The 42,174-nt window shown below is 44.2% G+C and carries 32 protein-coding genes, 1 tRNA gene and 1 riboswitch (1 of these 34 cut by a window edge); of the genes, 6 read left to right on the forward strand and 27 right to left on the reverse strand.

The annotated features are described in order from the left end of the window. The 24 genes from R7F67_RS17515 to R7F67_RS17630 form a co-directional block, all read right to left on the reverse strand. Window positions 1–1,608, reverse strand: the beginning of a protein-coding gene (locus R7F67_RS17515; protein ID WP_017636191.1) for a YhdP family protein. Its footprint begins 2,274 nt before the window's first position; the window shows 1,608 of its 3,882 coding nt (coding positions 1–1,608); the start codon lies at window positions 1,606–1,608; its stop codon lies off the left edge, out of view. Window positions 1,609–1,620: 12 nt separating this feature from the next. Next, the gene (gene rng, locus R7F67_RS17520; protein ID WP_005381138.1) at window positions 1,621–3,090 is read right to left on the reverse strand and encodes a ribonuclease G; all 1,470 of its coding nucleotides are present in this window, start codon (window positions 3,088–3,090) and stop codon (window positions 1,621–1,623) included. Between the two features lie 18 nt (window positions 3,091–3,108). Further along, the gene (locus tag R7F67_RS17525; RefSeq protein ID WP_005381139.1) at window positions 3,109–3,678 is read right to left on the reverse strand and encodes a Maf family protein; all 570 of its coding nucleotides are present in this window, start codon (window positions 3,676–3,678) and stop codon (window positions 3,109–3,111) included. 4 nt (window positions 3,679–3,682) lie between these two features. Further along, the gene (gene mreD / locus R7F67_RS17530; RefSeq protein ID WP_005381141.1) at window positions 3,683–4,171 is read right to left on the reverse strand and encodes a rod shape-determining protein MreD; all 489 of its coding nucleotides are present in this window, start codon (window positions 4,169–4,171) and stop codon (window positions 3,683–3,685) included. Beyond that, the gene (mreC, locus tag R7F67_RS17535; RefSeq protein WP_005381142.1) at window positions 4,161–5,057 is read right to left on the reverse strand and encodes a rod shape-determining protein MreC; all 897 of its coding nucleotides are present in this window, start codon (window positions 5,055–5,057) and stop codon (window positions 4,161–4,163) included. The genes mreD and mreC overlap by 11 nt, the downstream gene beginning before the upstream one ends. Window positions 5,058–5,207: 150 nt before the next feature. Then, on the reverse strand, window positions 5,208–6,251 hold the full coding sequence (locus R7F67_RS17540) for a rod shape-determining protein (RefSeq protein WP_005381144.1): 1,044 nt from the start codon (window positions 6,249–6,251) through the stop codon (window positions 5,208–5,210). Window positions 6,252–6,402: 151 nt separating this feature from the next. After that, on the reverse strand, window positions 6,403–10,470 hold the full coding sequence (locus tag R7F67_RS17545) for a DUF6701 domain-containing protein (protein WP_318057293.1): 4,068 nt from the start codon (window positions 10,468–10,470) through the stop codon (window positions 6,403–6,405). 6 nt (window positions 10,471–10,476) lie between these two features. After that, entirely contained in the window at window positions 10,477–10,914 is a 438-nt protein-coding gene (locus R7F67_RS17550) for an MSHA biogenesis protein MshP (protein ID WP_053350605.1), read from the reverse strand. Further along, window positions 10,904–11,632, reverse strand: a complete 729-nt coding sequence (locus tag R7F67_RS17555) for a PilW family protein (protein ID WP_318057294.1) — start codon at window positions 11,630–11,632, stop codon at window positions 10,904–10,906. The genes R7F67_RS17550 and R7F67_RS17555 overlap by 11 nt, the downstream gene beginning before the upstream one ends. After that, window positions 11,632–12,216, reverse strand: coding sequence for a prepilin-type N-terminal cleavage/methylation domain-containing protein (locus R7F67_RS17560; RefSeq protein ID WP_017636196.1), 585 nt, complete (start codon window positions 12,214–12,216; stop codon window positions 11,632–11,634). The genes R7F67_RS17555 and R7F67_RS17560 overlap by 1 nt, the downstream gene beginning before the upstream one ends. Then, on the reverse strand, window positions 12,213–12,692 hold the full coding sequence (locus tag R7F67_RS17565; protein ID WP_205461582.1) for a type II secretion system protein: 480 nt from the start codon (window positions 12,690–12,692) through the stop codon (window positions 12,213–12,215). Before R7F67_RS17565 ends, R7F67_RS17560 begins: the two co-directional genes overlap by 4 nt. Before the next feature lie 115 nt (window positions 12,693–12,807). Continuing rightward, window positions 12,808–13,041: a type II secretion system protein gene (locus tag R7F67_RS17570; RefSeq protein WP_205461583.1), complete on the reverse strand. Its 234-nt coding sequence runs from the start codon at window positions 13,039–13,041 to the stop codon at window positions 12,808–12,810. Window positions 13,042–13,111: 70 nt separating this feature from the next. Beyond that, window positions 13,112–13,564: a type II secretion system protein gene (locus R7F67_RS17575; protein WP_205461584.1), complete on the reverse strand. Its 453-nt coding sequence runs from the start codon at window positions 13,562–13,564 to the stop codon at window positions 13,112–13,114. A gap of 291 nt (window positions 13,565–13,855) precedes the next feature. After that, window positions 13,856–14,317: an MSHA biogenesis protein MshF gene (locus R7F67_RS17580; protein WP_318057295.1), complete on the reverse strand. Its 462-nt coding sequence runs from the start codon at window positions 14,315–14,317 to the stop codon at window positions 13,856–13,858. Between the two features lie 3 nt (window positions 14,318–14,320). Continuing rightward, complete coding sequence (locus R7F67_RS17585; protein ID WP_005381186.1) at window positions 14,321–15,544, reverse strand: type II secretion system F family protein; 1,224 nt, start codon at window positions 15,542–15,544, stop codon at window positions 14,321–14,323. An 8-nt stretch (window positions 15,545–15,552) separates the two neighbouring features. Beyond that, a complete protein-coding gene (locus R7F67_RS17590) occupies window positions 15,553–17,277 on the reverse strand; it encodes a GspE/PulE family protein (protein WP_047103658.1) in 1,725 nt (574 codons plus the stop codon). Further along, on the reverse strand, window positions 17,274–18,368 hold the full coding sequence (locus tag R7F67_RS17595; RefSeq protein WP_318057296.1) for a tetratricopeptide repeat protein: 1,095 nt from the start codon (window positions 18,366–18,368) through the stop codon (window positions 17,274–17,276). Before R7F67_RS17595 ends, R7F67_RS17590 begins: the two co-directional genes overlap by 4 nt. Then, entirely contained in the window at window positions 18,365–19,210 is an 846-nt protein-coding gene (locus R7F67_RS17600) for an ExeA family protein (protein WP_176311176.1), read from the reverse strand. Before R7F67_RS17600 ends, R7F67_RS17595 begins: the two co-directional genes overlap by 4 nt. Before the next feature lie 44 nt (window positions 19,211–19,254). After that, a complete protein-coding gene (mshL, locus tag R7F67_RS17605) occupies window positions 19,255–20,895 on the reverse strand; it encodes a pilus (MSHA type) biogenesis protein MshL (RefSeq protein WP_176311177.1) in 1,641 nt (546 codons plus the stop codon). A gap of 20 nt (window positions 20,896–20,915) precedes the next feature. Then, the gene (locus tag R7F67_RS17610) at window positions 20,916–21,248 is read right to left on the reverse strand and encodes a hypothetical protein (protein WP_005381196.1); all 333 of its coding nucleotides are present in this window, start codon (window positions 21,246–21,248) and stop codon (window positions 20,916–20,918) included. Beyond that, window positions 21,241–21,891 carry a type II secretion system protein GspM gene (gene gspM, locus R7F67_RS17615; RefSeq protein WP_005381197.1) on the reverse strand — a complete coding sequence of 217 codons (651 nt, stop codon included), beginning with the start codon at window positions 21,889–21,891 and terminating at the stop codon, window positions 21,241–21,243. Before gspM ends, R7F67_RS17610 begins: the two co-directional genes overlap by 8 nt. Continuing rightward, entirely contained in the window at window positions 21,888–23,333 is a 1,446-nt protein-coding gene (locus R7F67_RS17620; RefSeq protein ID WP_167415479.1) for an MSHA biogenesis protein MshI, read from the reverse strand. The genes gspM and R7F67_RS17620 overlap by 4 nt, the downstream gene beginning before the upstream one ends. Before the next feature lie 11 nt (window positions 23,334–23,344). Then, window positions 23,345–25,354, reverse strand: coding sequence for an RNase E specificity factor CsrD (gene csrD / locus R7F67_RS17625; RefSeq protein ID WP_171346111.1), 2,010 nt, complete (start codon window positions 25,352–25,354; stop codon window positions 23,345–23,347). A 242-nt stretch (window positions 25,355–25,596) separates the two neighbouring features. Continuing rightward, on the reverse strand, window positions 25,597–26,136 hold the full coding sequence (locus R7F67_RS17630) for a single-stranded DNA-binding protein (RefSeq protein ID WP_017636205.1): 540 nt from the start codon (window positions 26,134–26,136) through the stop codon (window positions 25,597–25,599). A gap of 277 nt (window positions 26,137–26,413) precedes the next feature. On the opposite strand from R7F67_RS17630, the gene R7F67_RS17635 reads away from it, so the two are divergent. From R7F67_RS17635 to R7F67_RS17650, 4 genes are all read left to right on the forward strand, one after another. Further along, the gene (locus R7F67_RS17635; protein WP_005381237.1) at window positions 26,414–27,058 is read left to right on the forward strand and encodes a LuxR C-terminal-related transcriptional regulator; all 645 of its coding nucleotides are present in this window, start codon (window positions 26,414–26,416) and stop codon (window positions 27,056–27,058) included. A 159-nt stretch (window positions 27,059–27,217) separates the two neighbouring features. Next, window positions 27,218–28,090 (forward strand): UTP--glucose-1-phosphate uridylyltransferase GalU, encoded by an 873-nt coding sequence (gene galU / locus R7F67_RS17640; protein WP_005381239.1) that lies wholly within the window; start codon window positions 27,218–27,220, stop codon window positions 28,088–28,090. Between the two features lie 149 nt (window positions 28,091–28,239). Next, window positions 28,240–31,062 (forward strand): excinuclease ABC subunit UvrA, encoded by a 2,823-nt coding sequence (uvrA, locus tag R7F67_RS17645; RefSeq protein ID WP_017636207.1) that lies wholly within the window; start codon window positions 28,240–28,242, stop codon window positions 31,060–31,062. Window positions 31,063–31,129: 67 nt separating this feature from the next. After that, window positions 31,130–32,911: a PglL family O-oligosaccharyltransferase gene (locus R7F67_RS17650; RefSeq protein WP_053303474.1), complete on the forward strand. Its 1,782-nt coding sequence runs from the start codon at window positions 31,130–31,132 to the stop codon at window positions 32,909–32,911. Window positions 32,912–32,970: 59 nt separating this feature from the next. Here the strand turns inward: R7F67_RS17650 and R7F67_RS17655 are convergent, their stop codons facing one another. After that, on the reverse strand, window positions 32,971–34,092 hold the full coding sequence (locus tag R7F67_RS17655) for a pyridoxal-phosphate-dependent aminotransferase family protein (RefSeq protein WP_017636209.1): 1,122 nt from the start codon (window positions 34,090–34,092) through the stop codon (window positions 32,971–32,973). 220 nt (window positions 34,093–34,312) lie between these two features. Next, window positions 34,313–34,491: riboswitch (Lysine riboswitch) on the forward strand. A gap of 101 nt (window positions 34,492–34,592) precedes the next feature. On the opposite strand from R7F67_RS17655, the gene lysC reads away from it, so the two are divergent. Next, the gene (gene lysC, locus R7F67_RS17660) at window positions 34,593–35,945 is read left to right on the forward strand and encodes a lysine-sensitive aspartokinase 3 (protein ID WP_017636211.1); all 1,353 of its coding nucleotides are present in this window, start codon (window positions 34,593–34,595) and stop codon (window positions 35,943–35,945) included. A gap of 86 nt (window positions 35,946–36,031) precedes the next feature. Here the strand turns inward: lysC and metH are convergent, their stop codons facing one another. Further along, entirely contained in the window at window positions 36,032–39,712 is a 3,681-nt protein-coding gene (gene metH / locus R7F67_RS17665; RefSeq protein WP_054577147.1) for a methionine synthase, read from the reverse strand. Window positions 39,713–39,903: 191 nt separating this feature from the next. On the opposite strand from metH, the gene R7F67_RS17670 reads away from it, so the two are divergent. Further along, the gene (locus R7F67_RS17670) at window positions 39,904–41,235 is read left to right on the forward strand and encodes a cation:proton antiporter (protein ID WP_017636212.1); all 1,332 of its coding nucleotides are present in this window, start codon (window positions 39,904–39,906) and stop codon (window positions 41,233–41,235) included. A 746-nt stretch (window positions 41,236–41,981) separates the two neighbouring features. Here R7F67_RS17670 and R7F67_RS17675 read toward each other — a convergent pair. Further along, a tRNA-Asp gene (locus tag R7F67_RS17675) sits at window positions 41,982–42,058 on the reverse strand. Window positions 42,059–42,174 lie beyond the last annotated feature (116 nt).

A 42,174-nucleotide genomic window follows, 5' to 3' on the forward strand; every position in this document is an offset into this window, starting at 1 on the left:
TTTACCGCCCTGAATCGCGGTCGAAAGATAGTCGGTCAAGTCTTGTCCAAGTGCCAGAGTCGGTAGATAGCGCCATGTCTCACCCGCGTTGTAGAGATCCGCTTCGGCATAGAACGATAAAAATGGGCTTTGTTCTTTTGGAAAATCAAGACGGAATGCCCCCAAGACTTGAAGATCAGGCGTTGCTGCCGTCACTTTATCCGCCCACAAACGCCAACCCGCATCATCTTGCTGCCAGATAATATCGACTTCACCTTGTTTGATATTCAGCGGAGCTTGGAATACATCGCCGTACGGAAAGACATCATCAATGACGGTGACTTTTGCTTTAGCTTGATTCACATCCCCCGATACGCTGCCCTGTACGTGATGAAACCCGGGTAGGAGCTCCCATTGTGTCATCGCGAGTTCATCCAGTTCAGCCGAGTAGCGTAAGGTGTCTAAACCACCGTTCATTGACAATCGGACATCTTCGACCCGACCTTTCGGTGCTAGTTTGTTAATAAGGTCACTGGTCGACTCTGACTCTGGAGCCAGCTTGATGAGCGGAATGAGTGCTTCTATGTCGAGTTGAGAGAGATTAAGCATCCAGCCGTTTGGTTGCCAATCAAACGCGACGTCTAGCTCTGGCCAAGGGGTATTATCGGTTCTGATCTGAAGTGAGTGACCATTTACTTTCCAGCCTTGTTTATCTGGTCGAAGATTGAAAATTCCAGACTCAATAAACAGCTCATGATGTCCATCTTCATTCCACACCAACTCGGAAGGCAGCAATTCAACATAAGCATCATGCGGTTGGCTATGTTTGAGCGTTAGCCAAGTATTTAAGCTGACTTTACCCGACTCTGCTCCTGACTCTTCTTGCATGTAAGTGGTCAGCCAAGGTGTGACCGAGACATCTTGAGCACTCACGTAAAACTCACCAGATACATCGCGCAACGAGCCATGATCTTTAAAGTTAGCGCTTACTAACAATGAGTTCAGGCGAACATCGGCAATGCTAACCGTGCCTTCGGCTACGTGACGTTTCCCTTGATTGCTCCAACGAAGCTGCTCAATATCTAAACGGCGAGTTTCACCAGACACCGACTTATACCAAATCCGTGAATCGCTAATAGTGAAGTCTTCGAACTGACGTAAAAGAAGTGAGTCGAGTTGGTCAATGAGTTTCACTTCGCTCTTATCCACTTCAGGCTTCGGATCTTGACGATGAGAAGTCGGCAGAATGTCTACCGTGTGAATGTCTAAAGCGAGGTTATGAATGGTAAGGTCTGCAACTACAGGTTTAAGTTGAAAAAGAGATTGAATAAGGTCGAACTCAATTTGGACTTCTTCAACAGCGAAGCGTGCATCTTGCACGTTTGGTAGATTTGCCTCTAAACCCAGTAACGCAATTGAGGGATGATTATTGCGCCACGTCCCTGCGACATTAGCAATAGAAACGTCAAAACCTGTGCCTTGTTTGACCCAGGTTTTGATCTCATCTTGGAAATGGTTAAGTTGCGGCAGTGTGACGCGAAGCGTGGTTACTAATATGGCTAATAACACCAATACAGTAACTAAACTCCACGCACAAAAACGCCCAAAACGGTTAACACCAGAATTCACAAATGTTCCAAATTACATCATTACGACGTCAAACTGTTCCTGAATGTACAGGGGTTCAGCCTGAACTCGCACTTGCTTGCCAATAAATACTTCGAGCTCTGCCAACGCATGAGACTCATCGCCCAATAGCGCTTCAGCAACAAACGGCGATGCGTACACGACAAAATTATCGGCGTCGTAAGCACGGTTCACACGAGTAATCTCGCGTAATATCTCAAAGCATACGGTTTCGACCGTTTTCACGCTGCCACGGCCTTCACAAGTAGGACAGCCAGAACACAAGATATGTTCAATACTTTCTCGTGTGCGCTTGCGCGTCATTTCAACTAAGCCAAGCTGGGTAAAGCCGTTGATGTTGGTTTTTACTCGGTCTTTCGCCAGCGCCGTTTCCAGTGAGGTAAGTACTCGCTGACGATGCTCTTCGGATGCCATATCGATAAAATCAATAATGATGATACCGCCGAGGTTACGTAAACGTAGCTGACGCGCAATAGCTTGCGTTGCCTCTATATTGGTATTGAAGATAGTCTCTTCGAGATTACGACGACCAACAAATGCACCCGTGTTGATGTCGATGGTGGTCATGGCTTCGGTTTGATCGATGATCAAATAGCCGCCCGATTTTAGCTCGACCTTGCGCTCTAAAGAACGCTGAATTTCGTTTTCGGTGTCGTACATGTCAAAGATTGGCTTGTCACCTTCGTAAAGCTCAAGCTTATCTGTTAACTCCGGTACATACTCAGAAGTGAATTCTTTCAGGTTCTCGTATTCAAGGCGGGAGTCGACCATGATCTTATCGAGCTCTGTGCCAACAAAGTCACGCAGAATGCGTTGAGCTAAGCCGAGTTCACCGTAAAGTGTTGAACGCGTTTTGTATTTTGAGCGACGCTCCATGACTTTTAGCCACAAACGCTTTAGAAATGCCGCATCTTGAGATAGCTCTTTTTCATCAGCGCCTTCTGCCGCGGTACGAATGATAAAACCACCGTGCTCATCGCAGTAATGGTTCACCACCTTTTTCAAACGCTCGCGCTCTTTTTCACTTTCAATACGCTGCGAAACACCGACATGGCTGGCCCCCGGCATAAAAACAAGATAACGCGAAGGTAAGGTGATATCCGTCGTTAAACGCGCACCTTTTGTGCCGAGCGGATCTTTGACCACTTGCACAACAATGTCTTGTCCCTGGCGTACCAGCTCAGAGATATCACGGACTTGAAACTGCTGTTTTTCGTTTTCTGCCACACATTCGGTATGAGGAACAATATCTGACGCATGTAAAAACGCCGCTTTATCTAAACCAATGTCGACGAAAGCCGCCTGCATACCTGGTAACACTCGGCTTACTTTGCCTTTGTATATATTGCCCACAATACCGCGACGCGATTCGCGCTCGATATGTATTTCTTGTAGTACTCCACCTTCAATCATGGCCACACGAGTTTCACTCGGGGTCACGTTAAGCAGCAATTCTGCACTCATGTGCACACCTCAAAACAATTATAAAAATTCTTGAATTAGCTGATCGGTTTCGAACAAAGGTAAGCCTACTACAGCGTGATAACTGCCTTCGATTCGGGTGACAAATCGCCCTCCGAGTCCCTGAATACCATAACTTCCAGCTTTATCGCATGGCTCTCCTGACTGCCAATATTGTTCGATTTCTTCGTGAGTCAGTGGTTTGAACCACACGTCAGTGGTAACGACCACTGAATGTTGTTGTTCCGATGATACAACGCTCACCGCAGTCATCACTTGATGACGACGACCCGATAAGTCAGTAAGCATACGCTTTGAATCTTCAAAACTTTTTGGTTTTTCTAGCACACGGTCATCGCATACTACGACCGTATCAGAGCCCAATACAACGGAATCAGGCTTAGCCAACGCTAAGCCTGCCTGAGCTTTTTCCAAAGAAAGACGCAACACGTAATCTCGTGCTTGCTCATGAGCCTGTTTGGCTTCCTCAATATCAGGCAATACGATCTCAAAATCATAACCCAGTTGAGCAAGCAGCTCTTTTCTTCTCGGAGAACCCGATGCGAGAACGAGAGATAAGCTTTTCTTCACCGCTTTACCTTACGTGCCATGCACGACGAACTCGTCGCATTAATAAAAACATCCATGGCCAAAGTATACAGTTTATTGCCGCCGTCCACAGAGATAATGGATTAAATACTACGTCCTGGTTCAAATATTCCCCACAGAATATCAAAACTTCCAATAACGCAGTAAAAAAGGCAATTAAAATCGACTGTTGCCACAATGCCATGTTGCGAATCAACAGGAAATTCAGCGCCACAAGGTAGATAACGATCGACATCATCATGCCACGAATTCCAAGCGTTGAGCCGATCAAGATATCCCACAATAAGCCCAACACTAGCGCAGTTCCGACGTTCACTCGGTGCGGTAGTGCCAACACCCAATAACACGTGACAAGGAACAACCATGACGGACGTAACACATCTAACACACCTGGCCATGGAATGGTTTGCAGTACCAGCGCAACGAAGAAACTGACGCCAATCACCATTCGGCTACTCAATACATTATTGGCCATCGGTTACCTCTTGTTCTTGCTCTAACCCTTCATCTACATTGGACCGCAGTACTTTGTGTTGACGGTCTTCATTCGGCCAAATCAGCAGTAGGTAGCGTAAGCGATCAAACTCCACAACCGGCTCAGCCTTGATTGAGGCGAACTCTTGACGCGTATCGTGATCCACATTGGTAACCGTCGCGACTGGATATCCTTCAGGGTAAATACCACCTAAACCGGATGTCACCAATAAATCACCAACCTGAATATCTGTGCTGGTTGGAATGTGCTCCAGTTGGATTTCATCCATTTCACCATTGCCCGATGCGATCACTCGGATATCATTGCGGATCACCTGGACAGGAATTGCATTTTTCGCGTCCGTTAGCAGCAGAACACGTGCGTTGTGCGCTGCGACAAACGTGACCTGACCAACGATGCCTTTCTCATTGATAACAGGCTGACCAACGTAAACACCATCAATACGGCCTTTATCGATCACCACTTGATGACGATAAGGTGAAGTATCAACCGCCATTACTTCTGTCACGACTTTCTTTTCATCACGGACAAATGAAGATCCTAACAACTTACGTAAGCGTTGGTTTTCTTCTTTATATTGGTCGAGCAAGATAAGCTCGCTTTTCAGGCGTAGCACTTCTCGCTTTAAGCTGCGATTGCCTTCAACCAATGCCTGATGAGAATTAAAACGTTCAAATACGCCATCGAACATACTACGAGGCAAATTCGCTGCGTACTGAATCGGTGCAACCATACTGTTTAGTAGGTATCGAACGTTGGAAAACGTATCTAGACGACTATCGGCCAGCATCAAGCTCGCCGACACGATGACAGCAAAAAACAGACGTAATTGCAGAGACGGACCTCTGCCGAAAATCGGTTTCATCTTGTTTTTGACCTGATTGCTTCCATGATTATTGAGCCTTACTTGGCAACCTAAAAATACTTAACTAAATACTTTTAGGTATGGAGCATGTTTGAATTACAGAGAGAGCAGAAATGAAGGTGAAGCCCGACATGAGCTTCACCTAAACCTTTATTCTTCAGAGAACAGATCGCCACCGTGCATGTCGATCATTTCTAGTGCTTTACCGCCACCACGCGCAACACACGTTAGTGGATCTTCCGCGATAACCACAGGAATACCAGTTTCTTCCATTAGTAAACGGTCTAGGTCTTTAAGTAGTGCACCACCACCGGTTAGTACCATACCGTTTTCAGAAATGTCTGAAGCAAGCTCTGGTGGACACTGTTCTAGTGCAACCATGACTGCTGATACGATGCCAGATAGCGGCTCTTGAAGCGCTTCTAGGATCTCGTTTGAGTTCAAGCTAAAGCTGCGTGGCACACCCTCTGCAAGGTTACGACCGCGAACTTCAATCTCTTGAACTTCATCACCTGGGTAAGCAGAACCGATTTCGTGTTTGATCTTTTCAGCCGTTGCTTCACCAATCAAGCTGCCGTAGTTACGACGTACGTAGTTGATCACAGCTTCATCAAAGCGGTCACCACCGATACGTACAGACGATGAGTAAACCACACCGTTTAGAGAGATAACGGCAACTTCAGTTGTACCACCACCGATATCGACCACCATTGAACCTGTCGGCTCAGATACGCGTAAACCAGCACCAATTGCCGCCGCCATTGGCTCGTCGATTAGGTAAACTTCACGCGCACCAGCACCAAGTGCTGATTCACGAATTGCGCGACGCTCAACTTGGGTAGAACCACAAGGAACACAAACAAGAACACGTGGGCTTGGCTTTAGGATGCTGTTATCGTGCACTTGCTTGATAAAGTGCTGAAGCATTTTTTCGGTTACGTAGAAGTCAGCAATTACGCCGTCTTTCATTGGGCGAATAGCGGAAATATTGCCAGGTGTACGACCAAGCATCTGTTTTGCTGCGTGACCGACTGCAGCAACGCTTTTTGCAGAACCTACACGATCTTGACGAATAGCAACTACAGAAGGTTCATCAAGGACAATTCCTTGCCCTTTTACGTAAATTAGAGTGTTGGCTGTACCTAAATCGATAGATAGATCGTTAGAAAACATGCCACGAAGTTTCTTAAACATACTCTTCGCTCATCCTGCAAAAATATAGAAGACAAAAATTGCTCTAAATGTACCAATGCCTCGCTGTCACAGCAAGGTATTGGTACACAAACATGAGCAGAAAGCCTCAATTTCTTGCAGTTTCCTAACTTAAGGGCAAAAACCTAAGTTGTTACTGTCCGGTTAACCCTGGCTCACCACGGTAAATCACACGGTCATTACCACGGTGAATACCGAAGGTGACGACGGATGATGGGTTTTCTTCGGAGCCATCATTGTCCCAATCATATTTGAGCCATGGTAAACCATTTTCAGAGTCATCAAGATCTAACCAAACGCGTGTTTGCTGACGGTATGGTTCTGCTTGAGTTGCAGTAATAGAGCGAGAAGAACCTGAAGAAACGGTACCACCAGCTCCTAGTGTAACCGCTTTAGGATCAGCATTTGCTCCCATAGGCCAAATATGACTTTGAGCAGCGGTAACACCGGCTACGTCGCTTTGGCTATCATTTGAGTTAACAACAAATCGGCTGCCATTCCAGTATTCAACACGTAGTGGAACATGTAAGGTGTCCCCTTGACGTCCACCTACATCATCAAGGTCAACACGACCGAAACGGATGTCAGGCTGTGAGATTAACCGAGAGTCACTAACAGTATCTACATTTAAGAATGAAACTGGATCGGAACTTTTAGCATCAACTAAGCCAATCTTGGTAACCTCCCCTCCCATGTTGTAGGGGCCATCAGCATAATCTTTAGAATCACTTAGCTTATCGAAATCTTTAATAAAGCATGCACTACCAAAGGCTCTGTTCGTAGAATCTGCTCCACAAAATGAATTACCATCTATCGTAAATGAACCAATACTCTTCGCCTTATCAAGCAAATCCCATCTTCCAGTTGAGTTAGGAGCATCAAATCGCTCACTTAGAGAACCTAACTCATCAATATTGAATTTAGCTTGAACACCAGATTCAAACAGCGCATAGTTTTTTAAAGATTTTTCATTGGAATTAAGTGCTTCAACACTATAAGTTACGCCATCGAAGGGCTGTCCCATATAAGAGAAACTCTGAGCATTAGGATAGGTCCAATCGCTTTCTGTAACTTGGAAGTACTTGGGATAAAAACGGCCAATAGTTTTGCTCCCCGTCACATTCCAATCGCTATCAACGGTACTAGAAAAAAATCCAGCTTCATCAACTTTTATTTTAATACTTCCAGCCTCGGAATACGCTAGACTTTCTAGCTCGTAACCAAAGTAAGCATTCGGAGAGATCAATTCCGGCAATCCAGTTAAAGCACCTAAAGTTCCGCCTTTATCTTTTAGAGGGCTATCTAGTTCAATATCAAAATCAACACTAGTATCAATATGGTGATAGTTCGATGGTACTCCGATGTTGCGGCTACAAACATTATTAACGTCAGCTCCAATCACCGCTGGTTTTACATAAAGTTTAAACTCGTCACCCGAAGCGACGAATCCATGACCAGAACTAGAGGTACCATCAGAGGCGGTATCTGTACAAAGATAAAACTTATCTGGTCTTGATTTAATGCTGAATGAACCGACCAACTCAGCTTTACCATCAATTGGACAATCCTCCCCAAAGTTCTCACAACTAAACTCAGGATCTTTTAAAGTAATATCAACGAGTCCTACATTGTTCCAGTCAACACTAATAGTTGCTTCACCATCAACAAACTTAAGCTGTGCATCGTTATTCTCAGTTGAAGCATCACTGATCTTTAACTCTTCAATATCGCCTTTTTGGTTTGGAACTTTCAAGGACTTAGATATCTCACTTTCAAAACTAAGTGACTGATTATAGCCTTTGACTGGTGATACCTCACCGTCATTACATGAAGATGCGACAACAGTTACTTTACTATCCTTCTCACCAGCGATCATTCGCAAATTTTCAGCAGAAAATCTATAAGGAACAAATTTAACTAAAGTGGCCTCAGATAACTCTTGATTGTACATACCAGATACATATATTTCCTGAATAATCTGGGAGCTTAAATATAGAGTTTTCTTTCCTTGTTCAAAGTTAAATAACCCGTTATCACAATTACTATCATCCGCAGAATTACACCATTTAACATCAGAAGAAGATGGAAGTGGAGTAAAACTATCTGAAGATTTTATCAGTTTACCTGAATATTTTTCTATCAATTTAAACTCAACAGGAATCATTTCACACGTCAGGCTTATTCGCGAAATAGGAGTTACCTTTAATATCCCCGTTTGAGGCGGTCGAGTGGGGCACTGACCAATTGGATGCCTAATTACGTTATTACCACCATTAAATTTCAAGCTTTGTGCCGTAATCGCCCCATTAATAACGGCTGAATTTATGCTAACTTCACCACCTAAGATAAAGCCATTAAAAAGGTTCTCACCGCTATGAAAGATAACTTTCCCTTCTGGTGCATAAATAATTGGATAAACATCATTTTGAGCAGCACTAAAATTGGTAAATTCAATTTTATCAATGATATTCAATCTAACACTCTTACCGAAGAAATAAGATGTTTTAGCCATTTGGTCATGATATGTACCAAAAGTAGCCTCGGTTTCATCTTCAAATACCAACTCGACTTTATTATTATTCTCTACTTTAAAGTCTTGGATATAAGGGGATCCAGAAAAAACAATTCGAATAACATCACTACTACCCTTAACGGTAAGGTCACGAATATCGCCTTTAATTGTTACTTCATGATTCTCACCAACTTTCTTATATTGGCAGTCACTTGGATGTCTATGACACTTATATTTTACATTATTTAAACTAGAATTTTCGATTAACAAATCAAATCTTACATTTTCTTTTTTTACAACTGGAGTCACATTTTCTTTTTTAACTTTTCGATACGTTTGAAGACCATCGTTATTTCCTAGATCAAAAGCATATTTTTCACCAGCCATCTCATTAACAACGTTTTCTTCTGCATATAATTGATATTCAGAAGGAGTATCGTCAAACCCAACGAGCAAATACTTTTCTGTTGATTCCCTACCACCGACATTTTTGTAGTACGGTTCGTATCCCTTGTTTTTATCTTTCAAATATCTTGATAGGTAATCTTGAGACCAACCATAGGTTTTTATCGGGTTACCTAAGGATAGAGAACTCAACTTCCCATCATCGCGCTCCCAACTTTGAATAGGTTCGGGAAACAAATCACAACTCTCTGTTGCAATGGCTAGCTTCGGAATTTCAAATGCAAAATACCCGATGTTTTCATTTGCAGCATGACGCCTATTTTTTAAACTATCTATATCTTCATCAAATACAACAGTAAATGATGGGGCGATGACTTGATCGCCATAATTGGTTTTACAGCGTCTCAACCATCCTCCATGTCCTCCTATACGAGTTTGTTTTTTAGCAATGACACCATATTTTTCAAATCCTTGATGCAAGTTTACGATATTATCTTCACATGCATTTACTATTGAATATTGATTGCCTGGGTCATTTTCTTGGTCATAAGTACGATCGGGGCTTTCAAACTCGACATTGTGTTTTTTATCGCGATCAGTTCCATAAAATTCTGAAATAACTAAGTAAGCGATAGTTTTCGTATACTCATTCTGTTTTAAAGGACCTTGCCTTCCGCGTTCCAAAGCTAACTTAAAATTATTACTGGTAACACCAGATACTGCTGTTGTTGACCAATTAGTATCTTTTCCTTGCACTTGGGAGAGTACAACTGGTTTTCGGTCGTAGTTTAAATTTAGCTTTACATTCTCCCAATCATTACTTTTATTACACCCCTTTGTACATTGAGACTTACGTGTTGTTACAACCCCAACCTCGCCGAATTTTTCATTCCCATTAGTATCAAAGAACTTTATTTTACCTGGCTCGGTAACAAAATAATAAATGGGAGACATTCGGTCGTATTTAAGTTTACCGTTTTCATCCTTGACGACACCTTCACTTTCAATGGTCGCTCCTCTTTTGGATGGCCAAATACTTGCTGCACTAGTCTTAGTTGGGTGTGAGTTCTCAATATTATTAGGATCAATTGTAGACATTAAGAATACAACTGGATTCTCATATTCATATTGGAATGGTATTGAACAGCCATTAGTACAGTCTAGACCCTCAATAGAGCCAAATTCATAGTTAACCTCTTTAAGGTTGGGCTGTATCGCCCCAACAGAAAACGATATCATCAGCGAGAAAAAAGTTAAAACTGAGCCAAACTTTATACTGTTCATGGTCATTTACTCCCTCACCCAAACTTCTTGCTGACGCTGTACTTGAGACAGTCCTGAACCACAAACAGCCACACTTTTAACGACATATAACTCCACTTCTTTACCAGGAAAGTCACCTGGTAGCTTACCTGCCTCCTGACATTCGATCGTTGTAACTTTGCATGCTTTATCAAACAAGTCACTGTCAGGCTTAACTCTTTTAGCTTCAATATCATCGCAACGAGTTTTAACAGCAGCGGAACTACTTAAAGGGAAAAACTGAGTTAACGCCCAGTCATTACTCGATTGAGCAGTAAACCATGCCTTTGTACCCAAAAACTCACGCGTTAAACCACTTTGATTAGACCAAGTCACTTTCATTAGTGACGCAGCCAAATACCCCATTACGATAATGACAAAGAGCGTCACAATTAACACATTGCCTTTTTGCTTATTATGGAACATTCAGCACCTGCACATCTTGTTGGTACACACTACTTTCACCGGACTGTTCAAACACGAACCTCAGATGCACGAGCCCGCCTCGATGAAGCGATGTATCGTCATATTTGAAATAACTCTGAGATTGATCATCAACATAAATAAGATTGTCGGCAATTATTTCGCCGTTACGCTGTATCTGTGTGCCTACAAAGCAATATTTCACTGACTTAGATGGATCATAGAGATAGTGTCGATTAGAAACGGAGCGACTAGTTACTGAACTAGCGCCGTTAATGATCTTGTATGATTTATTCGAATCTGGAGAAAGGGCTCCGACATCAACACTATGAGTGGATGAGGTTAAATCACTTAGCCGTGTTGGGTTAATCACCATTTTCAAGCCACTATCAAGCTCGGGAGCATTGTCACCAAAAAAGCCAACCACAAACTGTATATCATTTCCAGAAATCGCATAAAAACCAGAATGCTCTATAGGCATAAAAATCAGGCAGTTTTTCTCTTTCTCATCGATAAAAAAACTATTCGGCACCGCATGACGAATCTCTCGAGATATTTTCTCAATAACGAATTGCGCCTGAGTTTGTAGTCTCTGCCTATCAATAGTATCAGCATAGCCCTTTGCTCCTAACTGCAAATAACCAGCAATTCCGAGCATGATAAAACTACTAATCACAATAGTGATGACCATTTCTATTAAAGTGAAACCACAATTTTTCATTAGTAATTTCCCCTTATCGCAGACAGTGTTAAAGGCTGTGTTTGTCCGGCGTAAATAGTCATAGTGACTCGTTTATAAGGCGTGATATCTTCCTGTGAAGGATTATTGACACCCGTTCCATCTGATTCAACGTATTGCACTTTCACTTCAACTCGAAAGTTCTTGTAATCATTTGCCATAGACGTGCCAAGAACGTTACTCAGCTCGTATAACGGCGTAGAGTTACAGCTGGCCTTTGTACCTTGTGTATACCAGCAACCGATATAGTCATCGACATCATTAAAACTAGCTGGGTTTGATTCACCGCTATCTGCCCCAAGACTTGTGGAACAATCCTTACCACCAAGGACAGTCTCACTACAGCGTACTAAACCACCATCAAAGTCGCTGTTTTCATCGAAGCCTCGCGCCAATATCTGTGACATAAAACCTTGGCCTAATGCGGCAGCGCGGGTTTGATAATGAGGGATGGCGGAATCTCGAATTTGAGGGACAAGAAAAGAAGTAAACGCCACCATCGCAATGCCCATTAAAACAATCGCGATGATCATTTCTATTAACGTCATGCCACTAGATTTCTTCATGAGCATGTACCTTTAGAAACATAGCCTTGAGTATTAATTTCAACTTGGCAGCGGCTTCGACCATGTTTATCTTCAATTAAGATGTTTACAGCACCACTTACAGGATTGCCGAGAAGGTTAAAATTAATTGTATTTGCGGCACCGCTGATAACGGAAAACTTTGCGGACTTATCGATAACCACGTCACTACGGGCATCTTGTGCACTACCTATTAATGCGCAGGCAGCAACTGAACCAACACATGAGCTAGAAACTTGCAAACGAAAGTTATCATCAGTTTTCTCAACATTCGACTGCATACGATTCACCTGCACTTGGCGAATCACAGAAATCACACGTTCTTGTAATGCATATGCAGAAAAACTGCCAGAGCCCATAAAACGGCTGGCTGCAAAAAGTGAAAGGATGGAGAGGAGAACAATCACTAGGATTAACTCCATTAACGTGACCCCTAATGCAGAGCTGCGAATTTTCATACCCCAACCTTAGGCTTAGAACAAGCGAGATAAGTATACGATGAAATTATGAGATTAATGATAGGTTTATAATTTTTCGATTCGAAGTGTGAACAGACGAACAAATAACCAATATCTAGTTATTTTGCCTTTTTGAACGACTAATCTCTTCTTCAATTCGATCGTAAGTTTCTTTGTTGCTTAGCGTCTCAGAAACGTGCTCAGCGGTCTGCTTGGTTTGCTCCCACTTCGCTTCGTAAGTTTCTGGTTCAAAGCTGATAAATCTTGGTAATACCACATAACCGATCACACCTAAGATAATCAGTACAACCACAAACTCAATTGCACTAAGACCTGATGATTTACGCATATGAACTATTCCGAAATTAATCAAAATAAAGAGATAAAGGCCAGACTAGCTGGCCTTTGTTGTCGAACTATCAGTTTTTACATGAGCCAACAACTTCAGCTTTAGCTGCATCGTCAGCATCTGCTTGGGTGTAAGTTACGTAACACTTGGTGTAGCCTTCGTAACCGTATGTGATTGATGAGCCTGTACCACCACTAATCACTTTCCAATCATCAGCCAAGCCTTCTACAACTAGAGATAGAGCTGAAGAAGTTGCTTTAGGGTAGCCGTATGCGATTGCTAGATCGTCAGTCGACTTAATTGTAAGAGCAGCAGAAGATAGAGCTTCTTTACCATCAATTGCAGCTTTACCGTAAGTAATGCCAGCAGCCCCAGCCATCGCGCCTTTTAGACCTTCAAGCGCAGAGTTACGAGCATCATCTTGTAGGTTAAGGAAACGTGGTGCTGCAGTTACCGCTAGAATACCTAGGATTACAATTACCACTACCAATTCGATAAGGGTGAAACCACCTTGTCTTTTCATTGTTTACTCTCTCTATGTAAGCATGCAGTACAACTGCAAAGTTTTGTTTAGGTCACGCGACCATTTTGGATATTGTCAAAACGGTTTGGGGCAGCAACGTTCACTAAAACTGACCGTGAAGTGGATACTGTATCTACCGCTTGAGCAGAATGACGATTCGCCATTATTCAGTTCATGCTGCAATGAGAAAAACACATTATTGTTTACCCACTATTACAGCCTGTTACTTATGGTAATGATTGCATTATACCGACTTTCATTACCAATTATAGTGATTAGGTGTCAAAAAATTCACTCTGCCGACATTTCGACGTCTATTTTCAGTTGATTAGCAGTTAAGATAACTACAATCGACTGACCATTTTCATAAGTGTAGTGACAGACATAACGATCAGTTTTGATGGCTCCACTGATATCTATTAACTTGTTGGTCATTATTTTACGTTGGGGGTAATGCACCGCTAGCCAATAATCACAATCTAATACACCTTGCTGAGTAAAGGGAGACACTAACCCGTCCTCAGTCATAGTAAGGTTAAAACCATCCATCAGCATATGCTCTGGCTCGCCTTGTACTAGCCAAGCTTGACGATAACGCTGAACACTATCTTGCATCCAAACTCTCGCCAACTTAGCCCCAGTTACTTGTGCTTGCTCGGTCACAGGACGTAATTTGACCGCCAAACCCACCGCCATAATCGTAGCAATAACCCCAAACACAATAAGCGTTGCTCGGCTTTGATTTTCAACCACCTATTAGCCGCCTTTGATGATGTCGAGCATTCCCCACATTGGTAAGAAGATACCCAATGCCAGCACCATGACCATGCCTGCGACAATCACCAAAAGTAATGGTTCTATTCTTGCAGTCAGCGTTTTTAGATCGTAATCGACTTCTCGATCGTAAAAGTCCGACACCTCCAGCAACAACTCATCAATACGACCAGTTTCTTCACCTACTGCAATCATCTGAATCACCAATGGGGTGAATATTTTACTGTTGATGGCCGTCACTGAAATGGTGCTACCCGCTTCAATTGCGGACTTCATCTCAAGAATTCGGTTTTCTAAAAAACGGTTCCCTAATGCTTCCCCGGCCAAAGCCAAAGACTGGTTAAGTGGCACACCTGATTTCAGCATCAACGAAAAGGTTCTGGCAAAACGAGAAAGCTGCGCACGATTAACGATATCGCCTACAATTGGCAGCCGAAGGCGAAACTTATCGAACTTCTCCCGACCATCAGCCGTCGCCACCCACGCTCTGAATACAGTAAACGCGCCAATCATTGCCACAACCAGCAACACCCAATAATTAACAAAGAAATTAGAAGTCGCGATCAAAATACGCGTCGGCAATGGTAGCTCAACCCCAAAGCGCGTGAACATCGATGCAAACTCAGGGATCACCAAGATATTCAATACAAACATGGCGATGGTGATAAAGATAATGACAAACGTCGGATAACGCATCGCCGCTTTGATGCGTTTGCGAGTCTCAAGTTCCTGTTCGTAGTAATTCGCCAGTTGCAATAGCGCTTGGTCAAGCCGACCCGTATTCTCACCGACGTTGATCATAGAAACGAACAGTGGGCTGAATACTTTGCTGTGTTGCTGCATCGCAGAAGACAAACCTCGGCCATTACTCAGTTCAGAAACGACATCTTCTAGCGCCTCTTTGAGCTGTTTGTTTTCGCAATTTTGCAACAAGCCACGCATAGAGCGCAGCAAAGGTACGCCAGCTTTAGTCAAACTAAACAACTGGCGAGAGAAAAGAATAATTACTTCCAACGGAATAGCAGGCACAAACAGCTTAGACAAGCTCACTTGGCTTTTTGCCGACTCTTTCTCTAACCGTACATTGAGCGGGATGACCCCTTTGTTCATCAATGCTTCCGCCGCAGCTTCTGAGTTCACTGCTTCGATTTTGCCGTTAGTGGATGAGCCGTCTAGCGTGCGGCCTTGATAACGAAAAGTTGGCATTCACTTACCTATATGAAAATGGGATCAGTCTTACCAGAAGCATCGCCCTCACCTAGGGTCATCACTTCGTCCAAACTGACGGTGCCTTGTAGCGCCAGTTCCATTGCAGAAGCAAGCAGTGGCTTATAGTTTTCTGAGCGGCGCGCGGCTTGCGCAAAGCCAACCGCATCATTGGCGCGCAATTTATCCATCATCTCTTGCTCAAGTTCGAGCATTTCAAACACACCGATTCGGCCTCGATAACCAGTCAAATTACAGTTTTGGCAACCTGCGCCTTTATAAAAAATGGTGCTAACTTGATTTGGGAAACGCCCAGCTAACCACTGCTGGCGAGACTCATCTAAGTGGTCTTCTGTTTTACAATCGGGGCAAACTCGGCGCACAAGACGCTGCGCCACCACAGCTCTGACTGCACTAGCAACCAAGTAACCCGGCGCACCCATATCGATCATACGTAACGCACTGTCGACAGCATCGTTGGTGTGGAGAGTACTCAATACTAAGTGACCCGTTAGTGCAGCTCGCAGACCAATTTCTACTGTCTCTTGATCACGCATCTCACCAACAAGAATGATGTCTGGGTCTTGACGTAAAAAGGTTCTAAGAACACGCGAGAAAGTTAGATCTATCTTACTGTTAACCTGTACCTGAGTGATGCGAGGCAGACGATATTCAACCGGGTCCTCTGCTGTAATGATCTTTTTCCCAGGTTCGTTGAGCTCACTCAATGCGCCGTAAAGCGTGGTGGTTTTACCGGAACCTGTCGGCCCGGTAACCAAAATCATGCCATGCGGACACGCCAACTGTCGACGTAAGCGAGCAAGCAAGTCTGGCGGCAAGCCCGACTCTTCTAACGGACGCAAACCAGCGGACTGGTTAAGCAGACGCATTACTACAGATTCTCCGTACTGCGTTGGTAACGTCGACATACGAATATCAATTGATTGGCCACGAACTTTGATATTGAATCGGCCATCTTGCGGCAAGCGCTTTTCAGAAATATCTAGGTGTGCCATCAACTTCAGTCGAAGAACCAAAGCCGATGCAATATTCACTTCATTTAAGAGCGTTTCATGCAATACGCCATCAATACGCTGGCGCAAACGCAACACTTGATCGTCTGGCTCAATATGAATATCCGAAGCTCCAACCTGTACCGCATCTTCAAACATGGAATTAACCAGCTTTACAACGGTAACCTCTTCACTATCGGCTTCATCAATACCGTAATCAAAGCTTTGTACATCTTTATGCTCTTCATGCAGCTGTTCAGCAAAGGAGGCGATCTCTTTAGTACGGCGGTAATAACGGTCAAAGCTTGAAATAAGCTGACGCTCTGAAGCCACAATGAACTCAAGGTTGTATTGACCTAACAAGTTCATCAATGATTCTTGAATGAACAAGTCCGCAGGGTCGCTCATAGCAACGCGCAGGGTGTCCCCATTTCGAGCAACGACCATCGCACGTAAGCGACGTGCGTGTACCTCAGGTAGAATCTGCACGGCTTCGGCATCCACAGGCGCACGACCAAGATCGATCAGTGGCAAACCAAGCTGCTGAGACAAGAAGTCCAACATTTGCTTTTCGGTAATAAAGCCAAGGTCAATTAACGCATCCCCTAGCTTCTGCCCGGTACTGCGTTGTGCGTTTAGTGCTTGCTGGATTTGTTCTTCAGAGACGATACCTTCCTCAACCAGAAGATCGCCCAAGCGTTTTCTCAACTGAATTTTCATTGTGCGCTCTCCAACTCTTTCAAGATGCTCAAACGGTCACGGATAAATGCTTGCGATTGATTCGAAATGCCAACTTTACCCAGAGCTTGGTTGTAAGAGTTAATCGCGGCAGTAAAAGCCAGGGCGCGCTCTTGTTGAATAGCCAAACCTAACCACCAGCGCGCGTTTTCCGGCTCACGCTGAGTGAGGAGTTGATAGCTCTCAAGCGCAATGTCATTTTGCTTGTGTTTTTGTGCCAATGCCGCACGCATCGCCAAGTAATCTCGACTTGGTACTGGAGGCAAATGAACAAGCGGGCTCAGCGCCGCTTCAGGTTGATTAGCTTTCACTAACAACTTAGACAAGGCCAAGCGGAGTACTTGGTTGTTCGTATCTAGGTTGATGCCTTCTTGAATAATCTCATATGCTTTACGCGTGTCACCTTTACCAAAGTACAACGCTGATAACTTTTGACGCGTGTCTGCATTCATTGGCTCATAACGCAACGCCTCGGCATAAGCCGATAACGCCGTTTGCATATCGTTAGCATCGAGTGCCTTTTCCGCTCGGCTAACCGCTTTAAGAGATAATTGGCGGTGAGTAAGCTCAACCTGCTCAATACGCATTGAGCTGCTTTCTGATGTCGTGTGGGTTACGTGATCGTATTGCTCCTCGCTCGGCATCGTTGCTAACTGTGCGAGTAAAACTGCATCTTCAGAGGCGATATTTATCTCAGATCTTGGCGTGAACCTATCAGTCTCTTGTATGTGAGGCTGTTGCACTACCTGCTGTGTGGCTGGTTTAGTGTAAACCACTTGAGTTGTATCGGGCGTCATTTTACTCGTTGGCGAGTGAGTGCGCTCCGATGAAACAATTGGTGAGACATTCACAGACGACAGTGGCATAGCGTCGGTTTGAAACTGTGATAGCTCGCCTGAAGGGACAGGACCGCGAGAGACCGCCCAGCTACCAACCGCAAGGCTTAACGAAAAACCGGCGACAAGCCAAAGCCAAGGTTTACTGCGTGAGACACTTGGAATCTCCGCACGAGTAAGCTCTGACGGCGATGTTTTTTCAGCAAGTTCTGATAATGCTTTATTGATGGCACTCAAGGTTGACTCCATCCCCAAAATACGGGTGTTTTAAACTTAGGTTTACGGGCATCAAACGTATCGTGCATAGCGGCGTAAACGTGATGATTTTTCAATAGTGTGCAACGCTCATTAAATGCAGCAAGCAACGACTTGTGGCTAATTTGGTTTATCAAGCGCGGAATCCCCATGGATGAACGCCAAATCGCTTTTTTCTGTTCAATAGAAAAAATGTGCGCCCCATTGCCTGCTTTATCTAAACGATTATTGATGTAAGCCACGCCTTCATCGATAGAGAGAGGACGTAACTGGCAACTAAACGTAATGCGTTGACGAAATTGCCTTAGCTCATGGTTAGCCAATCTTTCATCCAACTCAGGTTGTCCGAATAACACCAATTGAATGAGCTTATCTTGTCCCGTTTCTAGGTTGCCAAATAGACGCAATGTTTCTAAAGCTTGTGGGGAAAGAGCTTGCGCTTCATCAACGATCAAGACGGTTTTCTTTCCCAAGGCATGTACTTGAATCAAGTGCTCTTGAATGAGGGAAACGATGCGCAGCGGATCATCGTTCTCGATACCTAACTCTCTGGCGACAGCAAACTGCAACTGCTCCCCATTCAACACTGGATTGGGTAAGTAAATAAGCTCAACTTCAGATTCAATCTGCTCGATCAGCTTACGGCATACCATGGTTTTTCCAGTGCCGACTTCTCCCGTCACCTTAATCACCCCTTCTCCCATTTGCACGGCAGCTAGGATGGTTTGGATCGCCTCATAGTGAGGGACTAACCCCAAGAACATTTCTGTATTTGGGGTTAACGAAAAAGGCTGAACTCGGAACCCAAAGTGTGACAAGTACATACTCGAATCACAAACCTATTGAAAAACAGAACCTTTCCCAGCGCTTATTGCGCATCTGGGAACCACTCTTGCAGCAGATCACGAGAGCGCTCTAGCTCTTTCTGCCAAGAGTTCACGCCAACTACGGTCGGTTTTAGCAAGATGACCAATTCTGTTTTCTCAGTTACGTTATTCACGTTGCGGAACAAATGCCCCAATGCTGGTACATCGCCCAAAAATGGGACTTTAGAAACAAGCTCACGATTTTGCTGTTTCATCAACCCGCCGATAACCACAACATCGCCATCTTTAGCACGAATAACCGAGTCTGATTCACGAATAGAGCTTTTCGCTAATGGCAGTTGGATGTTTTGGAAATCTCCGCCCAAGTTCAATTGCTTCACTTCTTCTGTAACTTCAATAACTGCGGGGTGAACATGCAGGAACACATTGCCTTTGTTATCAATTTGCGGAGTCACATCGAGGGAAATACCCGAGAAGAATGGCGTCAGTTCCACTTCAGGAACTGCATTTGAGTTTTCACCGTTGCCTGCATTACTCGATAGCTCGGTAACAAAGTACTCATCGGTACCGACTTTGATGACAGATTTTTGGTTGTTGGCAGCGGTAATACGAGGGCTCGAAAGGACGTTCAAGTCACCTTGCGTAGACATAAAGCTCAACACTGCATTGAAGTTACCATCCGAAATAGTCACGTTGGTTTGACCGCCCAAGAGCGTGCCAATCGCATCCAATGGTGGTAATGTCGACGCAGGGCGGTTGACTACGATACTACCCGAGTTACCAATTGACGCCGATAAGTTTGACCAGTTGATGCCTTGTTGGTAGCCATCATTCAACGTCACTTCTAGGATTTTAGCTTCAAGAATGACCTGGCGCTGCATGCGCTCCTGCGATACACCTAAGAACTCGCGTACTTCGCGAATATCATCAGGAAATGCTCGAACCGTAATAACTCCCGCTTGTGGCGTTACAACCACACTTTGCCCTTTGCCTGAACCAATTAGATTCGCAACAGCTTGCTGCAGCATAGGCCAGAAGTCACTCTCAGTGATGGTTTCAATGCGTGTACCACCCGTAGATGTGGTCGAGCTATCGTTGTTGTTTACATTGTTAGAGTCTGACGAGTCAGAACTGTCTGAGCTACCACCAGAATTAGACGTACCAGCCGAGGTTACAGAGCCCGTAACAATGCTGGTTAATGAGCGACCAGAACGCTTGAACTGCAGGTAATCGACTGGAATGGTCACAGTACGCATACCTGCTGGGTAGATTTGAATAACTTTGCCAGACTTCACCACGTCATAGCCATACATATTCTGTACGACATTCAGAACTTCATCCAATGTCACATCTGACAAGTTGACAGTGATATTACCTTGTACCGATGGGTGAATCGCCACGCTGTACTCAGTGCCTTTCACTAATGAGGCGAAAAAGCTTCTTGCATCGACCGCATTCGCCTGAATACGAAAACGCTTCGAGGTGCCTTGCTCTGATGCAACGTTCGAGTCTAAATTTGGCATCAAGTCTGCCTCAACAGAAGAAGGGATTTCTTCCAATGTGCGGCTGTTCGCTTGATTGATCGATTCATTGAGCGCTTCTTTAACTTCCACTGGATTCCGATGACCCATTGAACATCCCATTAAAGAAGCAATCGTTATTCCTACAACTAATTTGCGCATATCTGATCGGGCTCTGGTTATTATTGTTTTACGTTTAAATCAAAAAGCTCTAGGTCCCACTGACGGTTACCACGCTTTAAAGTTACAAATTCACTATTAATGCTCGCGACGCGATAACCCTTAAATAGCTCGCCTTTTTCGACAAGTTTGTTATCCATAATCGCGATACAATCAGTACTTGGCTTACACACAATACTGTTGAGCTTAGGCAGTCGGTACCGTTTAACTTTTGGTTTCGCTGACGTTTCAACCGCTGGCTTTTCCCAACCAAGTGGGGCCGTTGGGTCCTGGTTTGCCCAAGCGGTTCCTGCCGCTGCCATAACAAGCAATGAGATGATGAGTTTGTTAACCACCAATAAACTCCTCTCTAGATCCTAGTGTGTAGACTTCTAACACAAGCTTCGCTTTCGGGTACTCTTCGACTTTATAACTAAAGCTGCGCCAGTAATAACTCGCAGGAAGGCTCTCCAATTTATTCAGATAATTAGCAATAGAAAAATAGTCACCAGTCAGTTCCATACGAACAGGATGCACGTAGTAACCAGAGTATTGCGATGCTTCTTTATCTTCCGTTATTGGCTCAGATGGCAAGGTTTGCAGAGACAAAAGGTGAATGCCACTTTGCTGCTCCAACACATTTTCAAGCAGCTCAGCCATTTGCGAAGGTGTAATAAGATGCTCGATGATCTCCGCTAATTGCATCGAAAGATGCTGACTCTCAGCTAACAGATTAGATATCGCGCGATCAATCTCAGCATTTGGATCTTTCTTAAGTTGCGCCTGAATACGTAGCGTATCGATTTCAATCTTTTGATTGGCTTGCTTTAAATTACTTAGTTGCCTCTCATTACTGATGATCTCGTTAAGCTTTGGCTCCAATACCAGCGTAAAGAGCAACATGATCACGACAACTAAACCGCACAATGCGGTGAGCACTTTTTCACGCGTACTCATTTCGCCAAAGCGCCCTTCTAATGAGAGCCAGAATTCGTTCATTTCTCTTTATCCTCGCGCGTTTTTAGTTCAAACGTCACAATATCCTTATCATTTCGACCTATTTTGACGTCGTCAAACGTTCGACCAACCAAGCTAATTTCGTTTTTAAATTGGCTAACCCAATTTGGCACTGAGCTCGGTTTTTTCGCTAGCCCCTTCAGGTCTAAGGTATGGGTATTGATTCGAATTTCGGACAAAGAAATTTCTTGGTTTCCTAGCTTCGCTAATGATTGCATCACGCCAGAGTAACCCGTGCGTTGCGAGTCATCGTATTTCCCGACAGCTTTAAGCGAGTCTCGCTTCGCCTTGACTTCACGCTCTAAGCGGGCTTTAGCTGCCAGCTTATTATTGTCAGGTTGATGTTTACGTAGCTTGACTTGATAACGTTCAAGCTCTGACTTCATGATATCGCCTTTACTTTTTACAATAGCAATCTCATCTTCCAAACCGCTGCTCTGCCAAGTGACATAACCGTAAGAAAATAGAATTGCAGCCGCCGCAACGCCCCAAGATAACGCGATATTTTTTAGCGTCAGGAGCTCTTTTTTCGGTTTTAAGTAATCGGGATATAAGTTGACGCGTCGAGTATTTGAAGTAGCCGCAGTGTCAGCCAAAACATGCCCTGATAGCTCATGTTCTGGTGGTAATAACGGTGAAACCTTAGTACTTAAACGGTAGTTCAGAGCCTGAACAAGCTCGCTCTCATCCTCTTCATCACAGCACACTTTCAATTGGTGTAATTGCACGTGGCGTAACTGAGATGAAAGATAGTCAATCGAACGTTGCAGTTCTAACGACAGACTGTCCATCTGTAAATCGCTAGACGGAACCCCCGTTAACGGTGGCGTCACACTGCGAATAGAGCGGTGGAACGCAATAGTATTTTCGACAAAAGCGCTTATACGGAAATGACCACGCACACTGCGTTGTAATAATAGGAAGTTTCCTAGTTCACCCGCAGTCTCTCCCCAAATATCGTCTTCAGGAAGAATGGCTTCTAATGGTAACTGGGCTCGACTGGCCAGTAACACAATCTTATCCAATATTTTTCGCGATAAGACGTATGCTTGCACTTTGGTTGAATTCGGTAACTCGACCGCATCGGCAATAATGTCGATAGCACGCTCAGAGATCAGTTCTTTCAACAAAAACGGTAATGCGGCTGGCCATTCTTGACGCGGCATGACCGGTTTGTCGATTTGGTACATCTGGTAATAGTTATGAGAAAGAACAACCGTTAATGAATCATACGCACTCGCTGCAACGCTCAATGCTTGCTCAACGGCTTTTTCCCAATTGGACTCAGAAATATCAAATTGGTATGGACGACTACTTTTGATTGAAGATGATAAATAAACGGCGTCTGGCTGAATAACCAAAAAGCAGGAGCGACCACCACTAGATGATCGCTTAAGCTTGTCGAATAGTGCTTTGAAATCCATGATTATTATCTTTATTTTTTCCGCCAGCGATTTCGTCTTCCCAATTTAACTTGGGATTCTGATTGAGAATTCGGCAACGCTTGGGGACGAGGAAGAAACTGCTGCTCCGCAGAAAAGTAACGCCCTTGCCCACCATAAACCCCGAGCTCAACTAATGTGTTGAGCTCGTTCTGATTCTCAATACCCACTGCTATAATTTTAGTTTTACTGTTTGCCGCCGCACCTAGCATACTGCGGACAAATAGCTGGTTTTCATGTCGTTGGTCGATTTTTGCTACTAAACTGCGATGAAGTTTTAGGTAACGAATGTCCACTTCTTTTAAATAGTGAGTGCTGACGATGGTACGCCCAGCCTGCCCAACCATTAAGTGGCACCCCAAACCGGCCAGCATTTTAGCGACTGGTCGCATAAAGTCTAAGTGTCTTACAAATTGTGCTTCAACAAACTCAAAACTGAGACACTTTCTCTGCTCACGTGACAACTGTAAGAGTTCATCACGAAACCATTTAAAGTACTCTCGGTTAGAAAATGGCGTTACATTCAAATTGAGCGCATACGATCTTGAGTTATCAAAATTATCCTTAAACTCTCTTAAGAATTTATTAATAACTGACTTATCCATTTGCGCTTCATAACCAACCTGTCTGATCGCAGAAATGAACCGAGACGCTTTAACAATCCCATTCTCAGGATCGCGAATCCGACATGTTAACTCTTCATATAATGATTTTTTATGCGTCGCGTCACTTATTGGGTGCACAGATTGTGCGTAGAGTATCACACTTTCAGGTGTAAGTGCTGTGTCAAATAACGTTCTCCACCTCACACTTCCGCGAGCTTCTTCATCGTGGTTCCATTTTTTGAAGCGACTCCAATTATTGTTATTTTGTAGTTGCGCACTACGCAAAGCAGTCTCGGCTTCATCAATGATTTGGCTGTGTCGCTCACCTTCTTTATAAGTGGTGATGCCAATATGGCACCAGTTGTCTGGATCAAGTGGCTCTGGCGGCATTAACTTTTCTAACTGGCGAATGCATTGCGAGGCGAGGTTAGCCACATCTTTCGCACTTTGGTGCGGTAGAAAAAGCGCAAAATCAGCATCGTAATAACGGGAAAATACAACATCTGGGTATCGTTGAACTAAATTGGACAATAAACTCCCAACTTCAACAATAAACTCATCCGTAATTTGCTTATCTTGCTCTTCTTCAACCAGTTTCCAGTCTTGAATACGAACTAGCAACACGGCGCCGCGAGCCCCACTTTCTAGTAACGCCGATTCCAACTTGCTATCAAATAACACTCGGTTAGCGGTACCGGTTAGCTTATCAAGGAAGGTTTGAGTTCGAATAAAGGTATCAAATCGGCTTCGCTCTTGACGCGCATCTTGTAACTCTTCGATTAATACATCGAGCGCTTCACTGGCGGTGTAAGGCCATTCTTTTTTGTCACCTTTGGCATACTGCTCTACCCTACCAGCCAGGATCATTCTGCCTCGCTCTTCGAGCATTTCGGAGCCTTCTAATTGTTCCTTAAGCCATGCCACGCCGCGCATTAAGCAGAAGATGATCAATATAACGGCAAGCGTGATCGACCAAAGCGCCTGCATTGAGTAGCTGTAACCTAAGTAAGGGGGAATTGCTTTAAAGTGAATCGTGTAATCTTGATTGTGAGTCAGCTGATACTCTGCCTCAAACAAGACTGACGCTTCCATTTGATGAGAAGTATCTTTGAAGCGATAAACAACGGCGTTGTTGGTCGACAACGTCATTTCGACAATATTGGAAGCCTGCAGCATTTTCGGCATCCAGCGCTGCATAGAATAAGCGGCGTCAGGATCTTCCATCTCCTTGTCGACCACCTCTACGATCCCTTCTAAATAATGGGTGAGATATTCCTGCCCAAGACGTTTAAAAGAGAGGGTGCCACCGACAAACAAGATAAACATGGCGCAGATAACGATCATGGTGACAAAGGCCACCAGCCGTGTGCTTAACTTAAGAGTTGGGGTATACCTCATGAATACCAAATTCCTTTTTTATTCATCATATACCTTATTGAAATATTTATACTTGATAAGAGTTCATCAAACAATCGGATTAGTCTGATAGTGAGAGGCTGGAGCATAAAGAAAATCACACTCATTGATAAGTTTTATTGTTACGCCTAACCTTGCCAAGATAAGCCTGTGAGATCATCAGATTGCGACAATAAAAAAGGCCGCGATATTCGCGGCCTTTTCGATTCAAGCATAAGCAGAATTTAGAACGGGATATCGTCGTCAAAATCCATTGGTGGCTCATTGTACTGCTGCTGTGATTGCTGCGGAGCCTGTTGTTGTGGTTGCTGTTGCTGAGGCGCATTGTACTGCTGCTGAGCTGGCTGTTGAGGCTGACCCCATCCACCTTGTTGCTGCTGTTGACCGCCCATAGGTGCGCTGCCACCTTGAGCACGACCGCCAAGCATTTGCATCACACCATTGAAGCCTTGAACAACGACTTCCGTTGAGTAGCGATCTTGGCCACTTTGATCTTGCCATTTGCGAGTTTGCAGTTGCCCTTCAATGTAAACTTGAGAGCCTTTACGCAAGTACTCACCTGCTACTTCCGCAAGTTTGCCGAACAACACAACACGGTGCCATTCCGTTTTTTCGCGCTGTTCGCCAGTCGCTTTATCACGCCATGAATCAGAAGTCGCAATAGTAATGTTTGCTACTGCACCGCCATTCGGCATGTAACGAATTTCAGGGTCGTTACCTAGATTCCCCACCAAAATAACTTTGTTAATTCCACGGCTGGCCATGATGTGCTCCGTTTCACTCTGGATATATAAAATTTTAGCGCATTAGAATAGCACGCTTTAATGTTTTGATTAAAGTCTAATACCATTGTGATCTATTGAGTCATCCTCTAGAACCCAAATCGTATTTCAACTTACGTGTGTAGCATTTTTGATTCGCGTTGCAGACATCGTTTCGTGAAGCTTTGAATTCGAACGCATTTATTCAGTAAAGCGATGGTTATGGCCTCTCTTTAATGCCAGTTTATGGCTTCTATTGAACCCAGGGAGATTGGAACACGTGAGAAAGTCGGCTTACGCAAGAAAGCTATTTCTGATCAGTATGGAAGATAATGCGCAAAAAAAAGTGGCGGCACTCGAAAAGTACGTTGATATGAGCATCCCGGTGATTTCAACCGCAGCACTCATGGAAGCCAAGCCACAACACCGTAATAAAATTCTACTGATAGACTTCAGTGAACATAAATCACTTGTTCAATCGATCAAAAACTTGCCTCTTGTATGGAAAAACTTTGAAACCGTTGTCTTCAACGTGCCTAAAAGACTAACCACGGATGAACTTCTTTCATTTGGTCAATTAAAAGGTGTGTTTTATTCTGAAGATACGCTAGAGCAAATTGGAGAAGGGTTAAAAGGCATTGTTAACGGTCAAAACTGGCTGCCGCGTAATGTAACCAGTCAACTTTTACACTATTACCGCAATGTCATTAATACTCATACTGCACCAGCTACGGTAGACTTAACCATTCGTGAGCTACAAGTACTGCGTTGCCTACAAGCTGGCGCCTCGAACAGTCAGATGGCCGAGGAGTTATTCGTCAGTGAATTCACCATCAAATCGCACTTATATCAGATATTCAAAAAGCTATCCGTAAAGAACAGAGTACAGGCAATCGCCTGGGCAGACCAAAACTTAATGTCTTGATGCAATGTTAGCGGCTCTGATAACTGAAATGACGAGTCGCTCATCTTTTTTCCGCACCGAGTCTCACATTTTTTCCTACTTTATTCATGATTCATTGATACCTCTCGTGTTAAAGTTATGCGCAGATTCTTGATAAAAACGAGATAGGATATTCCCCCAATGATAAAAAAATGTCTGTTCCCTGCTGCAGGCTATGGCACACGCTTCCTACCGGCAACGAAATCTATGCCAAAAGAGATGATGCCAGTTGTGAACAAACCGCTTATTGAATACGGTGTCGAAGAAGCAATCCAAGCTGGTATGAACGGCATGTGTATTGTGACAGGTCGTGGCAAGCACTCGATCATGGACCACTTTGATAAGAACTACGAACTGGAACATCAGATTAGCGGTACCAACAAAGAAGAGCTGTTGGTAGATATCCGTGAAATCATTGAATCTGCAAACTTCACTTATATACGTCAACGCGAAATGAAAGGCTTGGGCCACGCGATTCTAACTGGACGAGAATTGGTAGGCGATGAGCCATTTGCTGTTGTTCTTGCTGATGACCTTTGTGTGAACGAGCAAGAGGGCGTACTGGCTCAGATGGTGGCACTATTTAAGCAGTTCCGCTGTTCTATCGTTGCAGTACAAGAAGTACCAGCCGAAGAAACACACAAATACGGCGTTATCTCTGGTGAAATGATCAAAGACGACATCTACCGCGTAGACGACATGGTAGAAAAACCAGAGAAAGGCACGGCGCCTAGTAACCTTGCTATCATTGGCCGCTACATCCTGACTCCCGATATTTTTGAACTGATTGAAAACACCGAACCTGGTAAAGGTGGTGAAATTCAAATCACTGACGCGCTGCTAAAACAAGCAAAAGCGGGCTGTGTATTGGCTTACAAATTCAAGGGCAAACGCTTTGACTGTGGTAGCGTTGAAGGTTACATCGAAGCAACTAACTATTGTTTTGAAAACCTGTATCTAAAAGATGAAAAAACCTCTGAGCTAGGTAAGCACGCAACACAAAAAGCAGTATAAAGCATCGTCGTAGTACGAAATTACTGTATCGAAAGCCCAGCACAACGCTGGGCTTTTTACTTTACTGTTTTTTTATCCAGTAATTTTCTTTGCACATTTCTCACACTATGTAATACTTGCCCCACTTGGTTATACATAGAGCAAAAACGATGGATAAAATAGAAGTTCGCGGTGCCCGAACCCATAACCTTAAAGACATTAATCTTACAATCCCTCGCGATAAACTGATTGTCATTACTGGACTAAGTGGCTCCGGTAAATCCTCTCTCGCTTTCGATACGTTGTATGCAGAAGGCCAACGACGCTACGTAGAGTCTCTCTCTGCCTACGCTCGTCAGTTTTTGTCTCTGATGGAAAAACCCGATGTCGACCACATTGAAGGGTTATCACCCGCGATTTCTATTGAACAGAAATCTACTTCTCATAACCCGCGTTCAACCGTCGGTACAATTACCGAAGTCTACGACTACTTACGTCTATTGTATGCTCGTGTGGGCGAACCCCGCTGTCCAACGCACCATGCCCCTCTTGCTGCGCAAACCATCAGTCAAATGGTGGACAAAGTCCTAGAGATGCCGGAAGGCAGCAAAATGATGCTATTGGCGCCTATTGTCAAAGAACGTAAAGGTGAGCATGTTAAAACGCTTGAGAACTTAGCGGCTCAAGGCTTTATTCGTGCGCGTATTGATGGAGAAACTTGCGATCTTTCCGATCCTCCAACCCTTGAGCTACATAAAAAGCACACCATTGAAGTCGTGGTAGACCGCTTTAAAGTTCGTCCAGACTTACAACAGCGCTTGGCCGAATCTTTCGAGACCACGCTCGAATTATCAGGCGGAATTGCGGTTGTCGCGCCAATGGATGGCGACGGTGAAGAGATTATTTTCTCCGCCAACTTCGCTTGTCCACAATGTGGTTACAGCATGCAAGAGTTAGAGCCGCGACTTTTCTCATTCAACAATCCTGCTGGTGCATGTGGCACTTGTGATGGCTTGGGTGTTCAACAATACTTCGATCCAAGCCGAGTCATTCAAGATGATTCATTAAGCTTGGCACAAGGTGCGATTCGCGGTTGGGATCAAAAGAACTACTACTACTTCCAAATGCTCACCTCATTGGCCGATCATTATGGTTTTGACCTCCATGCCCCTTTTAATTCTCTGCCAAAGAAAACGCAAGATGTCATTCTAAAGGGCTCAGGTCGTACTGAGATTGAGTTTAAATACATCAACGATCGTGGCGATATTCGCGTTAAACGCCATCCATTCGAAGGTATTCTGAATACCCTAGAACGTCGCTATCGTGATACAGAATCCAACTCTGTCCGTGAAGAGCTTGCAAAATACATCTCCACTAAATCTTGTTCAAGCTGTGGCGGTACTCGTCTACGCCTCGAAGCACGTAACGTGTTTATTGCTGATACGACACTACCTGAGATTGTTGAACTCAGCATTGCTGATGCATTGGAGTTCTTCCATTCCTTGAAACTGGAAGGTCAACGAGCCCAAATCGCTGAAAAAGTGATGAAGGAAATCAACGACCGCCTGCAATTCTTAGTTAACGTCGGTTTGAACTACCTAAACTTATCACGCAGTGCTGAAACCTTATCAGGCGGTGAAGCTCAACGTATTCGTTTAGCAAGCCAAATTGGTGCAGGTCTTGTTGGTGTCATGTACGTCTTAGATGAACCGTCGATTGGCCTCCACCAGCGTGATAATGAACGCTTATTAAAAACGCTCACTCATTTGCGCGATTTAGGTAATACCGTACTTGTGGTAGAACACGATGAAGATGCGATTCGCTGTGCAGATCATGTCATAGATATTGGTCCTGGTGCTGGCGTACATGGTGGTAATGTTGTTGCGGAAGGCACCATGGAAGAGATAATCGCAAATCCGAATTCTCTGACAGGTCAGTACTTAAGCGGTGTTAAAGAAATCGCAGTACCGAAAGATCGCACGCCGCGAGATCCGAAAAAAACGGTTGAGCTATTAGGCGCAACAGGTAATAACCTTAAAAACGTTAACCTTTCAATTCCTGTTGGGTTATTCAGCTGTATTACAGGGGTATCTGGCTCAGGTAAATCAACGCTGATTAATGATACTTTCTTTAAAATTGCGCATACCCAACTTAACGGAGCGACAACGGCTCAGCCTTCACCTTATAAATCGATTAAAGGTCTAGAGCACTTCGATAAAGTCATCGATATCGATCAAAGCCCAATTGGCCGTACACCTCGCTCTAACCCTGCAACCTATACGGGGATCTTTACACCAATCCGTGAACTGTTTGCAGGCACACAGGAGTCGCGTTCTCGCGGTTACAAGCCGGGCCGTTTTAGTTTTAACGTACGCGGTGGTCGTTGTGAGGCCTGTCAGGGTGACGGTGTTATCAAAGTAGAAATGCATTTCCTACCAGATGTTTATGTGCCATGTGATGTGTGTAACGGTAAACGCTACAACCGTGAAACGCTCGAAGTACGTTACAAAGGTAAAACTATTGATGAAGTGCTAGAAATGACGGTCGAAGATGCACGCACCTTCTTCGATCCAGTTCCTGCCATCGCTCGCAAACTACAAACACTGATGGATGTGGGTTTGTCGTACATACGATTGGGTCAAGCGGCAACAACACTCTCCGGTGGTGAAGCACAGCGTGTGAAACTGGCGCGAGAGCTATCCAAACGTGATACAGGAAAAACCTTGTACATTTTGGATGAACCAACAACCGGCTTGCACTTCCATGATATCCAGCAGTTGCTCACTGTACTGCACAGACTTCGCGACCACGGAAATACTGTCGTGGTGATCGAGCATAACCTGGACGTCATTAAGACTGCGGACTGGATTATCGATCTTGGTCCTGAAGGGGGTCAGGGTGGCGGCGAGATAATCGCTCAAGGCACTCCGGAAGATGTGTCGCAAATCGAGGGGTCGCACACAGCTCACTTCCTCAAGCCTATGTTGAAGTAGAAAAAACAGGTAAAGTATCGAGACCAGCAAGTGCTGGTCTTTTTTCATTCAAAACAACGCAATAACTATGGCTACTATACATGTAAGTGGAACAAAGCTTTCTCCCGAAAAAGTACAGGTTCCCCTCAATCGCAAGTTTCTCATTGCCTTGGCAACACTATTTGTGTTGGCAATGCACTTTTTCATGCCCAACCCCGGCGGTTCGGGGCTTTCGCTTTCGTTCAATGCGACAACTTGGATTGCTTTTAGCTTTGCATTAGGCATTGGGTGTTACCAACTTGCGAATAATCGAGTACTACGTTACTCAAAACTAACCATCGGCTTGTTCATTAGTACTCTTATCATGACGGTGCCCATTCTGTACCCAAATGCGAATAGCAGTTTGGCAGCCAATAAGCTCATTGGCCTGTGGTGTGGTGTCCTGTTCTTTATTGTCTTACAACAATTTCATTTCAGTAATAAACATCGCCAACGCCTATTATGGTTCATTGTCCTTGCGGTTGTTATCGAAGCCATTTTTGGTTTGACACAATATCTGTATCTCAAACCAGGCAATCCGTTTGGTTACGACACGGTGGCCAATCGTCCTTATGGTATTTTCCAACAGCCCAATGTAATGGCCAGCTTTCTTGCGACAGGGTTGGTGATTGCCAGCTATTTACTTGCACGTCAGCCCTACAAATACGATCGTAAGTTAAGCGATGTTTACCTTCTCTATGCCGTACCAGTTTTAACTTTACCACTAATTGTGGCGTTGGCTTCACGCACTGGTTGGTTAGCCTCGGTCATCGCCGTGTTGTTGGTCATTCCATACATGTACCGCTTTGCAACCAAAGGGCGCTTTATCCGCTGGGTTGTGTCACTTGTAAGTGGGCTCTTACTCTCAGTCGTTGTCATGCATCTTGCCTTTCCTGATGGAGGTGGGTTAGCCGCAGAAAAAGTAAATATGGAGTCTCCTCGAGCGTATACTTTTCCACAAACATTAGACATGGTGATTGAAAAGCCTTTTACTGGTTATGGATATGGCAAGTTTGAATCTGAGTACATGCTGTATACGGCTCGTCAACATGCCCTAAATGAGAATTACCCAGCTGGTTTGCCAGCCATGGATCATCCGCATAATGAGCTACTTTACTGGGGAGTAGAAGGTGGCTTGCTGCCAATACTCGGCATCTTCTTAGCGATGGCACTGGTACTGTATCGAATCTATCAAGCCAAACGCGGAACTCGTCTTGCGTTGCTGGCCTTGTTTATACCTATCGTATTGCACTCGCAACTGGAATACCCTTTCTACCACTCTCTCGTGCATTGGTTGATCTTCGTTATCCTACTGTACTGGGTCGATCAGCGCGTCTCTCGTTATCGACAAGTCGGCTTTAGTAATGTGACCAAAAGCTTGCTGCGTGTTTTTAGTTTGGTACTTCCCGTTGCGTTTACGTTTTACATGGTAAGCGCATTACATACGAACTATGTATTGACGAAGTTTGAGACCACTAGACCAACTAACCCTGATATTCTGAATCAAGTCAGTAACCCTGTGGTTTGGAAAGACAGGTTTGATTGGGATGTCTATAGCACGTTTTTAAACCTTGGGCTGTACCAACAAGACGCAACCTTGATTCAGCCTTATATCGATTGGTCGCTAAAAATCATCAAAGATAAGCCTCGCCCTGCATTTTATAATAATTTGATTTTGGCCTACCAAGGCTTAGATGACTCAAGTAAAGCGGAGCAAATTAGAGCTGAAGCGCAGTTTTTGTTCCCGAAGATTGATTTCAGTGACGTCAATTACCAACCACCTTCTCAAGCAATCTCTGCCTCACCAGCCCCCACTTCAGGTGCAGAGTAATAAGTACAAAAAAGCGAAGGGATGACCTTCGCTTTTCTTTATCTCATTGCTGTATGATTTTATTCAGTGAGTGACTCTTCTAACGCTTTTAAGCACAGCGCAACGTTTTCAGATCGAGCGCCGTAACCCATTAAGCCAATACGCCACGCTTTACCAGCTAATGCCCCAAGGCCTGCACCAATTTCTAGGTTATAGGTTTCTAGCAAGTGAGCACGAACTTTTGCTTCATCAATTCCTTCAGGCACGTAAATCGCATTTAATTGTGGCAACCGATGGGCTTCGTCCACAACAAATTCAAATCCTAACTTTTGTAAGCCATTTTTGAGTTTTTCATGCATCAGTTGGTGACGAGCCCAAGCGTTTTCTAATCCTTCATTTTTCAGTATCAATAAAGCTTCATGAAGCGCATACAAGCTATTAACTGGCGCCGTATGATGGTAACTACGCTTGCCTTTTCCACTCCAATACCCCAAAACTAAACTCTGATCGAGGAACCAACTCTGTACTGGTGTTGTTCTTGCTTGAATCTTTTCAATCGCGGCAGGAGAAAACGTCACTGGTGAGAGTCCAGGTACACATGACAAACATTTTTGACTACCAGAGTAAACCGCATCCAGTTGCCATTCATCCACTTTTAACGGCACACCACCAAGTGACGTCACCGCATCAACAATAGATAATGCATTATGCTGTTTCGCCAGCTTACCCAATGCTTGAGCATCACTGACTGCACCAGTTGAGGTTTCCGCATGCACAAAAGCAAGAATTTTTGTATCTGGGTGCTGTTCGAGTGCTTGCTCGACTTTATCAATGGAAACAGGCGTCCCCCATTCATCATCGACGATAACAACTTCACCACCAGCACGGACGACATTTTCGCGCATGCGTTCACCAAATACACCATTACGGCAGACGATCACTTTATCGCCTTTCTCGATCAAGTTTACAAAGCAGGTTTCCATCCCTGCACTACCTGGCGCTGAAACCGCAATCGTGAACTCATTGTCAGTTTGAAAGGCATACTTCAATAGCTGCTTGAGCTCATCCATCATACCGATAAACAGAGGATCAAGGTGACCTACAGTAGGACGGCTTAGTGCTTGTAACACTTGAGGATAAATATCAGAAGGACCAGGTCCCATTAAAATACGGTGAGGTGGAATAAAGCTTTGGATCGACATGTCAGCTCCTTGATTATCTTTTATCCTGAGCATTCTAAAAGTTCTATTCAATAACATGGCTCAGGTGTAGGGTTCTTCACCCTAATAGATTTTTCCTCTATCAGCAATTAGCCGTAAGTATGGAGGTCAAACCAGTGTCACAAAATCGTTAATAAAAAACACCATAAAGGTTGAAATATTGATTGACATTAAGGTCTCAAAACCGTTCAATGTTTGAGCTTTATGTAGAAGAGGAGCGCTACCCAGGTAGATGATTTGTGGAACCGCAATTCCAACACCAATCATTGAGGGGGAGTAGTGCCGAGGTAAGTCAAAGTTGCAGGATTTGACTTGTCGGTTGAATTGGGCTGAATCCCATCAACTGTCATCAGCGCAGTCTGATGAAGGGCTTCTGAGGGTAAATTTTTCAAATAGCATTCTAAATACCTCTCTTTTTGCTCTGTTCCTTTTCTCACTAAACATTGGATGTACAATTTTTTAGGAAGTCGTGGGAGAACGCAGTGAGCGCATTTAACGTAGCTAAATTCGGTGGAACCAGTGTTGCCAACTTTGAGGCAATGAGTCGTTGCGCCACCATTATCGAAAACAATCCAACTACTCGCCTGGTCGTGAGCAGCGCTTGCTCTGGCGTCACCAACCTATTGGTAGAACTCGCCAACGGTGTTCAGGATCAAACGCACCGTACTGAGCTGCTACAAAATTTGGCCAACATTCATGACGCCATTTTAACTCAGCTCGAAGACAGCACGAAAACTGCTGCCGAGGTGTATGACATATTAGATACCGTAACCAGCCTGGCCGAGGCTGCATCTATCCAAGCTAGTGCGAAGTTAACCGATCATTTAGTCGCATGTGGTGAACTCATGTCGACGCACATTCTAACTCAGTTAATGTGTGAGCGAGGCATTCAAGCTGTGCGCTTTGATATCCGCGATGTGCTGCGTACTGATGACAACTTTGGTCGCGCGGAGCCAAACATTGAAGCAATTTCGACGCTTGCGCAAGATAAACTCGTACCACTTTGCCAACAATCCGTTGTTGTTACTCAAGGCTTCATAGGATCTGACGAAGCCGGTAATACAACAACACTAGGTCGAGGAGGCAGCGATTACAGCGCCGCCTTAATTGCTGAGAGCGTCAAAGCGGCAGGGTTAGAAATCTGGACTGATGTTCCGGGCATCTACACAACAGACCCGCGAATTGCGCCAAAAGCCTCACCAATTCCTGAGATCAGCTTTAGTGAAGCTTCAGAAATGGCTAACTTTGGCGCTAAAATCCTTCACCCTTCTACGCTAGTACCTGCATTGCGCCACGACATTCCGGTATTTGTAGGGTCATCGAAAGAGCCTGAAAAAGGGGGAACTTGGATTCGCCACCAAGTCGAAAGCTCACCGTTATTCCGTGCGCTAGCTTTGCGTTGTAACCAAACCATGGTAACGCTACGCAGCGCCAATATGTTCCACGCATACGGTTTCTTAGCAAAGGTCTTTGAGATCCTTGCAAAGCATAAGATCTCTGTCGATTTGATCACGACATCTGAAATCAGTGTATCGTTAACACTTGATCAAACTGATACATCTGGTGGCGCGCCGCAGCTGCCGCAAGCTGCACGAGAAGAGTTAGAAGAGTTATGTAAGGTAGAAGTTGAACATGACCTATGCCTCGTTGCTCTCATTGGTAACAACATGAGTGAGAGTAAAGGCTACGCGAAACAGGTTTTTGGCACGCTAGAAGATTTTAACCTACGCATGATTTGTTATGGCGCTAGCCCTCACAACTTATGCTTCTTGCTCCATGAATCGGTATCGAAACAAGCCATACAAAAACTCCACACGGAGTTGTTTGAGAAGTAAGTTCAACTCAATAAAACAAAGGGCTGCGTATCTGCAGCCCTTTGTTGTTTCAATAGTTGTTACATTTGGACGAGGTAAACATCAATTTAACCGTTAATGTTTGGCCCTAACCATTTTTCAGCCTCGATCCTATCCCACCCCTTACGATCGGCGTAACTCTCTAGCTGATCTTCTTGGATCTGTGCGATCGCAAAGTAACGTGAGTCAGGATGAGAGAAATACCAACCAGAGACTGACGCGCCCGGATACATTGCATAGCTGGAGGTTAGAGTCATGCCAATATTCTCTTCCACATTAAGTAGCTCCCAAAGCGGTCCTTTTTCAGTATGCTCAGGGCACGCTGGATAACCTGGTGCAGGGCGAATACCTTGGTATTTTTCACGAATGAGATCATCGTTAGATAAATCTTCATCCGCAGCATAACCCCAAATTTCTTTACGGACACGCTCATGCAAATACTCAGCAAACGCTTCGGCTAGGCGATCCGCCACCGCTTGAATCATAATTGCGTTGTAATCATCTCCCTGTGCTTTGTATTCATCAGCAAGCTCTCGTTCACCAATACCACCAGTGACAGCAAATGCCCCTATCCAATCATGCTTACCCGACTCTTTAGGTGCGATGTAGTCGGATAAACAATAGTTGAATCCTTTTGGTTTCTCGGTCTGTTGTCGCAAGTTACGTAATACTTTCACAACGTCGGTACGAGTTTCATCAGCATAAACTTCAATGTCGTCCCCCACGCTCGCAGCAGGGAATAAGCCACACATTCCACGCGCTTTTAACAGGCCTTCTCGCTCAACTCGATCAAGTATCTCGTTGGCATCTTCGAATAAACGTTTTGCTTCTTCACCAACTTCTTCATGTTGGAAAATTGTTGGATACTTACCCACAAGTGACCAAGTCATAAAGAATGGTGTCCAATCGATGTATTGACGTAATATAGCCACATCAAAATCATCGAAGATATGAATGCCAGGCTTAACAGGCACTGGAGGAGTATAAGCTTCCCAATCGATAGCAACTTTATTCGCTCGAGCAGCTTCTAATGTCACTGGTTTGGTTCTCGGTTTCTTTCGATTATGTTGATCACGTACTCGTTCGTAATCAGCTTCAAGTTTTTCAACAAATTCAGGGCGACGTTCATCAGACAGAAGAGAAGTACATACGCCCACTGCACGTGAGGCGTTGTTCACGTAAACCACTGGATGCTTGTAATTTTGCTCAATCTTAACTGCTGTATGGGCTTTTGACGTTGTTGCGCCACCGATGAGAAGAGGTAAGTTAAAGTCGAGACGCTCCATCTCTTTTGCAACATGCACCATTTCGTCTAATGAAGGCGTGATCAACCCTGATAAACCAATAATATCGACGTTTTCTTCTTGCGCTACTTTTAAGATCTTTTCGCAAGGAACCATGACACCAAGATCGATAATTTCATAATTATTGCACTGCAATACAACGCCAACGATATTTTTCCCGATATCATGTACATCACCTTTGACCGTCGCTAGCAAAATCTTACCGTTTGTTTGTCCCACCTGCTTTTCTGCATTGATGTAGGGCTCCAGATGCGCGACTGCTTGCTTCATCACTCGTGCAGATTTTACGACCTGAGGAAGGAACATTTTACCTTCACCAAACAAGTCTCCGACGACGTTCATCCCATCCATTAGTGGGCCTTCAATCACCTCTAATGGCTTTGAAGCGTTGACACGAGCCTCTTCGGTATCATCAACGATGAACTCAGTTATTCCTTTCACTAACGCGTGCTCTAAACGCTTTTCAACAGGCCAAGTTCTCCACTCAAGTGCAGAGGCATCCTCCTCTTTACCTACCCCTTTGCCTGCATATTCCGCCGCGATATCTAACAATCTCTCAGTGGCGTCATCACGACGGTTAAGAACGACATCTTCCACAGCCTCACGCAATTTTTCAGGCACGTTATCGTAGATTTCTAACTGACCCGCATTCACAATCCCCATATCCATACCATTTTTAAAACAGTGATAGAGGAACACCGCGTGAATCGCTTCACGTACATAGTTATTGCCACGGAAAGAGAATGAGACGTTAGAAACACCACCCGAGATCATCGCATGTGGTAAATCACGTTTGATATCGCCAACGGCTTCAATGAAATCCACCGCGTAGTTATTATGCTCCTCGATCCCCGTAGCAATGGCAAAAATGTTTGGGTCAAAAATGATGTCTTCTGGTGGAAAGCCCACTTCATCAACAAGAATTCGGTAAGCGTTGGTACAAATTTCTACTTTGCGCTCACGTGTATCTGCTTGCCCAATCTCATCAAACGCCATCACAATCACAGCCGCACCGTAACGGCGGATCAACTTAGCTTGTTCAACGAATTTCTCTTTGCCTTCTTTGAGAGAGATCGAGTTAACAATGCCTTTTCCTTGGATGCACTTAAGACCGGCTTCAATAACCTCCCACTTGGAAGAGTCAACCATGATTGGTACTTTGGATATTTCAGGTTCTGACGCACAAAGGTTTAAAAATCGAACCATACAAGCTTGTGCATCCAACATGCCTTCATCCATGTTGATATCGATAATTTGAGCGCCATTTTCAACTTGTTGACGAGCCACATCGAGCGCTTCGTCGTACAGTTCTTCTTTAATCAAGCGCTTAAAACGCGCAGAACCAGTTACATTCGTACGCTCACCGACATTGATGAATAAAGAGTCTTTATCAATGGCGAGCGGCTCTAAGCCAGACAAGCGACAAGCAACGGGAAGTTCAGGTAATTGACGAGGGGCGATATTTTCAACCGCGAGTGCCATTTGGCGAATGTGCTCAGGAGTTGTACCACAACACCCACCAATCAAGTTTAAAAAGCCGCTTTGAGCCCACTCTTTAACATGCTTAGCCATATCTTCTGGCGACAAATCGTATTCGCCGAATGCATTCGGAAGCCCAGCATTTGGGTGAGCGGAAACAAAAGATTCTGATATACGCGAGAGCTCTTCAACATAAGGACGCAGTTCATCCGGGCCAAGTGCACAGTTCAAACCAAACGAAATCGGTTTAACATGACGTAATGAGTTGTAAAACGCTTCTGTGGTTTGACCGGATAATGTTCTACCGGAAGCATCAGTAATAGTCCCCGAGATCATCACAGGTAACTCAATACCCATATCTTCAAACACACTTTCAACAGCAAATGAACAAGCCTTAGCGTTAAGAGTATCGAAGATGGTCTCGATAAGAATAAGATCAGAACCACCTTTAATCAGCGCTCGAGTCGATTCAGAGTAAGCCTCAACTAACTCGTCGAAAGAAACATTTCGATATCCAGGGTCGTTTACATCAGGAGAGATAGAACAAGTGCGGTTCGTCGGCCCTAAAACCCCTGCGACATAACGCGGTTTATCGGGTGTTTTTGCGGTCCATTCGTCTGCAACTTCACGTGCAAGCTTGGCAGCTGCAAAGTTAATTTCTTCACTTAGGCTTTCCATCTCGTAGTCAGCCATCGCAATGGTTGTTGCGTTAAAAGTGTTGGTCTCAAGAATATCTGCACCCGCTTCTAAATATGCAGCGTGAATTTCCTTGATAAGTTGAGGCTGACTTAGAACCAACAGGTCGTTGTTACCTTTTAGATCACAATGCCAATCCGCAAAGCGCGTTCCTCGATAGTCTTGCTCTTCAAGTTTGTATCCCTGAATCATGGTTCCCATACCACCATCAATTAAAAGAATACGTTGCTTCAATTGAGCTTCAATCTGTTGTATTACGTTACTTCCCACAGTACAGCCTCATTCCTTTAGTTATCTTTCCATCCTATCACACAAACTTCAGGAGTCTAGACGTCTAAACGTAGAATTAATGATTATTTTATATCCTTCTTAACTTGCAAAATAATCACGAAAAAATGTTTGCTATTTAAGCAGCATCAGCCGAGAATTCCATTCATAAAATGTTACAAATAGAGAGCTCTATGTCGGTCTATCATACTTTATGTTTTCTATCCGCAGCTGCGATGCTAATTGCTTTTGTAAACAGCAAGATAGGAAAGATGCAAACCACCATTGCGATTACCGCAGGTTCAATGGTGCTTTCACTTCTAATCTTAATTGCGGGTCAAAACAACTGGTTCCATCTCACCGAAATTGCGACGGAGACGGTCACAAGGATTAACTTCGAAGATTTCTTGCTCAAAGGCATTCTTGGCTTCTTACTATTTGCTGGTGGACTAGGCATCAAACTCCCGAACCTTAAAGATCAGAAGTGGGAGATCACTGTTTTAGCCCTTGGAGCTACACTGTTTTCTACGTTCTTTATTGGATTTGCACTGTATGGGTTTTGTCAGTTAATTGGCATCCAATTTGATTTGGTCTACTGCTTACTATTTGGTGCTCTAATATCGCCAACTGACCCAATCGCTGTATTGGCTATTGTGAAAAAACTAGATGCTCCTAAACGTATCTCCACTCAGATTGAAGGAGAATCGCTCTTCAATGATGGCTTCGGTTTGGTTATCTTCGTCACTCTATTTACGATTGCATTTGGCACTGAGGCACCAACTGTAGGTAGTGTCACCTTGCTCTTCATCCAAGAAGCTATCGGTGGTATCATATATGGTTTCGTCCTCGGTTTGCTATTCCACTACTTGATCAGTGCCACCGATGATCACTCAATGGAATTGTTACTTACCATTGGTGTCCCAACAGCAGGTTACGCATTTGCTGAATACATCCATGTATCAGGCCCACTCGCGATGGTTGTATCCGGTATTATGATTGGCAACTGGACACGCTTTATTGGCTTTTCAAAAGAGAGTGAAGATCACCTTGACCATTTTTGGGAGCTTGTTGATGAGTTCTTGAATGGCGTGTTATTCCTACTGATCGGCATGTCGATGCTGCTATTTGAATTCCACAAAGAAGACTGGATTATGATGGCTATTTCAGTCCCTCTTGTACTAGCAGCTCGCTATTTAAGCGTATTTCTCTCGTACATTGGCTTTAAGCGTTACAGAAAATATAACCCGTGGTCAGTACGTATTTTGACGTGGGGCGGCTTACGCGGGGGCCTTGCATTGGCAATGGCACTTTCCATTCCATCTGGTATTTGGGTGATTCAAGATAAGTTAATCGATGTAAAAGAGATTATTCTTGTAATGACCTACTCCGTCGTTGTTTTCTCTATCCTCATTCAAGGCTCAACAATCACCCCAATGATTGAAAAAGCAAAAGCAGAAGAGAAGAAGATGGAAGAGAATAACCAAGCAATAACCACTCCGGAACATACGGAGCCAGTGGACTCTTAAAGACACGTTACTTAATAGATAAAAAGCAGCTACCTAGCTGCTTTTTTCATAACTAATTTTCAGACTCCCCTTCAAGGACGAATGCTCCTTATTCTTTGATATACCTTCAAATATACTAAGAATCGCTACGCTACACTTTCATAGATACTAACTATTGCCGATAGATAGTATTCATAAACGAGTCTTTTAATTTGCCCATTTTCATCTGTATCACTTCTCTTCCCTTGGCAATATAGGCTCCTCGCAAACATCAAAGTTAAACTTCCACAATACTTAGCAATGAGCGAGTTTGTGTTTTTATGAGAAAGAGACATTTAGGGTGATTGCGTTCAGAACCCAAACGGGTTAGAAACCTCACCGAGATAAAACTGAGCTAGCACCCAGGTAGCAAAGCCTTAACGGAAGTTTAAATCCCTTCCCTCTTGAACTCAGTGAGACTAAACTTGTATTCAAAGTCCTCCTGTTTTCAAATTAGAAACAAGCGACACCTCAAACAATTAAGCTCTGTCATATAACTAGATTTTCTAATATCGAATAAAAGGAGCTTTGGTTAGAGCTTGGTATCGGAATAAGGCTAAGACTAAGGCACAGAGTTACATGCTAGCTCGTTCACGACGATATTAAAACCATGTGAAGAGGGTAGCGTAACTCTAGATGCAAGGTTTCAATATGAAAGTGAGTTTCAGGTAAGTCGGGGGAACCAGAACGAAAAAAGCCTCAGTCTTTCGACTGAGGCTTAATATAAGTGGCGGAGTGGACGGGACTCGAACCCGCGACCCCCGGCGTGACAGGCCGGTATTCTAACCAACTGAACTACCACTCCGCAGTGGTATCACTCGCTTTAATAAGCAAGCGTCCAAAATTTAAAGCCTGGCGATGTTCTACTCTCACATGGGGAAGCCCCACACTACCATCGACGCTATTTCGTTTCACTTCTGA

The sequence above is a fragment of the Vibrio sp. YT-17 genome (genome assembly GCF_033337375.1).
Classification (GTDB): domain Bacteria; phylum Pseudomonadota; class Gammaproteobacteria; order Enterobacterales; family Vibrionaceae; genus Vibrio; species Vibrio alginolyticus.

Bases quoted from the DNA above. Each gene is read 5' to 3' on its own strand.
- rng (WP_005381138.1), bottom strand. From the start codon at position 3,090: ATGAGTGCAGAATTGCTGCTTAACGTGACCCCGAGTGAAACTCGTGTG.
- mreD (WP_005381141.1), bottom strand. From the start codon at position 4,171: ATGGCCAATAATGTATTGAGTAGCCGAATGGTGATTGGCGTCAGTTTC.
- mreC (WP_005381142.1), bottom strand. From the start codon at position 5,057: ATGAAACCGATTTTCGGCAGAGGTCCGTCTCTGCAATTACGTCTGTTT.
- R7F67_RS17540 (WP_005381144.1), bottom strand. From the start codon at position 6,251: ATGTTTAAGAAACTTCGTGGCATGTTTTCTAACGATCTATCTATCGAT.
- R7F67_RS17545 (WP_318057293.1), bottom strand. From the start codon at position 10,470: ATGAACAGTATAAAGTTTGGCTCAGTTTTAACTTTTTTCTCGCTGATG.
- R7F67_RS17550 (WP_053350605.1), bottom strand. From the start codon at position 10,914: ATGTTCCATAATAAGCAAAAAGGCAATGTGTTAATTGTGACGCTCTTT.
- R7F67_RS17555 (WP_318057294.1), bottom strand. From the start codon at position 11,632: ATGAAAAATTGTGGTTTCACTTTAATAGAAATGGTCATCACTATTGTG.
- R7F67_RS17560 (WP_017636196.1), bottom strand. From the start codon at position 12,216: ATGAAGAAATCTAGTGGCATGACGTTAATAGAAATGATCATCGCGATT.
- R7F67_RS17565 (WP_205461582.1), bottom strand. From the start codon at position 12,692: ATGAAAATTCGCAGCTCTGCATTAGGGGTCACGTTAATGGAGTTAATC.
- R7F67_RS17570 (WP_205461583.1), bottom strand. From the start codon at position 13,041: ATGCGTAAATCATCAGGTCTTAGTGCAATTGAGTTTGTGGTTGTACTG.
- R7F67_RS17575 (WP_205461584.1), bottom strand. From the start codon at position 13,564: ATGAAAAGACAAGGTGGTTTCACCCTTATCGAATTGGTAGTGGTAATT.
- R7F67_RS17585 (WP_005381186.1), bottom strand. From the start codon at position 15,544: ATGCCAACTTTTCGTTATCAAGGCCGCACGCTAGACGGCTCATCCACT.
- R7F67_RS17590 (WP_047103658.1), bottom strand. From the start codon at position 17,277: ATGAAAATTCAGTTGAGAAAACGCTTGGGCGATCTTCTGGTTGAGGAA.
- R7F67_RS17600 (WP_176311176.1), bottom strand. From the start codon at position 19,210: ATGTACTTGTCACACTTTGGGTTCCGAGTTCAGCCTTTTTCGTTAACC.
- mshL (WP_176311177.1), bottom strand. From the start codon at position 20,895: ATGCGCAAATTAGTTGTAGGAATAACGATTGCTTCTTTAATGGGATGT.
- gspM (WP_005381197.1), bottom strand. From the start codon at position 21,891: ATGAACGAATTCTGGCTCTCATTAGAAGGGCGCTTTGGCGAAATGAGT.
- R7F67_RS17620 (WP_167415479.1), bottom strand. From the start codon at position 23,333: ATGGATTTCAAAGCACTATTCGACAAGCTTAAGCGATCATCTAGTGGT.
- csrD (WP_171346111.1), bottom strand. From the start codon at position 25,354: ATGAGGTATACCCCAACTCTTAAGTTAAGCACACGGCTGGTGGCCTTT.
- R7F67_RS17630 (WP_017636205.1), bottom strand. From the start codon at position 26,136: ATGGCCAGCCGTGGAATTAACAAAGTTATTTTGGTGGGGAATCTAGGT.
- galU (WP_005381239.1), top strand. From the start codon at position 27,218: ATGATAAAAAAATGTCTGTTCCCTGCTGCAGGCTATGGCACACGCTTC.
- uvrA (WP_017636207.1), top strand. From the start codon at position 28,240: ATGGATAAAATAGAAGTTCGCGGTGCCCGAACCCATAACCTTAAAGAC.
- R7F67_RS17650 (WP_053303474.1), top strand. From the start codon at position 31,130: ATGGCTACTATACATGTAAGTGGAACAAAGCTTTCTCCCGAAAAAGTA.
- R7F67_RS17655 (WP_017636209.1), bottom strand. From the start codon at position 34,092: ATGTCGATCCAAAGCTTTATTCCACCTCACCGTATTTTAATGGGACCT.
- R7F67_RS17670 (WP_017636212.1), top strand. From the start codon at position 39,904: ATGTCGGTCTATCATACTTTATGTTTTCTATCCGCAGCTGCGATGCTA.